Raw genomic sequence first — 57671 nt, forward strand, 5'->3', positions numbered from 1 at the left:
CATCGTGCGCGCGCCCGACGACCGCGAGATGCGCAGCCGCGCGTTGTACGGCGCATGGCTTGCCGGCACGTGTCTCGGCGCGGTCGGCATGGCGCTGCACCACAAGCTCTGTCATACGCTCGGCGGCGCGGAGCTGTCGCTGCTGGAGATCATGAAGCACATGCGCGCGAACGCCGACGTGCTGCTGTTCGACGACGGCCCGTTCCGCGCGGCGCTCGACGAGATCGGCGCGCGCGTCGACGTGCTCGACCAGGGCGCGCTCGCCGGGGTGCGCAAGCAGGGCGGCGTGTCGGTCGGCGCCTTGAAGCGGCTCGCCGGCCTGGTGCGCGACGTCGCACGGCGCGCACGCCGCGCCGAGGTGATCTATGCGAACACGCAGCGCGCGATGGTGGTCGCGGCGCTGGCCGGGCGGCTCGCGCGCAAGCCGGTGGTGTGGCACCTGCGCGACATCGTCAGCGGCGACCATTTCGGCAGCAAGCAGCTGATGGCGATCAAGTACTGCGCGCGGTTCGGCGTCACGCGGGTGATCGCGAACTCGGACGCGTCCGCGCAGGCGTTCCGCGCGCTGACGGGCTTCACGCCGCAGCACGTCGACGTCGTGTTCAACGGCATTTCGGCCGAACCGTTCGACGCGCTGGACAATGCCAGCCAGGCCGCGCTGCGCGCGCGCTTCGGGCTGCCCGAGCATGCATGGCTGGTCGGCTCGTTCAGCCGCCTCGCGCACTGGAAGGGGCAGCATCTGCTGTTGGAGGCCGCGGCACGCCATCCCGACATGCATGTGGTGCTGGTCGGCGCGCCGCTGTTCGGCGAGGACGAATACGCGGCGCAGCTGCACGACATCGTCGCGCGTCACGGGATGGGCGACCGCGTCCATTTCCTCGGGTTCCAGCGCGACGTGGCCGCGTGCATGAAGGCGGTCGACGTGGTCGCGCATACGTCGATCACGCCCGAGCCGTTCGGGCGCGTGATCGTCGAGGGGATGCTCGCGCGGCGGCCGGTGGTCGCGGCCCGCGCGGGCGGGGTCGTCGAGATCATCGAGGACGGTGAAAACGGGCTGCTCTGCGAGCCGGGCGACGCGGCCGCGCTGGCCGATGCGCTGGGCCGGCTGAAGCACGACGCCGCGCTGCGCGAGCGGCTCGTCGCGAGCGGGCGGGCGACCGCGGTGCGTCGGTTCGGCACCGAAACCTATGTGGAGCGGGTCGAGAAGATTCTCGCGGATACGGCGAAGGCCGCGAAGGCGAAGAAGCGGTAGGCGCGTTGCGCCCCGACGCGCGATGCGTCGGGAAACGAGCCCTCATGCGGTGTTGTGCTGCATGGGGGCTTTGCTTTTGGGCGGGCGGGGCGCCTGTCGCGCGTTCGGGCGACGGGTGTCGGGTGTCGGGATGGGCCGATGCGGCGTTGGCGCATGGATTACCGAGCGCGACTGTCGCCCGCCCCGTGATCGCTTGACGGAACGCCCTGAGCGGCGCCGTGCGGTCATGGTGCGGAGCTGGCGAGGGAATGGGCGACGCGACGGTAGTGCAGCCGCCCTGACGGCCCTCAGGCTCGATGGGGATGCTTGCGTACCGGGTACCTGCCGCGACCCGACGCGCGAATGGATCCCGGCGGTCCGTCCCGCCCATGAAAAAGCCCCCGCGCAGCCTGAGGCCGGGCGGGGGCGGTGAGCGCCGGAACGGCGCCGCTCAGACGGCCCGTTCGGGGGCCGGCGCGACGACGCGAGCGGTGCGCGTCGGCTTCAGGCTCGCCGACCACATCATCGCGGGGCGTTCGAACAGCCGGTAGAACACGTAGGCGACCGGAATCGCGGCGGCCATGAACGCGAACGACGGCCAGATCGACAGTTGCAGTTCGGAATGGAACAGCACCGAGCCGAGGCAGACGAACAGCGGCAGGTGGACGAGATACAGCGAATAGCTGAAGTCGCCGAACCAACTGAACACGCGCAGCAGCGGCGTCGGGCGCGGCGGGCAGGCGAGCGCGCGGTAGAGGAAGCACGCGAAGCCGGCCGCCCACAGCTGGAACGCGCCGTACTGGCCGATATGGAACGCGCCGCAGCCCGCGGCCAGCAGCACGGCGGCCGCGAGGTACCACGCACGCGACGGCACCGTAGCCGTGCCGTGTGCCGGTTGCGCGCGCACGTCGGCGATCCACGCGCCGATCGTCCAAGACAGCCAGTACGACGTGAAGAACTGCAGGTCGTGCCGTTCGAGCAGCCATGCCGACGCGACGTTGACGAGCGCGACGGTCGCCACGATGGCCGGCATCCCGATGCGCCGGCGCAGCGCGAACAGCAGCGGGTAGATCGCATAGAACTGGACTTCGAGCGACAGCGTCCACAGTGCGCCGTTCGACCCGTACGTGTAGCCGGCGACGCCCTGCAGCGAGAACAGGTTCACGAGGAACGCGGTGAGGCCGACGTCGCGGATCTTGTGGCTGACGGGCGCGATCTGCAGGCTGACCGCGTCCATCGCGAGCGTGAACAGCAGCGCGGCGAGCAGCACCGGGTAGATCCGGGCGAAGCGCCGCGCCCAGAAGTTCGTGGCGTCGAGCCGGTACGCGGGATTGGCCGCGAGCTTGAGCGCCGCGTTGCGGTGGATGCAATAGCCGCTGATCACGAAGAAGATCGGCACGCCGGCGGATCCCCACCCGAACGGGAAGGTCAGGTAGCCGACGATCACGCTCGGGTCGAGCGCATGACCGTAAGCACGATGGAAGCTCTGCATGCCGACCCAGACGACCTGGCGGCAATGGAAATAGGCGACGAGCAGCGCCGCGAACCCGCGCATCGCGTCGATCACGTGTTCCTTGTGGTCGGCGACGGGCGGCGCGGTCAAAGGCGATCCGCTGAAAGCTTGCATGCGATTCGATTCCTTGCGACGGATGAAGGGGATGGTCCAATCGTAATGCGCAAGAATTCGATCGAATCGATAAAAAAATCCCGCCGTGAAATAATGATATTTCAGATAGTGGTTTTATCCGGCTCTGAAAGCGGTTTGGCAGCCGCTCCAATTATTTGCGGATTTTTTTCTGATAGTTTGAAGCTCCAGTTGATTGAAGCAAGGAGCGGCAAGATGGACATGCATTGGATCGCTAGCGCAGCTGTACTGCTGGTCATGGCCGTGCTGTCGGCGTACCGCGAGGCGCTGCAGAACGAGCCGATTCGCCCCGGTCTCGAGCGGGGCGGCGTCCCGTTTATCGAGGAATTCGATTCGTAAGAATTTGTATCCGGAAAATCGGTAATTTGTTTCTGCTTCGGCAATCGGGTCGGCAATATCGACCGGATTCGCGGATTATCTATTTTCCGGAAACATGGGGCAATCGTTCCATATCGAAATGAGCGGAGTGGAATTGGCCGTACCGTCGATTCTCGATATGCCGTTCGGAAAACAATCGCGCCAGGTCGCAGGGCGACGCGGCGCAGTCAACGCAATCAGGATGCGAACATGTTGAAAGTCACCAGGGCCGTGTTCCCCGTTGCCGGTCTCGGCACGCGGTTCCTCCCGGCAACGAAGGCGAGCCCGAAGGAAATGCTGCCCGTCGTCGACAAGCCGCTGATCCAGTACGCGGTCGAGGAAGCGATCAACGCCGGAATCACCGAGATGATCTTCGTGACGGGGCGCAGCAAGCGCGCGATCGAGGATCACTTCGACAAGTCCTACGAGATCGAGGCCGAACTCGAGGCGCGCGGCAAGGAAAAGCTGCTCGAGCTCGTGCGCGGCATCAAGCCGAGCCACGTGAACTGCTTCTACGTGCGCCAGCCGGAAGCGCTCGGCCTCGGCCATGCGGTGTTGTGCGCGGAAAAGCTCGTGCACGGCGAGCCGTTCGCGGTGATCCTCGCCGACGACCTGCTGCACGGCGAACAGCCGGTGCTCAAGCAGCTCGTCGACGTGTTCGATCACTATCACAGCTCGGTGATCGGGGTCGAGACGATCCCGCGCGAGGACAGCCGCTCGTACGGCGTCGTCGAAGGCCGCGAGTGGGAAGAGGACATCATCAAGCTGTCGGGCATCATCGAGAAGCCGGCGCCGGAAGACGCGCCGTCGAACCTCGGCGTGGTCGGCCGCTACGTATTCATGCCGACGATCTTCGATCATCTGCGCAAGCTCAAGCCGGGCGCCGGCGGCGAACTGCAGCTGACCGACGCCGTCCAGTCGCTGCTCGCCAACGAACAGGTGCTCGCGTATCGCTACTTCGGCACGCGTTTCGATTGCGGCAGCAAGATCGGTTATCTCAAGGCGACCGTCGAGCTCGCGCTCCAGCATCCGGAAGTGAGCCGCGAATTCGAGGCGTACCTGCGTACCTGCCTGCCCGCGCTGGCTGCTGTCGCATAAGCAGCCGCGCTGCTCCGCTGTTTCAGGTGGTGGTTGTTCCGTTGGCCCCGGCTGCCTTGTGCGCCGGGGCTTTTTTGCGTGTGGGCGAGGTGGGGGAATGCGCGGCGCAGGGTAATCGGCGCGGTCGAAGCCGGCGGGATCGAACCGGGGCGTGCGCGGCGATTCCGGTGTGCCGCGAAGCGCGAACCGGTTGCCGGGTGCGCGGTGCGCAGTGCGTGGCTGCCGGGCACCGTGGCGATGAAACCGGCGCCGACGCGCCGGTTGCTTGTGGCCTCAGGGACGAAGGTTGCGCGGGGCGATAGCCCTCGTTGACGCTGAGTCGGTGTGTCGCTTCGCGGTGGATGTCGACGAAGCGCCACGGTGCCGCAGCGGCACTTTCATCCGCCGACGTGATGCGTGTTCGTGAGGGATGAACGGTGCCGGAGGCCGCACCGTTTCGGTGCTCGGTGTCGCCGGCCCCGACGCATGTTTTCCGCTTGCGTTGCGCCCGGACGGCTGTTCCGTTCAGCGCGGCGACGTGCTCGGCCGCGCGACGAAGTACCTGGCCAGCATCGCGGCGATCGGCTTCTTGAAGTCGAGCACGCGCCTTTCGAGATAGCGCCACGACAGATGGGCAAGCAGCACGGCGAGCGCGAACTGCAGCAGTTCGGGCAGCGCTTCCCGGACGATTCCGGGCATCGGCACGTGGGCGAACAGCGCGGGCATCTCGCCGAAACGTGCCGGAATCAGGTTGTGGAACAGGTAGAAGCCATAGCTGATCGTGCCGAGATAGACGAGCGGCGCCCAGTCGAGCAGCGCCACGGCCGGATGGTCGGGCTCGGTGACGATCCACAGCATCAGCGCGCCGAGCGACACGGACAGCCCGAGATCCACGAGCCCCGAGACGATGTCCGGCAGTGTCGTGAACGCGGGCAGCGTGAGGAAGAACACGACGCCGACGGCCCCGAGCCAGCCGGGCGGAATGCGGCGGACGACGCTCGGGCCGCGATCCGCGAGCGCCATCCCACCGACGCCGCCCAGCGCGATCAGCGCGAAATTCCACGGGGAAAACGCGTAGATCAGCACCGGCGACGCGTCGAGCGCGTACAGCGCGAGATGCGCGAGCGCGCACAGCGCGACGGCCGCGACGCCGAGCGCGACGTGGCGCGCGGCCGGCACCGCGAGCAGCGTGAGCGGCGCGATCAGATAGAACTGCTGCTCGACCGCGAGGCTCCAGAAGTGCGACGTGGAGCCCGGCCAGCCGTCCTTGACGACGCCGATCCAGTAGTTCGACAGGAACGCGGCGTGCCACGCGAGCCCGAGATTGACGCCGCGCTGGTAGAACAGCGCGTGCGTGATCGCGAGCGCGGCGAGCAGCAGGTAGTAGACGGGAAAGATCCGCAGCGCGCGCTTCGCGAGGAACAGCGCGAGCGCGTGGCGGCGGGTCATCGTGCCGCATTCGATCGCCTGACGGTTGCGATGCAGTTCGCCGACGATCAGGAATCCGCTGATGAAGAAAAACGTCCACACACCGAGCTTGCCCACGTCGACAGCGAGGACGTGGCCCTTGTGGGACAGGAAAACGAGGATGACGGCGATGGCTCGCAGGCCGTCGAGTCCTTTGACGTATCTGACTTCGCGCATGAAGACATCCGGGGCACTGAGCGAGGTCAGTATAGGTGCGCAAATATCGAACGTAATTCGCGTTCGGACGTATACGTGAAGGTGTTTTTTGACGTTCGAGCGTCGACGAAGTCGGTCGCGCGCAACAAAACCTGCGGGAAACCCCGCGAAAACGCATAAAAGTACTGCACGAAGCGTCGAGGCGCTTGTAGAATCCGGCGTTGAAGCGCGCGCGTTGCACGCTTCGTGTATCCAACGACCACACCTGGTAGGAGAAACATGGCGACTTCCGCAAAAAAGGTGGCCAAGAAGGCTGCCGCACCGGCCACCAAGAAAGTGGCTGCAAAAAAGGCTGCGCCCGCGAAGAAAGTAGTGGCCAAGAAGGCTGTCGCGAAGGCAGCACCGGCCGCTCCGACGCCGCTGAAGGACAAGTTCACGAAGGCATCGCTCGCAACGCACATCGCTGAGCGTGCAGCTGTCGAAGTGAAGGCGGTCAAGGCAGTGCTCACCGCACTCGAGAACGTCGTGCTGGGCTCGGTTCACAAGAAGGGCGCAGGCGAGTTCACGCTGCCGGGTCTGCTGAAGATCACGGCGCAAGTCGTGCCGGCGAAGAAGAAGCGCTTCGGCAAGGATCCGTTCACGGGCGAAGAGCGCTGGTTCCCGGCAAAGCCGGCCAGCGTGCGCGTGAAGGCACGTGCGCTGAAGAAGCTGAAGGACGCGGCTGCGTAATGCCGCGTAACGGCCGCCGAGCAAGTCGGCGACCGTTGCGATGTCCGACGGTCCCCGTACGCGAAAGCGTGCGGGGATTTTTATTGCGCTGCGCAATTCGCGCGGCGGTGATGTCGTGTCGCGCGGATGCGGCATGACGTGGTGCGCATCCGGGGCCGCGGGTCGTTCGTGCGGACGGCAGGATCGCTGCGTGCGTGCTGGCGCGCAGCTTTGCAACGCCGCGCGGCGCGGGGGTCTCGCGTCATGAACGCGGCGATCGTTCCCGTCGAGTCGCCGGCCAGATGGCTGCCGCGTGCGCCGCGATCGAATGGCATCTGGGTGCGACGCTGCAGGTGATGCATCTGTTCGGCTAGGCGCTCGACGGCGGGTGAAACCGCGCAGCGACATCGACCTGCTAATGACGATTGCCGCATCGCCGGGCGAAGCGGCACGGTGCGCGCTGATGCTCGACTTGCTCGATGTGTCGGCGTTGCCGGGGAGCACGGAGCACCTGCGCACGCGGGAAGTGACGATCGTCGTGCGTGGCGACGTGGTGCCGTGGCGTCATCCGGTCCGACCCGCGCTCCAGTTCGGCGAGTGGCTGCGCCGCGATCTATGTGCGGGGCATCGTCGAGCCACCAAGCGTCGATCACGATCTGGCGATCCTATTGACGAAGGGGCGGCAGCGCGACGTAGCGCTGCTCGAATCGCGAGCGGCCGCGTGGTTCGAGCCGGTGCCCGCTCACGACTTCGTCGCCGCGCTCCTGGCCACTGTCGCGCAGTGGCACGCCGAGCCGGAGTGGCGCGGCGACGAATACGACGTCGTGCTTGCGCTCGCACGCATCCAGTAAAACGCCGCGACCGGCAGGATCGCGCCGAAGGAGGTCACCGTGGCGTACATACTGGCGCGTTTGCCCGACGTGTACCGACCCGTCCTGTCGGCCGCGCGCACCGTCAATCTGCACGGTGACGGTGACGGAGCCGATGCGCTGCCGTCATGCGAACCGGTCGCCGCGTTCGTGCGCTACGCGCGACCGATCGTCAAAACGATGCTGTCGAGGTAGCGGTGTGTGAACGGCCGCTGCCTGCGATTGCGTCGCGGCGCGATGCAATCCGTCGAAGGATGCGGTCATTGCGCGGGCCGCACGCACGCACGCACGCCACGCACGCACGCACGCACGCACGCACGAACGCACGAACGCCACGAACGCCACGAACGCCACGAACGCCACGAACGCCACGAACGCCACGAACGCCACGAACGCCACGCACGCCACGCACGCCACGCACGCCACGCACGCCACGCACGCCACGCACGCCACGCACGCCACGCACGCCACGCCACGCCACGCCACGCCACGAACGCCACGAACGCCACGAACGCCACGAACGCCACGAACGAACGCCACGAACGAACGCCACGAACGAACGCCACGAACGAACGCCACGAACGAACGCCACGAACGCGCCAGCGCGCCCCCGAACGACGGCGCGGCGCCCGTTGGCTTCGTCAGCCCGCCGTGCCGGCGTACGCAGCCTTCAGCGCGGCGACGTCGAACTTCGTCATCTGCATCATGGCCGCGGCCACACGCGTCGCCTTGACCTCGTCGCGGTCGGTCATCATCGGGATCAGTGCGTCGGGCACGATCTGCCACGACACGCCGAAGCGGTCCCGCAGCCAGCCGCAGCCGTCGGCCGTGCCGCCGTTCTCGAGCAGCGCGCTCCAGTAACGGTCGAGTTCGGCCTGGTCGGCGCAACTGACCATCAGCGAGATCGCGTGGTTGAACGTCTCGGTGCGCGGGTGGCTCATCGCGGTGAACGGCTGCCCGAACAGTTCGAACTCGACTATCCGGGTGCCGCTGGTGCCGGGCACCGCCGTGACCCGCACGACGCGCGAGTTCGGGAAAATGTCCGTGTAGAAGGCCGCGGCTTCTTCGGCTTCCGTCGCGTACCAGAGGAACGGCGTGATCTTCTGAATCGTCATGGAGCGTCTCCTGTCTGCTGTCGGTGAGGGGCGGCCAATCTGCATGCCGCCATCGATACGACGAATCAAGCTCGTCGAAATCGACATGTCGAAGCATACGTGCTTCGTATCGGGGAATCGGGGGATTGGAGGATCGGAGAACCGGCGCACCCGAGTCGACAGCGCGAGGGGTCCCGCATGTGCTCAAAGAGGCTTCCCGCGCGCGACAGGGGCCCTAGGCGCCGCTCGCGGCGGGTTGCCGTACCCAAGGCCCGGCCGCGGCCGTAGCCCGCCACGGCGCCGCCGGCAACGGACGAAAAAAAACCAGCCAGGGCCGAAGCCGATGACTGGTTTTGCAGTTCGGCGACATGGCGTCGAAGACGCCATGCACACCGGAAACGTACTTCTTAGAACTTGTGACGAATGCCGAGTGCGACGAGTTCGGCCGAGCTCTTGCCGGCGAAGCCGTACGAAGCGATCGACGCTTGCGCGCTTTGCTCCACGCCGTCGACGAGCTGCGTGCCGCTCGCGTGCTGGTATGCGCCAACCAGGTAGATGTCCGTGCGCTTCGACAGCGAGTAGTCCGCGCCGACACCGACTTGATGGTACTTCGCCTTCGTGTCGCCGCTCGCTCGCGTGTACGAGTAGCCGAGGCCCAGCAGCAGCGGCGGCGTGACCTGGTACGTCACGAACGCGCGGCCCGTGTTGTACTTTTCGGTCGAACCGAAGCCCGAGAACGCGTCCGGCTTGTACTGTGCGTTGCTGTAGCCGAGGCCGAACGTCACCGGGCCCAGTGCGTACTGACCTGCGACTTGCGCGATGGCGATCGACTTCGCCGTTGCGTAACCCGAGTTGATCGGGCCGTCGAAGATCGCGTCGGACGTCGTCGAACCCCAGCCTGCGCGGCCGACAGCCGTCGTCGGCGACGGGTTGGCTGCGTAGAAGTAGCCAGCTGCAACGCCGACCGGGCCGTTGTTGTAGGCAGCCGCGACCGACCACGTCTGGCCCGAACCCGTCTTGCCTGCAACGCCGCCGAGGGCGTACATGCCTTCGACCTGGAAGCCGCCCCAGACCGGCGACGTGTACTTGATTGCGTTGCTGACGCGCAGCGAGTTGTCGTTGTTGTCGACGTCGCCCGGCGTTGCCATCACGCTACCGAAGTAGTTGTCAGCCGTCACTGCCTGGACCAGGTCGACCAGCGGGTCGTACTGGCGGCCGAGCGTCAGCGTACCGTACTGGTCGCTCTGGAGGCCGACGTATGCCTGGCGACCGAACATGCGACCGCCCTGGTTCAGGTGGCCCGTGCCCGGATCAAAGCCGTTTTCCAACTGGAAGATCGCCTTCAGGCCGCCGCCGAGGTCTTCAGCACCTTTCAGGCCCCAACGGCTGCCTTGCAGGTTGCCCGACAGCATTTGCCACGAGTTGTTGGCTTGACCGTTGTTGCCGTGAACCCATGCGATCGACGTGTCGATCACACCGTACAGCGTCACGCTCGACTGAGCATGAGCAGCGCCAGCGGCGCCCAGCAGGGCGAGCGAGAGGGTCGAGAGAGCGAGTTTCTTCATCGTTGAGTATCTCCACGCAAATGATTCGTCATTCGTTTATTTGTTGCGGATTGGAGAATAGCTCAGTGCCATCCAGGCAAGAAAGCTTAAAAAATAAAGTGTCTCGAAAAGGTAACAGCGGAAAAAAGTCTATATATATCAAGCACATCAAGGACTGTTCCTCTTTTTGAAATAGTTGACATTTGGTGCGGCGCGATTGTTGCAGTGGCCGATGCACTCGGCGACGGAAGGGCGGATTTCGCGGGGTGGCACGCAGAAATCGAGGCGAGCAAACGTTTGCCGGTGCAGCGGGCAAACCGGGCCGATGCAAAAAGCGCATCAACACGCGTGAACGCACGGCTGGGCGACGTGATTGCGAAAAGGAACGCGGTCGCGTAGGGAGCGCGGAGGCGGCGCGCGCGAGGCGCTTGGCCGCATGCGAGGCAATCCGCGGAGAATCAGTCGTCGCGTGTGCGATCGGTGGTGGGATCCATCGGCGCGGGCACGGCGGCCGCATTGCGTGCGCCGCGGTGCGCATCGCCGCGCGCGGCCGCGAATTCCGCGCCGAGCAGCAGCACGGCCGCCGAGAAGTACAGCCACATCAGCAGGACCGCGAACGATCCGGCCGCGCCGAACGCACTGGCCGTACCGGCACGCGCGAGATACAGCGCGAACAGCTTCTTGCCGCCGGAGAACAGGATCGCGGAGACGATCCCGCCGATCACCGCGTCGTGCCATGCGACGCGCGCGTCGGGCAGGAACTTCATCAGCACGGCGAACGCGGCCGCGAGCACCGCGATGCCGACGACGAACTGCAGCACGTTGGTGATCGCGACGTACGGAGAATCGCCAAGCAGCCACGTGCCGATGAACGTGATCGCGGTATCGAGCACGAGCGACACGATCAGCAGGAAGGCGACGCCGAGCACGAGCCCGAACGAGATGAGCCGCACCCGCACGAGCCCGAGCATGCTCGACCAGCGGTTTTCCGTGCTCGGCCAGATCACGCTCAGCGCGGTGTTCAGCGACGCGAAGGTCGCCGATGCGCCGATCGCGAGCGCGGCGAACGAGATCAGCGTCGCGATGCCGCCGCGCTCGCCCGCGCGATGCGCGTTCTGCACGATCGTCTGGATGCTGGCCGCCGCATCGTCGCCGATCAACTGGTGGGCCTGCTCGAACACCTGGCCGCGCGCGGCCTCGTCGCCGTAGAACCAGCCGGCCACGGCGATCACCATCACGAGCGTCGGCGCGAGCGAGAACGCCGAAAAGAACGCGATGCTCGCGGCCATCGCCGAGCAGCGGTGGGAGGAGAAACGCTGGAATGCGTTGAGCGCCCAGTTGGCCTGCTGTTGCGCGAGGCGGGTGGCTTCGGATGTGATCTGTCGTTTCATGACGGTTCGGTTGCGCGCTGACCACGGGACATCGGTGGATCAGACAAATCGGTATTGATCCGATGATTGCATCATAGTTGCGCTCAATGTCTATAATCCTTTCAGTTTCTCCCTACCCCACAAAGACGCCGAGACCATCATGCTACAAATGTCACGGCGCCAGTTCCTGAAGGTGACGGCCACGTCGCTTGCCGGATCGAGTCTTGCCCTGATGGGCTTTTCTCCGACGGAAGCGCTTGCCGAAGTCCGACAGTACAAGCTGGCGCGCACCGTCGAAACGCGCAACACCTGTCCTTACTGTTCAGTGGGTTGCGGCATCCTGATGTACAGCCTCGGTGACGGCGCGAAGAACGCGCAGCCGAGCATCATGCATATCGAAGGCGATCCCGACCATCCCGTCAACCGCGGCACGCTGTGCCCGAAGGGCGCGAGCCTGATCGATTTTATCCACAGCCCGAGCCGTCTGACGCACCCCGAGTATCGTGCGCCCGGCTCGGACAAGTGGGAACCCATCTCGTGGAACGATGCGCTCGACCGGATCGCGAAGCTGATGAAGGCCGACCGCGACGCGAACTTCGTCGAGACGGCGGAAGACGGCTCGAAGGTCAACCGCTGGCTGACCACCGGCATGCTGGCCGCGTCGGCGAGCAGCAACGAGGTCGGCTACCTGACGCACAAGACTGCCCGCAGTCTGGGGATGCTCGCATTCGACAATCAGGCGCGTGTCTGACATGGCCCGACGGTGGCAGGTCTTGCCCCGACGTTTGGCCGTGGAGCGATGACGAACCATTGGGTCGACATCAAGAACGCGGACGTGATTCTCGTGATGGGCGGCAATGCAGCCGAGGCCCATCCGTGCGGTTTCAAGTGGGTGACGGAGGCGAAGGCGCACCGCAAGGCGCGGCTGATCGTCGTCGACCCGCGCTTTACGCGTACGGCCTCGGTGGCCGACTACTACGCGCCGATCCGCACCGGCACCGACATCGTCTTCCTGGGCGGCGTCATCAACTATCTGCTGACGAACGACAAGATCCAGCATGAGTACGTGAAGAACTACACGGACTTCTCGTTCATCGTGCGCGAGGATTTCGCGTTCAACGACGGCATCTATTCCGGCTATGACGCCGAGAAGCACGCGTACCCCGACAAATCGAGCTGGGACTACGAGCGCGGCGACGACGGTTTCGTGAAGGTCGACCCGACGCTGCAGCATCCGCGCTGCGTGTACAACCTGATGAAGCAGCACTACGCGCGCTATACGCCGGACATGGTCCAGCAGACGTGCGGCACGCCGAAGGAGAAGTTCCTGAAGGTGTGCGAGATGCTCGCGACGACGGCCGTTCCCGGCCGCGCCGGCACGGTGCTGTACGCGCTCGGCTGGACCCACCACTCGATCGGTGCGCAGATGATCCGTACCGGCGCGATGGTGCAGCTGCTGCTCGGCAACATCGGCATCGCGGGTGGCGGGATGAACGCGCTGCGCGGCCACTCGAACATCCAGGGGCTGACCGACCTCGGGCTGATGTCGAACCTGCTGCCGGGCTACATGACGCTGCCGATGCAGTCCGAGCAGGATTTCGACGGCTACATCAAGAAGCGCGTGCAGTTGCCGCTGCGGCCGAACCAGTTGAGCTACTGGAAGAACTACAAGGCATTCCACGTCAGCTTCATGAAGTCGTGGTGGGGCGACGCGGCGACCGCCGAGAACAACTGGGGCTACGACTACCTGCCGAAGCTGGACAAGCAGTACGACCTGCTGCAGGTGCTCGAGTTGATGAGTGCCGGCAAGATGAACGGCTACATCTGCCAGGGCTTCAACCCGCTCGCGGCGGCGCCGTCGAAGGTGAAGACGGCCGCCGGGCTCGCGAAGCTGAAGTGGCTCGTGATCATGGATCCGCTGGCGACCGAGACGTCCGAGTTCTGGAAGCATCACGGCGACTACAACGACGTCGATGCGTCGAAGATCCAGACCGAGGTGTTCCGTCTGCCCACCACGTGCTTCGCGGAGGAAAACGGCTCGCTCGTGAGTTCGAGCCGCGTGCTGCAATGGCACTGGAAGGGCGCGGAGCCGCCGGGCGAGGCGAAGAGCGATCTCGAGATCATGTCGGGGCTGTTCCTGCGCATGCGCAAGATGTACCAGACGGACGGCGGCAAGTATCCGGACCCGATCGTCAACCTGACCTGGCCGTACGCGAACCCGGAAAGCCCGACGCCCGAAGAGCTCGCGATGGAGTTCAACGGGCGTGCGCTCGCCGATCTGCCGGATCCGAAGGATCCGACGAAGACACTCGTGAAGAAGGGCGAGCAGCTCGGCGCGTTCGCGCAGCTGAAGGACGACGGCACGACCGCGAGCGGCTGCTGGATCTTCTGCGGGGCATGGACGCAGGCCGGCAACCAGATGGGGCGGCGCGACAACTCGGATCCGACCGGCATCGGCCAGACGCTGAACTGGGCGTGGGCGTGGCCGGCGAACCGGCGGATCCTGTACAACCGCGCATCGTGCGACGTGAGCGGCAAGCCGTTCGACCCGACCCGCAAGCTGATCGGCTGGAACGGCAGCGCGTGGAAGGGCACCGACGTGCCGGACTTCAAGGCGGATGAACCACCTGAAGACGGGATGGGGCCGTTCATCATGAACCCGGAAGGCGTCGCGCGCTTCTTCGCCCGCGCGGGGATGAACGAAGGTCCGTTCCCCGAGCACTACGAGCCGTTCGAGACGCCGCTCGCCGCGAACCCGCTGCACCCGAACAACCCGCAGGCGCTGAACAATCCGGCCGCCCGCGTGTTCCCGGGCGACCGCGCGTCGTTCGGCAAGGTGTCCGAGTTCCCGCACGTCGCGACGACGTACCGGCTCACCGAGCATTTCCACTACTGGACCAAGCACGCGCGGCTGAACTCGATCATCCAGCCCGAGCAATTCGTCGAGATCGGCGAAGATCTCGCGAAGGAAGTCGGCGTCGCGCATGGCGACCGCGTGAAGGTGTCGTCCAAGCGCGGCTACATCATCGCGGTCGCGCTCGTCACGAAGCGGATCAAGCCGCTGACGATCGAGGGCAAGAAGGTCCAGACGGTCGGCGTCCCGTTGCACTGGGGCTTCAAGGGTCTGACGAAGCCCGGCTATCTCGCCAATACCCTGACTCCGTCCGTAGGCGACGGCAACTCGTACACACCGGAATTCAAGTCGTTCCTGGTGAAGGTCGAAAAGGCGTAAGGGGAAAGAGATGGCACTGCAATCGCTGGATATCAAGCGCGTCTCGGCCACCACGACGCCGCCGGCCACGGCGCGCGAACCGGTGACCGGGAGCGTCGCGAAGCTGATCGACGTATCGAAGTGCATCGGCTGCAAGGCGTGCCAGACGGCATGCATGGAGTGGAACGACCTGCGCGACGAAGTCGGCACCAACGTCGGCGTGTACGACAACCCGGCCGACCTGACCGAGCACTCGTGGACGGTGATGCGGTTCTCCGAATACGAGAACCCGGCCGGCGACCTCGAATGGCTGATCCGCAAGGACGGCTGCATGCACTGCGAGGATCCGGGCTGCCTGAAGGCATGCCCGTCGCCGGGCGCGATTGTGCAGTACAACAACGGGATCGTCGATTTCCACGAGGAGAACTGCATCGGTTGCGGCTATTGCGTGACCGGCTGCCCGTTCAATGTTCCGAGGATTTCGAAGAAGGATCATCGCGCGTACAAATGCACGCTCTGTTCCGACCGCGTCGCGGTCGGCCAGGAACCGGCCTGCGTGAAGACCTGCCCGACCGGCGCGATCGTGTTCGGCACCAAGGAGGACATGAAGCAGCATGCGGCCGAGCGGATCGAGGACCTGAAGGAGCGCGGCTTCGAGCATGCGGGGCTGTACGACCCGCAGGGCGTCGGCGGCACGCACGTGATGTACGTGCTGCACCACGCGGATAAACCATCGCTGTACCACGGGCTGCCCGACAATCCGTCGATCAGCCCGATGGTGAAGCTGTGGAAGGGGATCGCGAAGCCGCTCGCGGTCGCCGGCATCGCGCTGACCGCGCTCGCCGGATTCTTCCACTACATCCGGGTCGGTCCGAACGAGGTCAGCGACGAGGACGAGGCCGCCGCCCGCGACGAGGCGCGACGCATCAAGGAGGACGCAAAATGAAGCACGACGACCCCAACCTGATCGTCCGCTACACGGCGAACGAGCGCACGAACCACTGGATCACCGCGATCACCTTCGTGCTGCTCGCGCTGTCCGGGCTCGCGCTGTTCCATCCGTCGATGTTCTGGCTCACCGCGCTGTTCGGCGGCGGCCAGTGGACGCGGATCCTGCATCCGTTCGTCGGCCTCGTGATGTTCGTGTCGTTCGCGATTCTCGTGGTGCGCTTCTGGCACCACAACGTGCTCGACGCGGACGATCGGCAGTGGCTGAGGCAGATCGACGATGTGGTGACCAACCGGGAAGACAGGCTGCCGCCCGTCGGGCGCTATAACGCCGGACAGAAGCTGCTATTCTTCACGTTGGTGGCGTGCTTGCTGCTGCTCCTGCTGTCGGGGGTCGTGATCTGGCGGCGCTACTTCTCGTTCTACTTCCCGATCGGGGTGATCCGCGCGGCCGCTGTCGTGCATGCCGTGGCGGCCTTCGTGCTGATCGTCAGCATCATCGTGCACATTTACGCGGCGTTGTGGGTGAAGGGTTCGATCGGCGCGATGGTGCGCGGCACCGTCACGCTGGGCTGGGCCCGCAAGCATCACCCGAAGTGGTTCCGTGAAAGCGTGAAATAACGCACCGGAGCGGAACGGTTCGCCGATTGCGGCGTACCGTTTCGCCAACCGCCGGAATCGCCAGAAGCGCCGATTCGTCGGCGCTTGTTTGGGGGCTGTTCGGGCATTCCCCTAAAATAGATTATTAGTCACGGGTTGCCACGAGAAGGGCCACTCGCCACGTTGCACTCCTTGCGAATACGTCAGTATTCGCGGCGTCGCGCGCCTCGCGAGCGGCCCTTCTCGCGGCAACGCATGCGCGTTCCATGCGCAAACAGCCCCCTTGGAAGACATATTTGTGACACAACGCATTCTCGAACCGACCGAGATCTCGGCGCTCGATCATTCGGCCATTCCGCGCTTTCGCCTGCCGGAGCGCGCCACCGTGTTTTCGGCGCGCGCCGCGCGGCTGCGCAAGCTCGCCGACCTGAATCCGATCAGCGGTTACCTGCGGCTGATGGCCACGGTCGCCGATGCGCAGCATGCGACGCTCCAGACGCTGGAACTGCCGCTGCCGTCGAAGGAAGCGATCGCGCGTGCGCAGCAGCATTCGATGCCGCTCGTGCCGGCGCTCGGCGGCGAGCGCGATCCGCGCTGGCGCGCGGTGCTGTATGAGCTGCTCGACCGCGTCGAAGGCGCCGGGCTCGTCAACCCGCAGCTCGCGAAGCTGCTCGACCGGCTGCGCCTGATGGCGCCCGCCGAACCCGACGCACAGGCCGAGGCGATCCTCGCGCTGCGCTTCGCCGAGGTCGACCCGGCCACCGCGCCGTTCCTGATGGCCGCGCTGCAGGTCGTCTGGACCGATCTCGCGAGCCGCATCACGCCGGCCGACATCCCGTATCTCGACCAGCCGGGGCTGTGCCCCGTGTGCGGCACGCATCCGGTCGCGAGCGTCGTGCGCGTCGGCGGCCAGTTCCAGGGCTACCGTTTCCTGCAATGCGGGCTGTGCACGACCGAGTGGCACATGGTGCGCACGAAATGTTCGCACTGCGACTCGACCAAGGGCATCGCTTACCACGGAATCGAGGGCGGCAGCGAAGCCGTCAAGGCCGAGTCGTGCGACGAATGCAAGACTTATCGCAAGATCGGCTACCAGGAGAAGGACTACGAGTTCGAGCCGCTCGCGGACGATCTCGCGAGCCTCACGCTCGACCTGCTGATGAACGAAGCCGGCTACCAGCGCAGTTCGCCGAACCCGCTGCTGTGGCCGGACATGTCGCGCGAAGCGGATTGACGGCCGGCAGCCGGGGGCGGGCGCGAGAGCACCGGCGCCGGCTGCCTGCCGTGCTTGGAAATGGAGCCACCATTACGTGACCGAACCGGGTTTGAATGAACTGAATGCCGTCCTCGCGCGCGTGCCGTCGGTCGAGCGCGTGCTGTCGTCGGCGCCGCTGCAGCCGCTGCTCGCCGACTATGGCCGCACGCGCGTGCTGAACGCGGTGCGCGCCGAACTCGAACGCTGGCGTACCGCCGCGCAGCAGGATCCGCTGGCTGCCGAGCCGCTCGACGAGGCGCGCATCGCGGCAGCCGTCGCCCGCGCGCTGGCCGCGCAGAGCGCGGGCACCGTGCGCGCGGTGTTCAACCTGACGGGCACCGTGCTGCACACCAATCTCGGGCGCGCGCTGTTGCCCGACGACGCGGTGCGCGCGGTGGTCGACGCGCTCACCCAGCCCGTGAACCTCGAATTCGATCTCGCCACTGGCCGCCGCGGCGACCGCGACGATCTGATCGACGATCTGTTATGCGAACTGACCGGCGCGCAAGCCGCGACCGTCGTCAACAACAATGCCGCGGCCGTGCTACTGACGCTGTCGGCGCTGGCAACGAAGAAGGAAGTCGTCGTGTCGCGCGGCGAACTGGTCGAGATCGGCGGCGCGTTCCGCATTCCGGACATCATGAGCCGTGCCGGTGCGAAGCTGCACGAGGTCGGCACGACCAACCGAACCCATCTGCGCGACTATGCGGATGCAATCGGCCCGCGCACGGCGATGCTGATGAAGGTGCACTGCAGCAATTACGCGATCAGCGGCTTCACGAAGGAAGTGACGCTGGCCGAACTCGTGCCGCTTGCGCGCGAGCGCGGGCTGCCGGTGGCGGTCGATCTCGGCAGCGGCACGCTGGCCGATCTGTCGCAATGGGGCCTGCCGCACGAGACGACCGTGCAGGAAACCGTCGCGGCCGGCGCGGACCTCGTCACGTTCAGCGGCGACAAGCTGCTCGGCGGGCCGCAGGCCGGCCTGATCGTCGGCGATCGCGCGCTCGTCGCGAAGATCAAGAAACATCCGCTCAAGCGCGCGCTGCGCGTCGGCAAGCTGACGCTCGCCGCGCTCGAACCCGTGCTGCGGCTCTACCAGGCGCCGGAATTCCTGTGCGAGCGGCTCACGACGCTGCGGCTGCTGACGCGGCCGCAACGTGACATCGCCGAGGCCGCCGAGCGCGTGCGTCCGGCGTTGCAGGCCGCGCTCGGCAGCGGCTTCGACGTGCGCGTCGAGCCGATGTTCAGCCAGATCGGCAGCGGTGCGCTGCCGCTCGACCAGTTGCCGAGCGCCGGGCTCGTCGTGCGCACGCCGGACGGCAAGCGCGGCGGCCGCGCGCTCGCGCAGCTCGAGAAGCGGCTGCGCGAATGGCCGCGTCCGGTGATCGGCCGCGTGGCCGACAATGCGCTGCGGCTCGACCTGCGCTGCCTCGAAGCGGCCGACGAAGCGACATTCGTCGCGCAATGCGTGCGGATCGCAGGGCCCGCTGCATGATCGTCGGTACTGCAGGACATATCGATCACGGCAAGACGACGCTCGTACGGGCGCTGACGGGCGTCGACACCGACCGCTTGAAGGAAGAGAAGGCGCGCGGCATCTCGATCGAACTCGGATATGCGTATACGCCGCTCGAGAACGGCGACGTGCTCGGCCTGATCGACGTACCGGGCCACGAGAAGCTGGTTCATACGATGGCGGCCGGCGCGTGCGGAATCGACTTCGCGCTGCTCGTGATCGCCGCCGACGACGGCGTGATGCCGCAAACCCGCGAGCATCTCGCGATCCTGCAACTGCTCGGCGTGACGCATGGCGCGGTCGCGCTGACGAAGTGCGATCGCGTCGACGCCGCACGCCTGTCGGCGGTGCGCGACGAGATCGCCGCGTGGCTGCACGGCTCGACGCTCGATGGCGCGCCGGTCTTCGAAACCTGCGCGACGCGCGACGACGATCCGGGCGTCGCCGCATTGAAGCGTTTCCTCGCCGATGCGGCGCTCTCGTGGCGCGCGCGCCGCGACGACGGCCTGTTCCGGCTCGCGGTCGATCGCGTGTTTACGCTCGCCGGGCAGGGCACCGTGGTGACGGGCACCGCGTTCGCGGGGCGCGTGGCGACCGGCGACACGCTCGCGGTCGTGCGCACCGGCGCGGCGGCGCGCGTGCGCAGCATTCATGCGCAGAACCGACCGGTCGACGCGGGCCGCGCGGGCGAGCGCTGCGCGCTGAACCTGGCCGGCGTCGACAAGGCGGACGTCGAACGCGGCGATACCGTCGCGGATGCGCGGCTCGTCGCGACGTCGCCGCGGCTTGACGTTGAACTGACGCTGCTGGCCGACGCGGGGCTGACGCTGACGCACTGGGCGCCGCTGCACGTGCATCTCGGCACGCTGCATCGCGTCGCGCACGTCGCGCTGCTCGACGGCGATACGCTGGCGGCCGGCCAGAAGATGCGCGTGCAACTGGTGTTCGACGAACCCGTGTTCGCGCTGCCGGGCGATCGCTTCATCGTTCGCAATCCGCAAGCGACGCGCACCGTCGGCGGCGGCCGTGTGCTCGACCCGTTCGGTCCCGCGCGCAAGCGCCGCACGCCCGAGCGTCGCGCATGGCTCGACGCACTGGCGTCGTGGCTCGACGAAGGACGGCTCGATGCGCTGCTCGCGCAGGCGCCGCTCGGCATCGCCCGAACGATGCTCACGCACCTGAGCGGGTTTGCGCCCGACGTGCTCGCGTTGCCGGACGATGCGCTGGCGATTGGCCAGCGCGACGCCGCGTCGAACGAAGGTACGGTGATGGCGCGGGCGCACTGGCTGGCGCTGCAGGCGCGCACGATCGACACGCTGCGCGCGTATCACGAGCGCATGCCGGACGAGCAGGGGCTCGACGCGGCACGCCTGCGGCGGATGGTGGCGCCGCTCGTCGGCGATGCGCTGTGGCGCGCGCTCGTCGATGCGCTGGTGGACGGCGGGGAGGTGGCGCGTAGCGGGCCCTGGCTGCATCTGCCGTCGCATTCGGTGAGTTTCGATGCGCGCGAGGAAGCGCTGGCGCGGCAACTGCTGCCGCTGATCCACGCCGGGCGCTTCGATCCGCCGTGGGTCCGCGATCTGGCGCGCGAGACGGGTGCGGCGGAGGAGGCCGTGCGGACGCTGCTGCGCAAGCTCGCGCGGCGCGGCGACGTGCATCAGGTCGTGCGTGACCTGTTCTATCACGCGGATGTCGTGCGCGAGCTGGCCGGGCTGGTTGCGCATCTCGCGCCGACGCGCGGCGGCGGGCTCGATGCGGCGACGTTTCGCGACGCGACCGGGCTCGGCCGCAAGCGTGCGATCCAGATTCTCGAGTTCTTCGATCGGGTTGGGTATACTCGCTTCCACCGCGATCTCCACTTCCTGCGGCCTGACAGCGGTTGGGTGGATATTCAGGCGTAGGCGCTCGTCATTCTTCTCGCGCTTTTGGTTCTTTTCTCGTCGGAAGGCATTCGTATCCGGTGGTACGGCTGGACCTCAAATCCAGTTGGGGGTGTCAGACACTCCCGGGTCGGTTCGACTCCGGCTGCCTTCCGCCATTTCGCACTTCCACCGCTTTTCGATCGTCTGGTATTGCGACCTCCATGATTGATGTCGGCAGATGCCCTGTCTCCGACGCACGGGCGGCGGCGAATGCCGGACAAGCGGGCTACCCCTCCTCTTCGTGAGCCCGTTTGACGAGCCCGATCACCGTCGAGACGAGTGCGATCAGCAGCAGGAAAGCGAGGACCAAATAGCTCGGCGCATCCCGGATCACGGCCGCAATTGCGTGGTCGGCGACCGCGGACGCGGTTACAACGTTCAGGCCATAGACGATGAACCAACCGTTCAGAATCGTCAGGGCGATGGTGACCGTCAGCAATACGAAGCGAGCGCGATCGGCAGGCGGCCCGGCGGCGTGGTGCCTGTGCCGCCGGACTCGATCGTGTTTTTGATCGTCGCGAATGAACGAGCGATGACGCAAGGCTCAGCTGTTCGGAACGCTGTTGCCAGAACGCACGTCGACGTCCGTCAGGCCGCCCCCGAGCGCCTTGTAGAGCGCGACCGCGTTGCCCAGTTCGGCGTTGCGCAGATCCAGCAAGGCCTGACGCGCGGCATACAGCTGCCGCTGCGAGTCGAGCAGTTCCAGCCGATCCTCGATGCCGGCGCGATAGCGCAGGTTCACGAGATCGGTGCGGCGCTCGGCGCTCTTGACGACCCGGCTTTGCGCGTCGATCTGGCGGCTGAAGGTCTCGCGCCCGGCGAGGCCGTCGGCCACTTCGCGGAACGCGGTCTGGATCGCGCGTTCGTACTCGACGACCGCGCTGAACTTGCGCACTTCCGCGAGATTCAGTTCGGAACGCAGCCGGCCGCCCTGGAAGATCGGCAACGTGACCTGCGGCGCGAAGCTCCACACGCGCTGGCCGCCGTCGAACAGGCTGCCCAGCCCCGGGCTGAGGAAGCCGATCGACGAGGTCAGCGACAGGCGCGGGAAGAACGCCGCGCGCGCCGCGCCGATGTCGGCGTTGGCGGCGACGAGATTCTGCTCGGCCTGCTGGATGTCCGGCCGGCGGTACAGCAATTCCGACGGCAATCCGGCCGGCAATTGCGTCATCACCGGCTGGCGTTCCAGCGACAGCGGGTCGGGCAGGGTCTTCGGCAGGTCGGTGCCGACCAGCAACCGCAGCGCGTTGCCCGCCTGCTCGACGGCGCGCGAGCGCGCTTCGAGATCGGCGCTGGCGCTGGCGACCTGGCCTTCGGCCTGCGCGATGTCCACGCCGCTCGCCTGGTCCGCGAGCTTGAGCCGGCGCGCGAGATCGAGCGACTGACGCCAGTCGTTCAGCGTGCGCTCGGACAATGCGCGCTGTTCCTGCGCGAGGCGCTCGGCGAAATATGCGTTGGCCACGGAGCCGACGAGCGCGATCTGCACCGCGCGGCGGCCGTGATCGGTCGCGAGGTAGCGCGCGAACGCCGCATCGGACAGCGACTTCACGCGGCCGAACAGGTCGATCTCGAACGCGCTGACGCCGACGTTCACGCCGTACTGGTTCTGCGTGTTTTCGAGCAGCGGCGGGTTCGATTGCGAGTCGGCCGCCGTGCGCTGGCGCGTGAAGCTCGCGCCGGCGCCGATCGACGGCAGGCGTGCGGAACGCTGGATACCGTACTGCGCTTCGGCGGCCTGGACGTTCAGCGCGGCCAGGCGCAGGTCGCGATTGTTGTCGAGCGCGAGCTCGATCAGGCGCTGCAGGCGACGGTCGCCGAACATCGTGCGCCAGCCGAGATCGGCCGCGTTCGCGTGCTGGTCGGCCGCGGCAGCGGTCGTATAGGCGGTCGGCACCGGCATCTCGGGCTTGACCAGCTTCGGCGCCATCGAGCATGCCGACAGCGCGAGGGCGGCGGAAACCGCAGCGGAAAGAATAAGCAATCGCATGGCATCAACCTTCTTGTTCGTGGGTCACGGTGGCGGGCTTCTTGCCGGATGCCAGCCATGCCGAGATGCGTTCCTGGATGCTCATCACGAACACAAAGAAAACCGGAACGAAGAAAATGGCCAGCACGGTGGCGGTGATCATGCCGCCCAGCACGCCGGTGCCGATCGCGTGTTGCGTCTCGGAGCTGGCGCCGGAGGCGACGACGAGCGGCACCACGCCGAGCCCGAACGCGAGCGACGTCATCAGGATCGGGCGCAGGCGCAGCTTCGACGACTGCACGGCAGCCTCGATCAGCCCCTTGCCTTCCTCGCGCAACTGCTTCGCGAATTCCACGATCAGGATCGCGTTCTTCGCCGACAGGCCGATCACGGTGATCATCCCGACCTTGAAGAACACGTCGTTCGGCAGCCCGCGGAGCATCACGGCGCCGAGTGCGCCGATCAGGCCGAGCGGCACCACCAGCATCACCGACAGCGGAATCGCCCAGCTCTCGTAGAGCGCCGCGAGCACGAGGAACACGACGACCATCGACAGCGCCATCAGCATCGGCGCCTGCGATGCCGACTCGCGCTCCTGCAGCGACTGGCCGGTCCAGGCGACCGAGAAGCCCGGCGGCAACTGCGCGGCCAGACGCTCCATCTCGGCCATCGCCGCGCCGCTGGAGTAGCCGGGTGCCGAACCGCCGGAGATGCGCGCTGACGGATAACCCTGGAAGCGCACCATCTGGAGCGGGGCTTCCGACCAGACCGGACGCACCACTTCGGACAGCGGCACCATGCCGCCGGTCGCGTTGCGCACGTAGAGCTTCATCACGTTTTCGATCTGCATGCGTGCCGGCGCATCGGCCTGGATGATCACCTGCTGCATGCGGCCCGCATTGGGAAAGTCGTTCACGTAGGTCGAGCCCATCGCGGCCGACAGCGTGTCGCTGATGGTCGTGAACGACACGCCGAGCGCTTCGGCCTTCTCGCGGTCGATGTCCAGCTTCACGCTCGTACCGGTCGGCAGGCTGTCCGGATAGACGCCGGTCACCACCTTGCTTTGCGCGGCCAGTTCGAGCAGCCTGGTTTCAGCCGCCTTGAGCGCCGCGTAGCCCTGGTTGGCGCGATCCTGCAGGCGCATCGTGAAGCCCGAGCTGGTGCCCAGCCCGTCGATCGCCGGCGGCAACAGGCTCATGACCGTGCCTTCGGTCACGCCGCCCATCGCTGCCTGCGCGCGCATCGCTTCGTCCAGCGTGGAGGCGCCGCCGCGCTTGTTCCAGTCCTTCAGCACCGCGTAGTTCAGTGCCGCATTCGAGCCGAGGCCGGAGAAGCCGTAGCCGATGATCGAGATGCTCGACTCGATGGCCGGACGCGATGCGAGATGCTTCTCGAGCGCCTTGACCACGTCGCCGGTGCGCTCGACGGTCGAATCCGCCGGGAGCAGGAAGCCGGTCATGAAGTAGCCTTGGTCTTCCTCGGGCAGGAACGACGACGGCAGCATCCGGAAGCCGAACACCAGCGCGGCGGAAATCGCGACGAACAGCAGCATCACGCGCCCGGTGCGGCCGACCAGCCGGCCGACGCGCGTCTCGTACCATTGCGTGAGGCGGTCGAAACGGCGGTTGAACCAGCCGAAGAAGCCGCGCTTCTCGTGGTGCCCGTGTTCGACCGGCTTGAGCATCGTCGCGCACAGGGCCGGCGTCAGCGTCAGCGCGAGCAGGGCCGAGAACATGATCGATACGGCCATCGACAGCGTGAACTGCTGATAGATCACGCCGACCGAACCGCTCGACATCGCCATCGGCAGGAACACGGCCGTCAGCACCAACGTGATGCCGATGATCGCGCCGGTGATTTCCTTCATCGCCTTGATCGTCGCGTCTTTCGGCGACAGGCCTTCTTCCACCATCAGGCGTTCGACGTTCTCGACGACGACGATCGCATCGTCGACGATGATGCCGATCGCGAGCACCATGCCGAACATCGTCAGCACGTTGATCGAGAAACCGGTCATCAGCATGACCGTGAAGGTGCCGAGCATCGCCACCGGCGCGACGATCGCCGGGATCAGCGTGTAGCGCACGTTTTGCAGGAACAGGTACATCACCAGGAACACGAGCACCATCGCCTCGAGCAGCGTGTGAACGACCTTCTCGATCGAGATCTTCACGAACGGCGCGGTATCGAACGGGATCGAGTAGGCCATGCCGGCCGGCATCGTCCTGGCGATCATGTCCAGTTGCTCGCGCACGGCCTCCGCGGTCTTCACCGCGTTGGCGCCCGGCGCCAGCTGCACGCCCGCGAAGGTGGCGGGTTTGCCGTTCTCGCTGTTGACGAAGGTGAACGCCTGCGGGCCGAGTTCGACCCGTGCGACATCGCCGAGCACGACCTTCGAGCCGTTCGCATTCGCGCGCAGCACGATCTTCGCGAACTGCTCCGGCGTCGTGAGCTGGCCTTGCGCGGTGAGCGGCACCGTGACGCGCTGCCCGGACAGCGCGGGCGCCGCGCCGAGGCTGCCCGGCGCGATCTGCACGTTCTGCTGGCTGACGGCCGTCGTCAGGTCGTTCATCGACAGGCCGTAGGTGATCAGCTTCTGCGGATCGACCCAGATGCGCATCGCCTGTTCGGAGCCGAACAGTTGCACCTTGCCGACGCCTTCGACACGTCGCAGATCCTCGACGACGTTGCGCGCCATATAGTCGGCAAGCGCGTTTTCGTCGTAGCGGCCGCTGTCCGACTTGAGGCCGACGAACAACAGGAAGCCCGTGGCGGCCGACTGCACGATCACGCCGTTTTGCCGCACGACGGGAGGCAGGCGCGGTTCGACCGACTTGAGCTTGTTCTGTACTTCAACCTGTGCCATCGCCGAATCGGTGCCGGGCTTGAAGGTCGCGGTGATCTGCGCCTGACCGGAGGTATCCGCCGACGATTCGAAATACAGCAGGTTGCGCACGCCGGACAGCTCGCGCTCGATGAGGCTCAGCACGCTGTCGCTCATCGTCTGCGGCGTGGCGCCCGGGTAGGTGGCGGTAATGGTGACGGTCGGCGGCGCGACCGACGGATAGCGCGCAACCGGCAGTTCGGGAATGGCGATCAGGCCCAGCAGGATGATGAAGAGGGCGATCACCCATGCGAAGACCGGGCGCCGGATGAAGAATTGGGACATGACTGGAGGCTCCCCGTGACTCAGTGCGCGGAAGCGGTCTTGACCGCCTCGGGCGCCTTCCATGCGGTCGCCGTCACGGTCGCGCCGTCGCTCAGGCGTTCCATGCCTTCGACGACGACCTTCTGGCCTGCCTGCAGGCCCGACTTGATGCGGTAGCTCCGGTTCGTCAGCTCGCCCACCTCGACGGCCTTCAGATGCGCCTGGCTCTTCGCGTCGAGCACCCAGACCTGCGGTTTGCCGCCTGCGCGGACGATCGCCTGCTGCGGCACGGTCAGCGCGTTGTCATAGTGCCCACGCGGGATGCGGGCGCGCACATACATGCCGGGCAGCAGCTCGCGCTTCGGGTTGTCGACCAGCACGCGCAACAGCACGTCGCCGGTGCCCGGGTCGACGTTGACGCCCGAGAACAGCATGCGGCCCCTCACGTCGTAGCGCGAATCGTCGCCGCGCAGCACGTCGACCGGCAGGCCATTGCCGGTCGCGTCCGGCTGGGCCGCGAGGGCGCCGCGCAGCGATTCGAGCGATGCGGCCGGCTGGCGCACGTCCACGTAGACCTGGTCGATCTGCTGGATGCGTGCCATCGGCTGGCTGTCGCTGCTCGCGACCAGCGCACCCTCGGTCACGAGCGCCTGGTCGATGCGGCCCGTGATCGGCGCCTCGACGGTCGCGAACTTCAGGTCGAGCTGGCGTCGTGCGAGCGTCGCGCGGGCCTGTGCGACGTCGGCGGCGGCCTGGTCGCGTTGGGACACCGAGTCGTCATAGACCTGCCGGCTGATCGCGTCGGCCTCGACCAGCGGTTTGAGCCGCGTCGTCTGCACCTTGGCCCGTTCGAGCGCGGCTTGCGCGCGTTGCAGGGCGGCCGCGGCCGTATCCATGTCGGCCTTGAACGGCGCCGGGTTGATCTGGAACAGCGGCTGGCCCGCCCGCACTTCCGTGCCCTGTTCGAACAGCCGTCGCTGCACGATGCCGCTGACCTGGGGCCGGATCTCGGCAATCCGGACCGCCGCGACGCGGCCGGGCAGGTCTTCGGTCAGATCGAGGCGCGAGGCGGCCAGCGTCATCGCCGCAACCGGGGTGGCCGGCGCGGCGGCCTGCTGTTCGGCGGGCCCGCAGCCCGCCAGTATCGCCGCCGCCAGCGCGCATACGGCGCCGTGGCAGCGTCGTTTCTGATTTTTCATGTGGACTCCTTGGGACGCAGGCGACTATGGCCCGCATTGTCGGTTCGAGTGTCGCGGCGACGGTTTCGGCACCGCAGCCCCGTGCAACTACCAAGTTGCCGCGGGTTTCTGGTTGTGGTCAAATGACCATGTCAGTTGACCAAAGGCGCGTAGTCTATCTCAAACTCGGACGTCTCGCGTTCAGAGGCGGGCGCTTTCGTGCCGCGAAATGTTCAGCGGAAACCGCGGCGCGGCGGCGAAACGGCGCGGCGCCTGCCGGTGCGTCGCACGCGGTGTCTTCAATGACGGAAGTCGTTTTGCATTTGGCGCCGGAACAGTATTTCGTTGGCGCCGTTCGGCGGGTTGAAGCAATCCGGCCTTGGCCGAGCGGGTTCCCGTTGCGGAATCGACGAATATCAGGAAATGAAAAACGTGTGGTTGCAGGTCTGACGGCAACGTCGGTATCAAGGAAACGTCAATGGAAATGTCCCCGCAGTCGATGTTGTTCGAAACCGTCCCGTCGATTCTCCAGGAATGGGGCTGTGTGCGCCGCCTGGGTCAAGTCATGGCGGCCTGGACGGACCGCCGCAATGTGCTGATCGTCACGGACGCGGGGTTGCACGAGGCCGGCGTGCTGGAGCCGGCGAAAGCGTCGTTGGCAGCGGCCGGATTCCATGCGGCGGTTTTTGACGAGGTCGTGGCCGACCCGCCGGAGGCCGTGGTATCGCGGTGCGTCGAGGTCGCTCGCAGTGCAGAGGTGGAAGTGGTCATCGGCCTGGGCGGCGGCTCATCGATGGACATTGCGAAGCTGGCCGCGGTACTTGCCGTCTCGCAGCAATCTCTCGCAGAAATGTATGGAATTGCCAACGTTCACGGCGACCGCCTGCCATTGGTACAGATCCCGACGACGGCCGGCACCGGGTCGGAAGTCACCAATATTTCCATCGTTTCGGTAGGCGAAACGAACAAGATGGGCATCGTCGCCCGACAGCTGTATGCCGACAGAGTGATCCTGGACGCCGAACTGACTGTTGGCCTGCCGCGCAGTCATACGGCTGCGACCGGCATCGATGCGATGGTCCATGCCATCGAGGCGTATACCAGCAAGCACAAGAAGAATGCGATTTCCGATGCGCTGGCGCGGGAAGCACTGCGTTTGCTGGCAAACAACCTGATCCCGGCTTGCGAGAACGGCGAAGATCAGCGTGCGAGGGAGGCCATGCTGCTCGGCGCCACCCTGGCGGGGCAAGCGTTCGCCAACGCGCCGGTGGCCGCGGTTCATGCACTGGCGTATCCGTTGGGCGGCCATTTCCACATCCCGCATGGTTTGTCGAACGCATTGATGCTGGCCCCCGTCCTGCGTTTCAACGCGGAAGCGGCCGCTCCGCAATATTCGGAACTGGCAGACGTCGTAGGGGCGGATGGAAACGGCGATGTCCACGCGCGCACGGCCGCATTCATCGGATTCCTGAATGACCTGATCGAACGATCCGGCGCACCGCGACGCCTGCGCGACGTGGGCGTCACGCGTTCGAGCCTGCCGACACTCGCGGCGGATGCGATGAAGCAGCAGCGCCTGCTGCAGAACAATCCGGTCGTTGTCACGGATGCCGATGCGTTGCGCCTGTATGAGCAGGCCTATTGAACCGACGCAGGCCGATCCGTCGTCGCCGTAACGTTAATGGAGAGAGTGCACCGTGAACACTGTAGAAAAGGTTGAGCATCACGAGGTCGTCATTCTGGGTGCCGGCTTCGGCGGCCTTGGAATGGCGGCCCGCATGAAAATCGCAGGTATCGACGACTTCGTCGTGCTCGAGAAACGTCCGGAGCTCGGCGGCGTCTGGCTCGACAATTCGTATCCCGGCGCGGCATGCGATACCGAGTCGCACCTGTATTGCTACAGCTTCCATCCGCACTTGCGCGTCAGCGCGATGTATGCAGGCAGAAACGAACTGCTCAATTACCTGAAATCGCTTGCAGCGCGGTTCGACCTGGCAGACCACCTGCGGTTCAATCGCGAGATTTGCCGCGCACAATGGGATGCGGCTGCGCACCTCTGGCGGTTCGAGCTGGACGACGGATCGCGGTTGACCGCTCGCTTCTTCGTGCCGGCGTGGGGGCAACTGAACCGGCCGATGACGCCGGCGGTGCGCGGCCTGGCGAGTTTCAAGGGCGACACCTTCCACTCCGCGCAATGGCGGCACGATGTGGACCTGAGCGGCAAGCGCGTGGCGAGCATCGGCAACGCCGCGAGCGCGGTGCAATACGTGCCGGCGATTGCGCCGAAGGTCGCGCAGCTTACGGTGTTCCAGCGCAGCGCAAACTGGATCATGCCGCGCAACCAGATCATCTTCTCGAAGGAGCAGCTCGATTCGTACGAGCAGGAGCCTCGTCTCTTCGAGGAGAGCCGGAAATCGCTGCATGCGTTCCGCGAGTCGGGATTCGAGCGCACGCGGATGGGTTCCAATGCGCAGACGGAAGGCAAGAGCCTCGCGTTGGCGCATCTTCATCGGCAGGTGTCCGACCCGGTACTGCGCGAGAAACTGACGCCGGACTACGAATACGCGTGCAAGCGGATCCTGCGGTCGGACGACTACTACCCGGCGCTCATGCGTGAGAACGTCGCGCTCGAAACGGCAGGTGTGGAGGCGTTCGTCGAAGACGGTATCGTGACGCGGGACGGCCGCGTTCTGCCGTTCGACGTGGTCATATTCGGCACGGGCTTCGAGAGCCAGGCATTCCAGGGCAGCCTGCAGGTGCGCGGCACGAGCGGCACGCTGGCGCAGGCGTGGGAACACGGGCCGGAGGCCTATCTGGGCATCACGGTGCCGGGCTTTCCCAACATGTTCATGCTGTACGGGCCGAACACGAACCTGAACCACAACTCCATCGTGTCGATGCTCGAGATCCAGCAGAACTACATCATCGATGCGATCGGCGGCATGGCCGCGGCGGGTATCGACGCGGTCGACGTCGACAGGGCCGTGTTCGACGAATACAACAACAAGCTGCAAGCGGCGATGGCCGGGTCGGCGTTTTCCGCGGGCTGCTCGAGCTGGTACAAGAACGCGCAGGGCAAGGTGATCAACAACTGGCCCGGCACGGTGGATGAATACCGTGCCGCGACGCAATGGGATCAAAGCGTGTTCGGTACGCTCTGAGCGGGGGATGCGCATGACATCGGTGCTCTGGTTGCCGCTGACGGAGGTGGCTGAGGATGCCCGGGACGCCGTGCAGACGTTCCGCGAACTGGGCGGACGGCACTACGGCAGCTTGTCCGTGGATCAATCGCGCGCGAACTTCGAGCGTGCGTGCGAACTGAACGGCCTCGTGGGTGACGACGCGGTGACCCATGACGACATCGCGGTTCCCGTCACGGGCGGCAGCATTCGGATACGGCTCTATCGCCCGCGCGACGCGGCTGGTATCGGCCGCGATCCGCTCGTCGTGTTCATTCACGGCGGCGGGTGGGTGATCGGCAGCGTGGACACGCATGACGGCATTTGCCGTCATCTCGCACGGCATGGCGGGTGCCCGGTCGCGTCGGTGGAGTACCGGCGATCGCCGGAGCACCGGTGGCCGGTTCCGCTCGAGGACTGCGAACGGGCGTTGGACTATCTGATTGCCCATGCCCCGGCGCTCGCCATCGACGCGTCCCGTGTGGTGCTGGCCGGCGACAGCGCCGGCGGGAACATGGCGACCATCATCGCGAATGCGGAATCGTCGGCGCGATCGTTGATCGTCGGACAGCTCCTTTTTTATCCGGTGACGGACCTGACCGCGTCGCTGCCGTCATATCGGCGCATTCAAGGCGGATTTCCGCTGGTGGCCGAATCGATGCGCTGGTTCCGCGACCACTACGTGCCGGCCGGCACGCCGCTCGATCTTGCGCGCCTGTCTCCGCTGCTGCATGCGGAGGGCCGGCGGCAGCCGCCGATGTTCATTGCAACCGTGGGGCTCGACCCGCTGTGCGACGAGGGCGTGGCCTATGCATCGTGCGCGGCGCGTGCCGGCAGCGAAGTCGAGCATCACCATCTGCCCGCGCATCATCACGGCATCGTGACCGCGGCCCGCCATATCGCGACGGCGCGCTATCTGCTGGAACGCGCCGCCGCGTTCGTTCGGCGGCTGGCCGAAAGGGGCAGTGTCGGCGTCTGACGCTTGGGTCCGCGCATTGCCGTGAGAACAATGCGGCTTGCGACGGATCGGCAGGACAGCGCTCTCGCATCGTTCGACGCTCGCCGGCGTGCCCGACGTGCGTCCAAGCGCGAAGCATCGCGCGATCATTCAAACAGGACAGAGGAGACTCGGTATGGAAAAGATCTGGCTTGCTTCCTATCCGCCAGAAGTGCCGGCAGAGATCGACTGCAGCGCGTATCGATCCGTCAGCGAATTGATCGACGCAAGCTTCGACAAGTTTCGCGAAAGGCCCGCGTTCGCGTGTGACGGTACGCTGGTCACGTATGGTGAAGTCGACGCGATGTCGCGCTCGCTGGCCGCTTGGCTGCAATCGAGGGGGCTCGAGCGCGGTGCGCGCGTCGCGATCATGATGCCGAACGTGCTGCCTTACCCGGTGTCGATCTGTGCAGTCCTGCGCGCCGGCTACGTCGTCGTCAACGTCAATCCGCTTTATACGCCCCGCGAGCTGGAACACCAGCTGAACGATAGCGGCGCCGAGGCGATTATCCTGCTCGACAGTTGTGCTGCGACGCTGGACGCCATCATCGCGCACACGCAGGTGAAGCATGTGCTGGTCGCCACGCAGGGCGGTCCCACCGCGACGACGCAGGCGCCGGGCGCGCATACGACATTCGACGACGCGATCGCGGAGGGCCGCGGGCGCCCGTTCGCGCCGGCTCGCCTGTCACCGGACGACATCGCGTTTCTCCAATATACGGGCGGGACGACCGGCGTGTCGAAAGGGGCGACGCTGTTGCATCGGAACATCGTCGCGAATGTATTGCAGGCGGACGTCTGGTTCGAGCCCGCGCGCAGTTGGCGCCCCGACGTGAAGCAGTTCATCACGGTGGCGGCCCTTCCGATCTATCACATCTTTGCGCTCAACATCTGCTGCCTGTCGACGATATACACGGGCGGGATGTGCGTGCTCGTTCCGAACCCGCGCGACATCGGCGGGATGATCGCGTCGCTCGCCGGATACAAGATCACCACCTTCCCGGGTGTGAACACGCTGTATAACGCGATGCTCCATCATCCCGACTTCTCGCGTCTCGATTGCTCCAATCTGCTGCTGGCCAACGGCGGCGGGATGGCCACGCAGGAAGTCGTCGCAAAGCGCTGGAGGGAAATGACCGGCGCGCCGATCATCGAAGGATACGGGCTGTCCGAGACATCGCCGTGCGTGACGGTCAACCCCGTTGCACGCGGCGAGTTCAACGGCACGATCGGCCTGCCGTTGCCGTCCACCGACATATCGATCCGGGACGACGACGGCAACGAACTGCCGCCCGGACAAGCCGGCGAGCTGTGCATCCGCGGCCCCCAGGTGATGGCGGGTTACTGGCGGCGACCGGACGAGACCGCGAAAGTGATGACCGCGGACGGCTTCTTCCGATCAGGCGACATTGCGTCGATCTCGGCGGACGGCTTCGTGCGAATCGTCGACCGCAAGAAGGACATGATCCTCGTGTCCGGCTTCAACGTCTATCCGAACGAGGTCGAAGAAGTCGTCGCCAAACACCCGGGCGTCTACGAAGTCGCGGCGATCGGCGTACCCGACGAGCACTCGGGAGAGGCCGTCAAGCTGTTCGTGGTCAGGAAAGCGCCCGAACTGACGGCCGAGGACTTGATGGCGTTCTGCAAGGGCCAGTTGACCGGCTACAAGCGTCCGAAAAGCATCGAGTTTCGCGACAGCCTGCCGAAGAGCAACGTCGGGAAAATCCTTCGGCGCGAGTTGCGGGTGACGAACACCTGACGAGATGAGCCGCGCCGATTCCCGTGGCTCGAGCTGCGGCTTGCTCGAACGAGCGTGTAATGGAAAGCCCTGATTCAAATTGCTGTTCGACTGCATAGACTGGGAACCATTGAATTTGGTCAATTGACCATATTCGAGATGACGAACCAAACCGGAATACGTATCGCTGTGGCCCGCTTGCTGATGGGTCGGATGATTCGGCAATCTTCTCGGGTTTGGCGCGTGATCGCTGGTATGCACGGGTGAGCGTCTTCGTGCTGTATGGTCAAATGACCAAGTCGTGTGATCTTGCCGTGCGGCGTGGCGGATATCTTCAATAACTGGTCATCGGAGGGATCTCATGACTGAGAAACAAACAGCTGCGTGTTCGCCTGAGCACGTAGATGTACTAATCATCGGAGCGGGAATCTCGGGGATCGATGCAGCATGCCATCTCCGCATGAACCTGCCGGGGCGCTCGTTCGCCATTCTGGAAGCCATGGACGGATTCGGCGGGACGTGGTGGACGCATCGTTACCCCGGCGCACGGTCCGACAGCGACCTGTACACGTACGCATTCGGATTCCGCCCGTGGCAGGGCCGCTCGATCGCGACGGCGGAGGAGATCCACAGCTATCTCGGCGAAGTCATCGACGAGTATGACCTCGGTTCGAAGATCCACTACGGGCATCGTGTTCAAACGGTGAACTGGTCGAGTGAACACAAGCGCTGGACGGTCGAGGTGTCGCGCAACGATACCGGCGAACGTTTCACGATGACCACCGGCTTCCTGTGGCTGGGCGCAGGGTACTACGACCATCGTCAGGGCTTTACCCCCAAGTGGAACGGGTTAGATCGTTTCAAGGGAACGGTCGTTCATCCGCAACACTGGCCCGAAGAACTCGACTATGCCGGAAAGCGCGTGATCGTCATCGGCTCGGGCGCAACCGCTGCGACGCTGGTTCCGGCACTGGCCGGCACCGCGGCGCACGTGACGATGCTGCAACGGTCGCCGACGTTCTTCACGGCGGTGCCGTGGACCCACCAGCTGGACGCAACGCTCCGAGAACTCAGCCTTCCCGAAGAATGGCGCTCGGAGATTCTGCGACGCGCGCACCTGAAGCAGACCTTCGACCTGATCAACCTGTCCACGGCGAACCCGGACGCGGTGCGCGACTGGCTGATCAACGAGACGCGGCAACAGCTGCCGGAAGGGTTCGACGTCGACAAGCATTTCAATCCGAGCTATCGCCCGTGGCAACAGCGCGTGGCTGCCGTCCCCGACGGCGACCTCTTCGCGGCCATCCGGGACGGGAAAGCATCGGTCGTGACCGACACCATCGAAGCGTTCGACGAAAGCGGCATCACGCTGGCATCGGGCGAACACCTGGACGCGGACATCGTCGTGACGGCCACCGGCTTCGACATGAGCGCTTTCGGCCAGATCGCATTCCGGCTCGATGGCGCCCCGGTCGACATGAGCAAGCGCGTGTCGTACCGCGGCATGATGATCGAAGGTATCCCGAACATGGCGTTCGTCTACGGCTACTACCGTTCGAGCTGGACGCTGCGCGCGGATCTCGTCTGCGAATTCACGTGCCGCGTGCTCGCGCATATGGACAAGGTCGGCGCGAAGACAGTGGAGCCGCGCCTGCGTGACGAAGACGCCGACATGCAGCGGCTGCCCTGGACGGACCCGAACAACTTCAATGCCGGGTACGTGATGCGCTCGCAACACCAGATGCACATGCGCGGCGATCGCATGCCGTGGCAGCACCACTTCGAGTACGAGGAGGAACGCAAGACCATCCCGGAGCTGAGCCCGGACGCCGAAGTCCTCGTGTATCGCTGATCCCCGGCCAACGTTCGATTACAAGGTGATGTCATGGCACTCGATTTGCATCTCGCGGGTTTTCTCGAATCCTTTGCCGGGTCCGGCGCGAAACCCTTGCCGCAGTCAACGCCGGAAGAAGCGCGCGGACTGATGCTGCATCTGGCTCGCGCCGTTCGCGCACCGGAAACCGTTGTCGACCTTCATGGCGTGGAAGACCTGACCATTCCCGGCGCGGTCGGTTCGCTGCGGGCACGGCTCTATCGGCCGAGCCAGGAGCGTCATCTGGCGACGGTCGTCTATCTCCACGGCGGTGGGTTCGTCATTGGCGATCTGGATACCCACGACAACATTTGCCGGGAGGTGGCGCGCGCCGCGAACGCGGTCGTGGTCTCGGTGGACTACCGCCTGGCGCCCGAGCACCGGTATCCGGCCGCGGCGGACGACGCGATTGCCGCGACCAGATGGGTGATCGCGAACGCGGGCGAGCTGGGCGGAAACGACGTCGTGGCGGTGGCCGGCGATAGCGCCGGCGGCAATCTGGCGGCCGTCGTGACCCAGCAACTGCATGCCGACGGCGTTTCGTTGGCCGCCCAGCTCCTGATCTATCCGGCGGTGGCGGGGGACCGTTCAGGCTTTCCGTCCTTCAAGGAAAACGGTGAAGGCTATCTGCTCGACCTCGAGACGATCGCGTGGTTCGAACGGCATTACGTTGCCGACGGGACGAGCCCGCAGGATGCGCGGCTGGCGCCGATCCACGCGAAGGACTTCGCGGGGCTGCCGCCGGCAGTCATCCTGACCGCGGAATACGACCCGCTGCGCGACGAGGGCGAAGCATACGGCCGCCTGCTTCACGCAAGCGGGGTCAAGGTCGAGACAATCCGGTGCGACGGCATGCTGCACGGCTTCTTCGACATGGGTGCGATCTCCCCCGGCGCGCAGACGTGGATCGAGAAGGGCATCGCAAGTTTCCGGAAGTTGCTCGACGGCGCGCAGCACCATTGATACGCCGGCGGTCGCGATCTGAATCGCGCTTATCGCCATTCCGTGGCCGCATGCGGTTCGATGGACGACTCCATCGCTGCCGATGCGGCCACACAGTTCTGATGCGTGACGGAATGAAGCCGACCGCACAACGGCTCGAGGGAGCTGCGACGCGAGCGGTGGAATCGATGCATCAGGTAGTTGCTTGTGAAGCGCTCAGGCATCTATCCAGGACACAGACCCGTGAAGAACTCATTCGATTATCTTGTTGTAGGCGGCGGCTCGGCAGGCAGCGTGCTGGCCTCGCGCCTGACCGAAGACCCCGATGCGACGCTGTGCCTCTTCGAAGCCGGCGGCAACGGCAACGGATGGCCGATCAACGTGCCGGCCGCACTGGTGCTGATGATCCCGTCCCGGCTGAACAACTGGGCGTTCGAAACCGTGCCGCAGAAAGGGCTCCAGGGGCGGCGCGGCTATCAGCCGCGCGGCAAGGCATTGGGCGGATCGTCCGCGATCAATGCGATGGTGTACACGCGCGGCCATCATGCCGACTACGACGACTGGGCCGCGCTCGGCAACGAAGGCTGGGGCTGGAACGACGTCTTTCCGTATTTCAAGCGAAGCGAGCATAACGAGCGCCTTGGCAATGACTGGCATGGGCGCGGCGGCCCGCTCTGGGTGAGCGACCTGCGAACCGACAATCCGTTTCAGGCGCGTTGGCTGGAGGCCGGACGGCAGTGCGGCCTGCCCATCACGGACGATTTCAACGGTGCGGAGCAGGAAGGCGTCGGCATCTATCAGGTGACCCAGAAGAACGGCGAACGCTGGAGTGCCGCGCGTGCCTATCTGTTTCCGCACATGAATGCGCGCGGCAATCTGACGGTGGAAACGAATGCGCAGGTCCGGCGCATCGTGTTCGACGGCAACAGGGCCGTGGGCGTCGAAGTCACCCGTGCGGGGAATGTCGAGACGGTCTGGGCGAAAAAGGAGGTGATCCTTTCTGCCGGTGCACTTCAGTCGCCGCAGTTGCTGATGCTGTCCGGTATCGGTCCGAAGGATGAACTTCAGCGTCACGGAATCGACGTCGTGGCCGATCTCCCGGGTGTGGGGCAGAACCTGCAGGACCACCCGGACTTCGTCGTCAGCTACAAGACGAACAGCCTGGATGCGCTCGGCGTATCGGTACGCGGCGGGATCAAGACACTGGCCGACATCAGGCAATACCGGAAATCGCGCAGCGGTACGCTCACCACCAATTTTGCCGAAGGCGGCGCGTTCCTGAAGACGCGTCCCGATCTCGAGCGGCCGGACGTACAGATGCACTTTGTCGTCGGGCCCGTCAGCGATCACGGACGGAAAATACACCTGGGGCACGGCATTTCCTGTCACGTATGCGTGCTGAGGCCGAAGAGCCGCGGATCGGTGAAGCTGCGCAGCGCGGATCCGCTGGATGCGCCGCTGATCGACCCGGCATTCCTCGAGCACCGGGACGATCTCGACGTTCTCGTCGAGGGATACAAGCTGACGCGGCGGTTGATGGCGGCGCCGGCCATGTCGGCGTTCGTGACGGAAGATCTGTATGCGTCGCGGTCGCGCTCGGACGAAGACATCCGCGCGCTGCTGCGCGAGCGGACCGACACCGTCTACCACCCGGTGGGAACGTGTCGCATGGGGAACGACGCGCTCGCCGTCGTCGACGCTCAATTGCGCGTACGGGGCACGGAGGGCCTGCGTGTCGTGGATGCGTCGATCATGCCGACGCTGGTGGGGGCAAACACGAACGCGCCGACGATCATGATCGGAGAGAAAGCGTCGGATCTGATTCGGGGGATCTCGCGATTTCCCGGCGGCCATGCCGCAGTGAAAGCCGGAATCGGGGTTTGACAATCCTTTCTCGCGCCGGCATGCGTCGGCGCGAAAGCCTCGATCGTGCACGGACGTTGCGGCAGCGTCGCATGCGCTGCAACGTCCGCTGTCGGAAGGCCCATCAACTCATCGCTCAGCCGATCAACCCCGATCGGCGCCTGCCCCGGCCCGGCTGACGGCATGGGTTCGTCATCGGCTTCCATGCCCAAAGGGCTTCAGCGCATCGTGCCGAGCGCCATCTTCGATTCGTCGTGTCATGTACTGGAGCCTGGAACGCGATCCGGCGCTTGAGCGCGGTCCGGAACACGGTCACGCGCCCGTAACGATGTGATATGCCGGTCGCGGTCGTCTCAGCGTGTGATGTCGGTAGGGAGCGGGTGCGGGCACGGGCACTTCATGCCGGTGCTGATGACCGCCTTGCGTGGCCCTTCTACGCGGAAGTGGCCGCCACGCGATTGCGCGCGGCTCGCCGTCGTTCGAGTGCGTTCGCCAAGGAACGCCGGCTGCGGAGAAAGCTGACAGTCGCGGGGTATCGGATGCGTGTGCACGGCACCGGCGATCGACTTCGAAAACACGGCTGACAGGAGGATGGGGCGTCGTTCGATCCATCAGCGGTAAGCTTTGCGCGGCACTTCGTCCACATGCCGCCTCCGCATCGGGTTCTTCTCGTATCCGCGACACGCGCACCCTGTCGCGCGATGATCACACCATCCGTCCCGGGGCGGGACGAAGTCGACGCAGCGGGCCGCGCTTTTCCATCGCGGCCCGCTGCGCCGATCGGACATCGAACGGTTACCGCGAGATCGCCCCATCGCGAGAGAAAACCAGCCATTTGTCGCCAGGCGACGAGAGTGCGGCCGTATAGGTCGTCCCGGTGTCGGTATGCACGCGCTTGAATGTCTTCCCGTCATCGACGCTTTGCGCCTGCAACCCGTCGACACCCACGGCCAGGACGGTGGAGCCGCTGGACGTGAGTGCGGTGATCGAGTTCCTGGTATCGAGCGTTGCGCGTGACCAGGTGTGGCCGTTGTCGTCGCTTCGCATCAACGTGCCGCGCAGTCCGCCGACCAGCAGCACACCGTCGGGCAGCGCGACGCCGCACCAGAACGAGCCCTTGTAACCGGTCTCGATCGTCTCCCACGTATTGCCCTTGTCCTTCGACACGAGGAGATGCCCTTTCTCGGCGGTCGCGAAAATATCGCCGTTGCCGTTCGAGAAAATACCGAACAGGTTCAGGTCCGACTTCTTGCCGTTCGGAAGAACGGGTTCCTTTTTCGTCCAGGTCTTGCCGCCGTCGTCGGTGACGAGGATCAGCGACCAGAGCCCGACGGCCACGCCGTGGTTCGCATCGACGAAGTGAACGCCGAAGAGGGGGCGATCCTCGGTCGTCGCGAGCCGCTGTACCTGCCAGGTCTCGCCGCCGTCGGTGGTTTTCAGGATCGCGCCCCAGTGGCCGACTGCCCAGCCCGTGTTGGCGTCGACGAAGCTGACCGACGTCAGCGTCGAGCTCACGGGTACGGCCTTGGCCTGACGATACGTCGCACCGCGGTTGTCGGACAGCAGGATGATGCCGTTCGCACCGACGCTCACGACCCGCGGCCCTGCCCACGTTGCATCCAGCACGGCCGACTGCGTCGCAATGCTCGACTGGACGGCCGGCACGGGTTTGAGTTCCGGTGCGGATACCGCGCATTGCATGCCGCCCAGCAGTGTTGCGCCGACGACGATAGCAGTCGAAATGGCGCGCATCTTGTGATTCATGAGCATGGAATCCTCTTCTTCAATGAGCGAGCAGGCCGGGTGCGCGCGCGGGCCGGCGTCTCGGGAACAGGCGCTCGAGCCACACGGCGAAGGCGGGCAGCACGGTCATGGCCATGACCATATTGACGATGAACATGAATGCCAGCAGCTTGCCCATGTCCGCCTGAAACTTGAGCTCGGAGAACGACCAGGTGGCGACGCCAATCGCGAGCGTAATGGCCGTGAAGATGGTCGCCGTGCCGATCTCGAGGATCGATTGCTCGAGCGCCTTGACGATTCCCACACCGTTGGCCAGATGCAGTTGCAGCCGGTTGTAGATATAGAACGCGTAATCGACACCGATGCCGACCGCAAGCACCATCACCGGCAACGTCGCGACGGTCAGGCCGATCTGCAGCTCCTTCATGAACCAGTACCCGATGAACGTGCCGATCGTCAGCGGCAGGCAGCAGGCGAGCACGGCGCGCAGGTCGCGGTACGTGACGAGCACGAGCAACACGATGGTCGCGTACACGTAAAGCATCATCGGCAGCTCGCTGCGCTCGATTTCGTCGTTGACCGCGGCGAGAACGCCGGCGTTGCCGGACGCGAGCCGGACCTTCACGCCAGGCAGCTTGTTCGTGTCGCGAAAATGCTTCGCGGCGGTGATCACCTGATTGATCGTCGTTGCCTTGTGGTCGGCCAGATAGACATTCACCGCGGTCATGCTGCAGTCCTTGCGCATGACGCCCGGCGTGCGGGCCACCTCGCCGGCCAGCGACGAATAGTTATCCGGATCGATCGGGATCGCTGACATCTTCGGGTTGCCTTCGTTGTACCCCTCGTTGTATTGACGCAGCAGCGAAGAAAACGAAACGACCGACAATACGCCGGGAACGGCGCGCATCGACCAGACGAAGCGATCCTGATATGCACCGATCTGCACGTTGTTGCACGACTGCGGCGGTGCTTCGAAGACGATGGACATCCAGTCGAGGCCGACGTCGTAGCTCGATGCGATCGACACCGAGTCCTGGTTGAAGCGGGCATCCGCGCGCAGCTCCGGCGCGCCTGCCTGCAGCGTGCCGACTACGCGGTCGCGGCTTTCCCACGCGGCCACGCAGAAGACCACGACGGCGGCCAGCAGGATGATCGCCGCGTTGCGGGGAACCGCGACTTTCGCGAGCACGCGTAGCACGCGGCCGCGGCGGGCGGCATGCAGCTCGGCGTTCTTCGCATAGCCGGGGTCGACCTTGAGCAGGGACGCGGCCAATGGAAGCATCACCAGATTCGTGACGATCTTGTACGCGACGCCGAGCGAAGCGGTGATCGCGAGCTCGCGGACCATCGGAATCGGGATCAGGATCAGCGTGACGAAGGACACGAACGCGGTCACCAGCGCGAGCGTTCCGGGAATCAGCAGCCCGCTGAAGCTGGATCGGGCGGCCTGCTCGACGGACTTCCCGTGCGAGATCTCCCGAACGATGAAGTTGATCTGCTGGACGCCGTGTGACACGCCGATCGCGAACACGAGGAACGGCACCAGCACGCCCAGCGGGTCGAGCCCATAGCCGAGCAGATGCAGCGTGCCGAACTGCCAGACGAGCGAGACGAGCGAGCAGGTGAGCGGCAGAATCGTCAGGCGCACGGAGCGGCAGTACCAGTAGACGGCCAAAGCGGTGAGGAGCAGCGCGATCGCGCAGAACTTCAGAACGGACGATGCGCCGTTCGCGATATCGCCGATCTGTTTCGCGAAGCCGATGATCTGGACCTCGTAGTTCGCATCTTCGAACTTCGATCGCAATTGCGATTCGAGCGCGCGGTCGAATGCGACGTAGTCGATCCGCTCGCCTTTCGCGTCCAGCTCGTTGAGGTCCGCGGTGACCATCGCGCTGGTCTGATCGCGAGACACGAGATTGCCGACGAAACCGCCCTGCGCAGTCGAGCGCGAAATGGCGCTGACCGTGTTGCCGTCGAGTTGATCCGGCGTCACGGTGCCGGGAATGAGCGGGTCGGCCCGGAAGCCGTCTTCGGTGATCTCGTTGACGAATGAATTGGGCGTCCAGAGCGATTGAACGCTGCTGCGCGAGACGCTCGGCAAAAACGTGACCGCCTGCGTGACATCGTAGAGCCGCTTCAACGCGGCAGGCGTCCAGATGCTGCCGTGGCGCGCCTTGACAACGACGATCAGGCGATTGGCGCCGAGTAGGTCGCCGCGATACTGGTTGAAGGTCTCCGTGTATTCGTGGCCGAGAGGAAGCTGCTTCTCGAAGCCCGCATCCATGCGAAGCTTCACGGCGAAGCAGGCCATGACGGCCGTGAACAGCACCAGAAGCCCCAGAACGAGCCGCCTGTGACCGAACAGCGCATTTTCCAGCGAATGAAGCATTCTCAGCAGCTTGCCGGGTCGGGCTGCGTCGGAAACAGGCGTTTGATTCATATTGACCTCAGAAATTGCGAGATGCGACGATGGCCACGAAGTCCCTGTCTCGTAGCGGGTTGGCCAGCGGGTTGGTCGGGCCCATGAAGCGCGTGTAGTTCAACGCGACCTGCCAGTTCGCCGGGTTCTGTATGAAATTCACATACAGGTTCATCGCCGTCACGCCGCGCATGAACTGGGCGTTCACGTTCGGCGTATTGCCGAACAGGCCGTACCGGACGTATATCCCCGGATTGACCTGCCACCCGGGAATGACGGTGCCGTCGTAGACCCAGTTGAAATCGACGTCGATCCCGCCCGAGTATTTCGTGCCCTGTGCACTACCCGGCGAGTTGAGTGCGCCGGTCGCGAACAGATCGTTGAATTCGTTCCCCCACAGCAGCGCACCGGGAGAAATGGGCGAGCCGCCATAGCTCTTGTGAAGCCCGGGATAGGCAATGATCACCGTCTCGGTCGTCAGCGTGGCGGTCTGCGCGCCGAGCAGCTTGAGGAATGCGCCGGAATTGCCCGGCTGGAGCGAGTAGAGGGTAGTCAGGTGCCACTGGAAACGCTTCTCGTCGACCCAGCAGTTGCCGCCTTGCGCGACGCATCCACTGGCCGGATTCAGCGGAACGGCGTCGCGCGGACGGTACGACAGTTCCGTGCCGATCGCCCAGTCGCCAACCGGGAAGTTCGCGCTGACACCGATCATGTGGCGGTCTTCAGGGAACCTGAAGACAGTGCCGCCCGTCGAGCTCAGCGACACCTGCGGGAACTTGTCGTGATACGCGATCGTATAGAAACCGAGATTCAGGTCCGTTCCCGCGGGCTGATAGCGGACGGAGAAACCGTACTGCCCGCCGTTCTTCGGATGCACGGTCGCCACGCCATATGCGTTGTTGCCGGGCCCGACGATCTGATTGGACCAATAGCTGCCGACCGGGGGCAGATAGTTCTGGTTCCAGTTGCTCTGGACGTACCCTTCGACGTTCACGCCGTGACCGAGGCCGGACGCGACGCTCAGTATCGGCGCCGGCAGGATGATTTCCTTGACCTGCGCCCCGGGTTGGGACGCGCGATTCACGTCGATCGCATTCGTCGCATTGACGCCGCCGATTTCCCAGATGCTTTCGCCCCAGCTGACGACCTGATTACCCACGCGGACGCGTGCAATCTGGTCGCCTACGTTGAACTGCTTGCTGACCCACAGGTCGAGCAAGCGCGGCTTGAAGCGGATGTTTTTCTCAGCATCGGACGGGAGCCCGCCGCTAAGGTTGGGCGACGGGTTGTAGAACAGGTCCTGTCCGCTGGTTGCGCCTGTCGTGCGGGTACCGGAGTAGTCGTATTGCCAGGTACCCCGTGCCATGAACGTGAGCCCTTGCGACGGCATCTTCAGGACCAGCTCGTGGTTGCCCTTGAGATAGCTCGTGAAAGGATCTCCCTTGCCGTAGTTGATGTCGCCCTGATCGGAGAGGCCGCTCAACTGACCGAGTCGGCCGCCACCGGTCTGCGCACCGGTGGCCACGTTGTAGGTCGGCGATACGAGATTGCTGCTCGGCGAGGCAGTTCGAATGCCGACGCCCGCCGATATCGTCGAATCGAAACTGCCTTCAACGTTCCCGATCGTGAACGTGAAGGCGTGCGCGCTGCCGCACCCGACGGCGACAAGCGCCGCGATCGCCGCGCGCACGAACACCACGCTGGAGCGGGGCTGTAATGAGGAGGTGGTAGCCATTTTGTGTCGGCACCTGTCAACGCTCGCTCAACGCGCGAAGATTGTCGGCGTTGTAGAAGCTCGGCTTGTAGTGTTGGTCTGCCGACGAATCGACCGACCACTTTGCGTCCCGCCCGGCCGCGAGCATCGAACCGTCCACGAGGTACCGGCCGTCGACGAGGTTGTATTGAGCGAACGCGAGCGTGTCGCAGCTTCCCGTCTCGTACACCGGAATGATGTAACCCTCGCGGACTTTCGAGATGTTGCCCTGCGCGTCGTAGTCCACCGCGCCGAGGTAGCTCCAGCTGTCTTCGTCGACGTAGAACAGGCGCTTCGGCGCGGTATGGCGCATGCCCTGCTTGACCGTGGCTTCCACGACCCACACGCGGTGGAGTTCGTAGCGGCGCTTCGACGGATTCACGAAGTCCGGGCCATACGCGTCTTCGAATTTGTCGGAGAAGTCGTACATGCCCAGGTCGTTGTAAGTCACGATCATTTCCTTCTTGCCGAGCAGCTTCCACGAGAACCGGTCGGTCTGCCCGGAGAAGACCAGCGCTTCGTCCATGTTGTACTGGTTGTCGAAGCCGATCTGCGGTGCGTCGTAGGCGTACGACGGCATGCGGCGGGTACGGCGCTGGCCGGGGAAGTAGTAGAAGACTTCGGTCGGCTTGCCGGCGTACGTCGTGAAGATCGCGGCCTGGCCGGCAATGGCGGCCGGCGACTTGTACGCGTAGTACGCGTTGCCTTCGACCTGGTTGACCTTCGCGAACGTCATGCCGGATTTGTCGCCCCACGGCTGGTAGATCCACGCGTCCGACACGTTCTTGATCCAGTCGGATGCCCCCTTGCGCGGCGAGACGACGGTGATGATGTCGCGCATCTCGACGCCGCCGCCGCGGTAATGCAGCTTCGCGTTCCACATCACTTCCGCGCCGGTCTTGGGCGCGGGGAACGGGTAGCCGGGCAGGTGGGCATCGGCGAGTTCCGAACCGTCCGCGGACATCTTGGCGAAGCCCACGTTGTTCTTCGTGTTCTCCGCGACGAAATCCGGGACGCCGCAGGTGCGCCGCGACGCATAGACCGGCATCGTGAAGCCCTTCAGGTTCTTCAACAATGCGATCTGGCCGGGATTGAGCTTGTCCGCGTATTTGTCGACATTGCTGGCGTCGATCGTGTACAGCGGCTTGTCGGACTTGTATTTGAAGAAATCCGCGCGGCGCTTGCCGAACGTCCAGCCGGGCCCGACGTTGCCGACCTGTGCCCATGCGGGAATGCCGCTGGCGGTGCCGGCGATCTCGGCGCCGGACGGCGTATGAGACGAGTCCAACCCTTCCGCAAACGCGCTGGTCAAAGTCATCGCGACCGCGGAAGCGAGAAGCGACGATTTCGCTGCCGATCGAACGAGCGAAGCGGATTGTTTGAAAGAATGCGTCTTGACCACATCAATCTCCTTGACCTTGACCGGGTAACGTGCGCCCGTCAAAAGGGTTGGGCATAGGCGAATGCATGCGAACGTAGCGATTTCCGTTGCAATTGATTCGTAATGCGAATTATAGAAACGTGCGTTTTACCGTCTTTTGCATGAGTCACCCGGCCCGTTCATCCGTGTTGCATCGGTGCCCGGGGTTGTCCGGCACACCTGATGGCGTGCCGGACGGTGTGTGCTGCATGCAGCTGACTTTCGTTTACCGGAGCCGGGTACGGTCTGCTCGACCGGCGCGGCTCCGTACGCGTGCCACCTTCGGATGGCGTCGGCTTATGCCGCGACCGACGACAAGTATTCGGCCGGCTGCGCGTGCCAGCCTGCCCAACGCTTCTCCCAATACAGGTTGTGAATCTTCTCGGAGATCGGGCCCGGGCCGTTGCGATTGCCGAGCGGCTGATCGTCGACCGCGCTGACGGGCATGATCCCGCCCGCGGACGACGACGTGAACGCTTCATCGGCCTCGCGCAACTGGGTCGCGGTGTATGTGCCGATGTTCACCTTCAGGCCGAGCTCGGCGGCGATGTCGAACACGCTCTGGCGCGTAATACCCAGCAGGCAGCCTTCGGCAGGCGTATGGAGCTCCCCATTCTTGATGAAGAAGATGTTCGCACCGGCCGCTTCGGTGAGGTTGTCGTGTTCGTCGACGAGCACGGCCCAGTCCTTTTCCTGCGTCATCGCTTCGAACAGCGCGAGCTTCATGTCCATCCAGTGGAAGTTCTTGGCCGTCGGGTCGACCGCTTTCGCGGAGATGCGGTTGTACCGCTTGCTGACCAGCAGGTTCGAGCCGCGCGTGCGGACCTCGTCGTCCGCCTGGAAGAAGAACGGCACCGCGAACGCAAACATCGCGTTCTTCATCGCGCTGCGGTCGCGGCGGTCGACACTCAGCGGGCCGCGGGTGACGCACCACCACACGTATGCGTCTTTCAGGCCGGCGTTGCGCACGAGGTTGTGCAGGATTTCACGGACCTGGTCGCGATTGAACGGATTCTCGAGGAAGAACTTCGCGGCCGACTCTTCCATGCGGGTGAGGTGATCGTCGAGCCGGAAGAAGTTGCCTCGCGACACGGTGACCACATCGTAGGCGGCGTCGGCATGCAGGAAGCCGGCATCGACGAGCGGGACGGTCGCTTCGGTGATGGGGACATAGTTGCCGTCGCAGAAGGCGCTGCCGTCCGCGTAGCGGGGTTCATGCGGTGCACGAGCATGCAACGGGTGCTCATGCATGATCTGCTGGACTTGGATGATTGCCATGGTAATTACCCTTCGCTCCCGTGGGAGAGTTGCCGTTCGGCGTTGATGTCAGAAAGCGACCGGATCGCGGTGCGCTACTTTGCGGATGGCTTGCTGCTTGGCTATCCGGCTGAAAGTCTGCCACATGACTTGATCAAATGACCGTGTAGTAGAAAAGTATTGCTCGAAAAATGCGTTGTCGATGAAGGTTAACCCTCTGTGATGTGCGACCGACCCGCGAGCGGGGCCAGCCTTCAGCCCGACGTTCGGCAAACGTGCAACGAGCGTCTTACTCCGCGTCGCTTTTGGCAATGCTGATTATTACGTAATCGTGTGACTTGGACAAATGATCAAAAAAGGCGATAGTATCGGTCGTCCCGGGCGATTCCGAAGACTGACGACGTGCCCCGAGACCAACTGACATGGAGCGAGCTGATGGCGATTTTTGAAGCAGATCATCTCCGCCGGGCGTTCATCGGCGGGCGATGGGTGGAGCCGGTGAACGGGGGGATCGAACATGAAATCATCGATCCGGCGACGGGCGAAGTCTCGGGCGTTTTGCTGTTCTCCGACGAAGCGGACGTGGACCGGGCCGCGAAGGCGGCGAGCGATGCCTTCGCCACATTCTCGAACACGCCGTTGGTCGAGCGGCTCGAGTTGCTCGAGGCCGTGATCGGTGTATACACCGAGCGGATGCAGGATATGGCGGATGCCATCACGCTCGAGATGGGCGCGCCGATGGATGCGATTTCCCGTCCGCTTCAGGCGGCGCTGGGGCTCTGGCATCTTCATACGACGCTGGAAGTCGCCAGGCAATACCCGTTCGATCGCATCCAGCGCACATCTCGGATCGTGAAGGAGCCGGTAGGGGTGTGCGGGTTGATCACGCCGTGGAACTGGCCGATGAACCAGGTCATGTGCAAGGTCGCACCGGCGCTGGTGTCGGGTTGCACGATCGTGCTGAAGCCGAGCCAGAATGCACCGTATTCGGCCATCGTGCTCGCCGAGATCCTCGAGCAGGCAGGGGTGCCGCCCGGCGTCTTCAATCTCGTGCAGGGCTCGGGGCAGCGACTCGGGCGGGCGATCGCTTCCAGTCAGCTCTTCGACATGGTGTCGCTGACGGGGTCGACGAGCGCGGGCGTGGAGGTGGCCCAGGCCGCGGCGACGACGATCAAGCGGGTGACGCTGGAGCTCGGCGGAAAATCGGCGAACATCATTCTGGACAGCCAAAACTTCGAGCAAGGCGTCACGCATGGCGTGCTGCAGATGATGGCCAATTCCGGCCAGACCTGTACCGCGCCGTCGCGCATGCTGGTGCCGGCGCATCGCCTCGACGAGGCGGAAAGGATCGCAGCGGCCGCGTGTGCGCAGGTCGTGGTCGGCGATCCGCGCGACCCGCGCACGACGATGGGCCCCGTGGCGAACCGGCGCCAGCATCGCAAGGTGCAGGAGATGATCCAGGCGGGCATCGACGAGGGCGCACTGCTATTGTCGGGCGGGCTCGGCAGTCCTTCGGGACTCGAAAGAGGCTACTACGTGAAGCCGACCATCTTCAGCCGCGTGAACAATCGCATGAGGATTGCGACGGAGGAGATTTTCGGTCCCGTCCTCGTCATCATTCCCTATCGGGACGAATCGGACGCCGTCGCCATCGCCAACGACTCGCCGTACGGTTTGTCCGGCTACGTCTATGGTGACTCGATCGAGCAGGCGGAGCGGGTCGCCAGACAATTGCGGACGGGGATGGTGCATTTGAACGGTGCGGCCGTCGACATCGCGGCGCCGTTCGGCGGTTACAAGCAGTCCGGCAACGGGCGCGAATGGGGCTACGCCGGCATCGAGGAGTTTCTCGAGACGAAGTCGATGTTCGGCGCGGCGCCGGATGCGGTCAACTGACGGGAATCGAAGACGGGCGCCCATGTCGGGTGGGCGCCCCGCGTCAAGCCGCCGCCCATCTACGAAGCCGCGACGATGTCGCCGGCTGCCTTCCGGCGCGGTGTTGCGCGGGCGGGCATCGTAGCGGCCTTGCCACGGTGTTGGCCTTCGGTGCACCGGCGCACCGCGCCGATTTTCAGGCGCGTGCCGTCGAGTTCGAGAGGGAGGCTGCCAACGCTTCCAGGGCCGAACTTGCGCTATCCAGGTTCGCCCGCAGCCTGCCGATATTCGGTTCGGCCTGCCAGCTATTCAGCAATCCGTCGACCAGGATGATGCTCATTCGGGCGACGGGTTCGATCACGTCAGGGCTGACGTGCGGGGCTTGCTTGCCGATATAGGCGACCATGCGTTCGACAGTCTGGATATAGGTCTTCAACGCGAAATCCGGACGATGGCGTTCGGCCCACTGGATCAGTTCAGATTGCGCTCGCGCGTACGATGGATGCTGAACGAGCCATTCGACCGTCTTGCGCAACTGCCATCCGGCGAGTTCGCCGAACGACTGAAATTCACCATGAGCGGGCGTGTTCGTCGCGAGAAGATCGAACAGCGATTCGTACACCGCGTTGAACAGATCGTCCTTGGTATGAAAGACATAATGGAGGGATGCGAGCGGGCAGCCTGCGGCTTGGGCAATGCGCCGCGTGGTGGCTCCAGCGACACCGTGCGCGGCGATGACCTCTACAGCAGCGTCAACAAAATCTTGTCGCCGCAACGCAGCGCGAATTCTTGCCATTGGTAAGCTCCGGTACCCGAAAATCCTCGTCAGTGACGTCTTGTGGGCGTGTAGCGCTCATTCGTGATACGTGGTCAAGTGACCATGAATCGGGTGAATTATGTCGGCTTCTTGAAAGTTTGTCCATGGGGCGGCCCGCTTCCGGTGCTCGCTCGCGAATACCCGCTCGCGTTGAAGCGCTGGAGGAAAGCGTATTCCGGTGACTTGGTCATTTGATCACAAAACGTTACGCAGGCGGCCATTTGCTGTCGATGGAGGTAAACCCGTGCGCGAGGCTCGACGCTCGCCTGTCATGTCACGTTTCCGTGAGGATCGAAGCGAGAGGGGGAGCGATTTGTCTGGAATGCCTGCGGTGCCGATAACGCGCGTCGCGCTCACCACGCCGGGGGCGCGAGCGATGGTTCTTCAAGGCGCCCTTGAGCAGGGCTCGCGTGCGGGCGCCGCGGCGCATGGGATGAAACTGTCGGCATCATGCGCCGCGCGTCGCGTGGAGGCGCCGAACAGATGATGCGAACGTCGCGGCAGCGAGGTTGTCGGGAAGCGAATGCGTGGGCGACGCGGCAGAAGCTTACTGCTTGCGCGCCGTCTTGCGAGCGGCTTTCGCAGCGGGGCGGGCATCCGAAAGGGTTGCCGCATAGGCGGCCAGCATCTTGCTCGCGTGATCGACATCGGTCGCCAGGCGTTTCGAGTCTTCCTGAGCGAACCAGGAAAAAAGCAGCCCGTCGGCCAGGGCAATGGTCAGTCGCGCGACGGCATCCAGCGCCTTGGCATCGGGGCGCGGCTCGGCGGAGGAAAGGTAGGCGCGCGCGCCTTCCAGCGAGATACGCAGGGCGCCGACGGCCACGTCGGGCTGATGCCGCAGCGCCCAGGTATACAGTTCCGACTGGGTCTTCGCGTAGGCCGGGTTGGCTTCGAACCAGGCCATCACTGAGCGCAGATTGAATTCCGCGAGATCGGCCAGGCTGCCATGCTCGGGCGCGTCCGGGCTGTCCGAGCGGATCAGGTCGATCAAGGATTCGTAGACGGCCAGTAACAGCTCGTCCTTCGAGTGGAAAACGTAGTGCAACGAAGCAAGCGGGCACCCCGCCGCTTCGGCGATGCGACGGGTCGTGGCACCCTTCACACCGTGCTCTGCAATCACCGCGACAGTCGCCGCCACGAGGTCCTGGCGGCGGACTTCAGCCCGTACTCGCTGCATAGGCCAGCGCTCCGTTTTATGTTTTCGTTCAAAGGTGCTACCCGCGCCGGGTAGTCGAATCGCCCGATATTAGCATGACGATGGGCGGGCTTTGGAAAGCCACGCGACGCATCGTCCAGCACGGATGTTGCATCGGACGCGGCGTGGAAAACATGGTGTGCCGGTTCGTGACGGGCATGACTGCTGCGCTCCACGCAGGGAAGCAGCGCACGGCGTGACGATGCTGGCGCGGCGGTGCGCAGCGCCGCTGCGGTGGCCCGCTCGACGCGTTCATCGGGCGGCTAATGGAAACCCCGTATTCCCAATGTCATTTCGAAGCATAAGACTCGTATCTGCTGATATGGTCATTTGATCAAGTCTAATGACCTTGTGGGCCGGGCTGAGTGAGGGCTGCCTCCCGGCAACGTGATAAACGACATCGAAAGGGTATGCGAATGAGCAATTTGATTGCCGTCCTCGGCCTGGGCGCGATGGGATCCGCGATCGCTGTCTCGCTGATTGGACAGGGCGAGGACGTCGTCGTCTGGAACAGGAAATCCGGAAAGGCTCAACGCATGGCCGAGCTGGGCGCACGGGTGGCCGACAGTGCGACGGCTGCCTGTGCGCAGGCGGACGTGATCGTCATCGTGACTGCAACGCCGGTCGACCTCGCGGCGGATTTCGACGAACTCGGCGAGCGCCTGCAGGGAAAAACGATCGTCAATCTGGCAACGGGGCGTCCGTCCGAGGTCCTGACGCTGGATCGAATCGTGAGCCGCGCCGGCGCGAAATTCATCAGCGGAACCATCCAGTGCTTCCCGCCCGATATCGGCGACGAGCGCGCATCCATCCTCCTGGGTGGCGACGAGGCGGTCTGGAACGAAGCCGAGTCCGTCGTTCGAAAGATCGCGCCGCAATCCGTCTACGTCGGCACACGCCCCGATGTACCGAATGTGCTCGACGCCGGGTTGACGGGCACGTTCGTTTTTGGCGCCGGCGCAGCCTTCCTGGAAGGTCTCCGGTTCGTCGTGGATTCAGGCATGTCGATCGACGAGATTCGCGGCCTGATTCCCATCTACATCGCCGGTCAGGCGCACTTCATCGAAGGCCTGTTCGAATCCGTGGCTGCTTCCGATTATCAGCCAAGGGGCGCGAGCCTGGACGTCTACGCGCGGGCGGTCGACCTGTTCCGGCAGGCACAGGAAGATGCAGGGTCGCCGCCACGCATCCTGAACGCATTACGCGAGCGCATCCGGTCATCCATCGCGCAAGGCGATGGTGAACGCGGATACGCGGCACTTTTCAATCATTGATACTTGTTGGAGGAAATCATCATGTCGTTGCAACGCCTTTCGAGCGATAGCACTCCTGACGATCTGGCGAACGTGGTTCGTCAGGACGGCGGTGCGATCGTCAAGAATTTCATCGGTTCCGACTTGCTCGCGCGTATCCAGCGCACGCTCTTCGATACGCTCGAGTCGGCTCCGAACGGCGTAGACGAATACTTTGCCGGTACGCAGACGCGGCGCGTGTCGCGTCTGTTCGCGCGTACCGACTGGATGGCCGAGGTCGCGTTGCATCCGCTCTACCTGGGCGCCGCGCGCAGCATTCTGCAAACGCCGATCAAGATCTGGAGCGGCGAAAACCAGGTCGATGTCGCACCCGATATCCAGGTGGGCGTGACGCAGGCCATTCAGATCCTGCCGGGCCAAGGCCTGCAGCCGTTGCACCGCGACGATTCCGTATGGCTGTGGCGACACCCGAACTATGGGCGTGAAGCACGCTTCCAGGTGATGGTCGCGGTATCCGACTTTACGGAGGAAAACGGCGCGACCCTGGTCATTCCGGGCAGCCACAAGTGGGATGACGAGCGCATGCCCAGGCAGGAGGAAGCGACTCCCGCAGTGATGTCCGCCGGCGATGCGCTTTTCTTCATCGGCTCGACTTATCACGGTGGCGGGAAGAACACCAGCAATGCGCCGAGAACCGGCCTGACGATGTCGTATGACCTGGCGATCCTCCGGCAGGAAGAAAACCAGTATCTCACGCTGCCGATTGAACGCGTGAAGCGCTACCCGGAAGAACTGCAGCGGCTGCTAGGCTGGACGTACGGCACGACATTTGCCGGCTTTGTCGAGCGCAACGGACAGATGTCGGACCCGAATGACCTGCTGAAAATGAAGGATTTCCTCGAGGTCGGGCATTTCGACTAACGAGGACGTGGCGGGGTGGGGTTTCGGCCCGGTAACCGGATGGCAACCGGGCGATTCCATCACGCGAGCGTCATGCGATTGTTTGGTGATGCGAACCAGTCCTCTGAACAATGCATTCATGAATGCGAGCTGGAGAGCGATTCGACGCGTCGACGCGATTCCGCACTCGTGCAAACGATAGGGAGTAGATCGTGAATTACGAAATCAACGGAATCCGGAAAATCGCGCTGCTCTATACCGGGGCCGTGGTCTGGACACCATCCTACCTGCTTCCGTTCAACATCGAAGAGTCGATGGCCCGGTTCGGGCTATCCGAAAGCAGCGCCGGGTGGCTCGCGTCCGCGGTACTGCTCTGCCTTTCACTGTCCATCGTGATCTTCGGAAGACGGATGGCGACGTTGAACAAGCGAACGGGCGCGCTCGTTGCGGCGGCGCTCGCCGTGCTGTCGACCTGCGCAATGTTTTCGAATGATTTCCACATATTCGTCGCGGCAAAGCTGGTGCTCGGCGTCGCGCTGGGCGTCAGTTGCGTTTGTGCATACGGCGTCATTTCACACGTCAGGCACCCGGAGAAGGTCGCCGCGCAAGTGGCCGTGGCGATGGCAGTCATATTTTCCGCAGCGATGTACGTGGTACCGATCGCGACCGCGAAGATCGGCAATATCGGTGTCGATGCCGTCCAGCTCGCCATCGTCGTCGCGGCGCTGTTTTTTGGCGCGTTCATGCATCCTGCGGTGAACGCAGCCGAGGAAAACGTCGCGAAGGATGCGATCAAATCCAACGACGTCCGCGCGATGCTGATCAGCGCATTCTTTATTTACGTGTCGCAGACGGCGCTGATGGGATTCGCCGCGGAAGTGGCCGCAACCCGGGGCGTTGCAGCGGAGCAGCTCGGCATCCTGTTCATGGTCAATGCCGCTGCGCAATTGCCGGTGGGGGTAGCGGTCAACTGGTTGGGCGACCGCTTCGGCTTGTTCAAGCCGATCGCCTTCGGACTCGCGCTGTTGATCGCATGCAGCCTGGGCATGTATTGCGTGGGCGGCCGATGGGCGTTTCTCGTGTCGACTGCGCTCGTCAGCGCCGGTGCGACGCTGGTCGCCCCTTATATGGTGGCCGCGCTCTCGAAAATGGATGCCAGCGGAAGAAGCACCGCGACCTGCGCGTCGGCAATCAATCTTGGCTTGGCGGTCGGCCCCGCGATTGCCGGCACGGTGTTCGGCGTGGCAGGTTTGCGCGCGGTCGGCTGGCTTTCCGTCGGGCTGCTGGTCGTGCCGATTTTCCTGACCAGTGTTGCGATCCGGCAGCTCAAGTCGCGACATGCCCGGCCCGCGATCGCTTGACGCGACAGGCCAGGCAACCGCGTTGCCGGCCGAGCTCGCGCCGGCCGCTGCGCGCGTTGGTGCGGTACCGGCCGCCCGGCATGTCGGGCGGAACCCGACGGATCCCTGTCGCGCGATGTCGCATCGCGACGCGATGTATCGACTCGTATTGGTGCGGGCAAGCGCAAACGAGATCCAAGTCTTGACGATCGTCGGAATATCTCATGGAACCCAAATTTCTTCTTTATTGTCTTGCCGACCTCGCGTTGATCGCGACTTCGCTCATCTATGGCGTGAAACTGCTCAGGAAACGCAACGCTCTCCTCGGATTCGAGTGGCTGATTACGACGTTTTCGGCAACGAATCTGATGCTCAATGCGCTGACCGGCGAACCCGCGTTCTTCAGTGTTTCGCTGTTCTGCGATGCGTTTTCCAGAGGGTTCGGCATACCGATCATCACCATCGCAGGCATGATGGCGGTTACGCATCGATATAAGCCGTCGATCTTCATCGATGTCGTGTACGTAGTGGGTGCGCTGGCGGGAACCGTTGTCGTGTGGACAGCGGATTTCATGGTTCAACCCAAGCCGTATTTCTACCTGGTGATGTGGTCGTTGTTCTCCATGTACCTCGTATACGTCGTCAAGCGGTTGCTGGGCGCCGGGGAGAAACGCACCGCCGTGAGCATGATCGTCGCGCTGGTGTCCACGCAGATCATTGCGAGCATCTACGACTTCTACCGGATACCAGGCGACAGCGATCACATGATTTTCTACATCTTTGCGCTGCTCTCGTGGTCTTACCTGTCCGTTGCCTTGTACTACGCGTATGGTGCGCTGGAGCGTGCGCAGGAACAGCAAATGAACCTCGATCGACGCCATAGCCTTGGCAGCCTGCGACGAAATCCGCTGTAGTCGGGGAGATCCCGCCGAAGTGCCGGTCGTCCTGCGTACGAGACGAAGGGGCGACTACCGACGGTAGGGGCGGGCGGTCGATCGAGAGAGGCCGTGCGCGCCGGGCGAATCCGCCCGGCAGTGCGGCCTTCAACCGTCGGTCGAAGGCCCGCGGAACATCAAGGTCAACGCTGCACGGTGTCCAGAATATCGAGACGATTCAATGCGACCGACTTCTGTTTGAGTGCGCCGAACGCCGCTTCGGTCGCCTCGAGCGTACGCGCGATGTCTTCGTCAGTGTGGCTTGCCGTGAAGAACATGTTGTGCCACGGGTGAAGATAAGCGCCGTTCTTGACGACTTCCGAAGCCCATGCCCGGCCGCGGGACACGAGCTCGTCGTCACCTGCGAAAAGCATCTGGGGCATCACGCTCGGGCCGGTCTGCTTGAGCTCGAAGCCATGCCGCTCCGCTTGTTCGGCGATGCCGGCGCGCAACGTGTCCGCCAGGCGCTTCGTGTGTTCGAGGTAGTCGGTCTCTCTGACCAGGCGCAGCGTTTCGATGGCAGCGGCCATCGGGACGGCGGACAGCCAGTAGGAGCCCGTGACGAAAATGTTCGTCGCGGCCTCCCGTGCCTTGTCGGAACCCAGGACCGCGGCGATCGCATAGCCGCCGCCAATGGCTTTGCCCCAGCAGCTGAGGTCCGGGTGCACGCCCCAGTCCGACCATGAACAATCGCGCGAGAGGCGCAGCCCAGTACGGACCTCGTCCACGACCAGAAGCGCTTCCTGTTCATCAGCGAGGCGGCGGCATGCGTGGGCGTACTCGACCGACGGAAAGAACTGGTCGAAAAGCACTTCGTGGCGGAACGGCGTTGCGTAGATGGCCGCCACGTCACCGTCGACGCTCTTGACGGCGGCGTCGAGACTCTCGATATCGTTGTACTCGAAGTAGACGACGTGTGCGCGATCTTCCTTGGTAATGCCCGTCGTATACGGCACGTTCCACGGCGACGCGCCATGGTACGTGCCGCGCGCGACGAGAATCTTCCGCTTGCCGCGATAGGCTCGCGAGATCACCATGGCCATCGAAGTGGCATCCGAGCCGTTCTTGCAGAACATCGCCCAGTCGGCGTGGCTGACCTGTCGAGTGAGCGCCTCGGCAAGCTCGACCATCACCGCGCTCGGTCCCGTGGCTGTGTCGATGTTCTGCAACTGAAGGGCCGCCGCGCGCTCGATCTGCTCGTTGCCGTAGCCGAACAGATTCGTGCCGTAACCACACACGTAATCGATGTACTGGTTGCCGTCGACGTCCCAGAGATAGGTTCCCTTCGCTTTTGCAAAGTACAACGGGAAGTCTTCCGTCAAATACTTGACGCTCTGGTGACCATACATCCCGCCCGGGATGACTTTTTCGGCTCTTGCAAACCACTCGTTCTTCTTCGCCAGCCTTTCCATGTGCGACTCCTTGTGACAGATTCGTTTCGGGCAATACCAGCTTGATACTCGATCAATTGAATTGGTCAATTGACTTTTATAACGCGAGCTACCGGGTCGAGTCGTAGTGCTCGATATGGTAAAGAACCATGAGTCCCGGGCTGAATACGAACAGTATCCCGGCGACAAGCGAGAGTAAGATGAGTAAGCGCTTCGCCATGATCAGCCTCCGCGGTTGATGAGCTGAGTTAGAAAGTCGATTGTTCGCGAACACGCCGGGAGCGTGAGGCGATGCCCGTATTCGCGGGAAACGAGCATTGCGTCAGACCACTTCGAACAGGCCGGCGGCACCCATTCCGCCTCCCACGCACATCGATACGACGACGTAGCGTGCGCCGCGCCGTTTGCCTTCGATCAGTGCGTGACCGACCATGCGCGCGCCGGTCATCCCGTACGGATGGCCGATGGAAATGCTGCCGCCGTTGACGTTGTATCGCTCGGGATCGATGCCGAGCTTCTCGCGGCAGTACAGCGCCTGGCATGCAAACGCCTCGTTGAGCTCCCACAAGCCGATGTCGTCGGTCTTCAGGCCATGAAGCTTCAGCAGCTTGGGAATCGCGTAGATCGGGCCGATGCCCATCTCCTCCGGCGCATTGCCGACGACGGTCATCCCGCGATAGATGCCGAGCGGCATGGCGCCGATCTGCTGGGCGGTTTTTCCGTTCATCAGGACGCACGCGCTTGCACCGTCCGAAAGCTGGCTCGCGTTACCTGCCGTCACGACGCCGCCGTCGACTACCGGTGCGAGAGACGCAAGCGATTCGAGCGTCGTGCCGGGACGATTGCCTTCGTCCTGCGTGAGCGTGACCTCATGCTGCGATGTCTTGCCGGTCGCTTTGTCGACGACCAGCTTTCGTGTCGTGATCGGGACGATTTCGCTCGAGAAGCGACCCGCGGCTTGTGCGGCGGCAGTGCGCAGCTGGGAGTCGAGGGCGTACTGATCCTGGACGTCCCGGCAGATCCCGTACTTGCGGGAAACGAACTCGGCGGTCTCGAGCATCGGCATGTAGGCCGCCGGTTGCACGGCCAGCACGTTGGGATCCTGGTCGGCGCGCGTCCACTCGAAGTAGCGCGTTTGAACTGCCGAGATGTTCTCCTGGCCGCCCGCGACGACGACCTCCATCCCGTCGTACATGATCTGCTTGGCAGCCGTCGCGACCGCCATCAGGCCCGATGCACATTGCCGGTCGAGCGTTTGCGCCGCGACGCTGGCAGGCAATCCGGCTGCCAGCACGCCATGTCGGGCGATATTGCCACCGGCGGTCCCGGCGTTGAGCACCGAACCGATCACGGCGTCCTCGATGCGGTCCGGTTCGATGCCGGCACGCAGTACCGCATGCCTGATCGCGTGCCCGAGCAGCGTGGGCGAGTGCGTAAGGTTGAACGCACCGCGATAGGCCTTGCCGATCGGCGTGCGTGCGGTGGAAACGATGACTGCGTCAATCATGGGGCATCCTTA

Annotated in this window: 40 protein-coding genes, 1 tRNA gene and 2 pseudogenes; 25 read left to right on the top strand and 18 right to left on the bottom strand. The window is 64.5% G+C overall.

The window, feature by feature from the left end:
• On the top strand, positions 1-1252 hold a 1252-nt coding region (locus F3J14_RS05930; protein WP_166722211.1), incomplete at its 5' end, for a glycosyltransferase family 4 protein.
• Positions 1253-1682: 430 nt separating this feature from the next.
• Here the strand turns inward: F3J14_RS05930 and F3J14_RS05935 are convergent.
• Positions 1683-2858: an acyltransferase gene (locus F3J14_RS05935; RefSeq protein WP_166722212.1), complete on the bottom strand. Its 1176-nt coding sequence runs from the start codon at positions 2856-2858 to the stop codon at positions 1683-1685.
• Positions 2859-2903: 45 nt separating this feature from the next.
• On the opposite strand from F3J14_RS05935, the gene F3J14_RS05940 reads away from it, so the two are divergent.
• Both F3J14_RS05940 and galU read left to right on the top strand, forming a co-directional pair.
• Positions 2904-3215, top strand: a complete 312-nt coding sequence (locus F3J14_RS05940) for a hypothetical protein (RefSeq protein ID WP_166722210.1) — start codon at positions 2904-2906, stop codon at positions 3213-3215.
• Between the two features lie 228 nt (positions 3216-3443).
• Positions 3444-4331 (top strand): UTP--glucose-1-phosphate uridylyltransferase GalU, encoded by an 888-nt coding sequence (galU, locus tag F3J14_RS05945; RefSeq protein WP_006754479.1) that lies wholly within the window; start codon positions 3444-3446, stop codon positions 4329-4331.
• Positions 4332-4835: 504 nt separating this feature from the next.
• Here galU and F3J14_RS05950 read toward each other — a convergent pair.
• A complete protein-coding gene (locus F3J14_RS05950; protein ID WP_166722213.1) occupies positions 4836-5954 on the bottom strand; it encodes an acyltransferase in 1119 nt (372 codons plus the stop codon).
• 258 nt (positions 5955-6212) lie between these two features.
• On the opposite strand from F3J14_RS05950, the gene F3J14_RS05955 reads away from it, so the two are divergent.
• Together F3J14_RS05955 and F3J14_RS05960 are read left to right on the top strand one after the other, a co-directional pair.
• Positions 6213-6662 carry an HU family DNA-binding protein gene (locus tag F3J14_RS05955; protein WP_006754477.1) on the top strand — a complete coding sequence of 150 codons (450 nt, stop codon included), beginning with the start codon at positions 6213-6215 and terminating at the stop codon, positions 6660-6662.
• A 281-nt stretch (positions 6663-6943) separates the two neighbouring features.
• A pseudogene (locus tag F3J14_RS05960) lies at positions 6944-7705 on the top strand (aminoglycoside adenylyltransferase family protein).
• 446 nt (positions 7706-8151) lie between these two features.
• Here the strand turns inward: F3J14_RS05960 and F3J14_RS05970 are convergent.
• The 3 genes from F3J14_RS05970 to F3J14_RS05980 all read right to left on the bottom strand — a co-directional run bounded on the left by F3J14_RS05970 (position 8152) and on the right by F3J14_RS05980 (position 11539).
• Positions 8152-8625: a VOC family protein gene (locus tag F3J14_RS05970; protein WP_166722215.1), complete on the bottom strand. Its 474-nt coding sequence runs from the start codon at positions 8623-8625 to the stop codon at positions 8152-8154.
• A gap of 386 nt (positions 8626-9011) precedes the next feature.
• Complete coding sequence (locus tag F3J14_RS05975) at positions 9012-10169, bottom strand: porin (protein ID WP_166722216.1); 1158 nt, start codon at positions 10167-10169, stop codon at positions 9012-9014.
• Between the two features lie 437 nt (positions 10170-10606).
• Positions 10607-11539: a YihY/virulence factor BrkB family protein gene (locus tag F3J14_RS05980; protein ID WP_166722217.1), complete on the bottom strand. Its 933-nt coding sequence runs from the start codon at positions 11537-11539 to the stop codon at positions 10607-10609.
• Positions 11540-11678: 139 nt separating this feature from the next.
• Here F3J14_RS05980 and fdnG point away from each other — a divergent pair, with 139 nt between their 5' ends.
• The 7 genes from fdnG (at position 11679) to F3J14_RS06015 (ending at position 21086) form a co-directional block, all read left to right on the top strand.
• Positions 11679-14750 (top strand): formate dehydrogenase-N subunit alpha, encoded by a 3072-nt coding sequence (gene fdnG, locus F3J14_RS05985; protein WP_166722218.1) that lies wholly within the window; start codon positions 11679-11681, stop codon positions 14748-14750.
• A 10-nt stretch (positions 14751-14760) separates the two neighbouring features.
• On the top strand, positions 14761-15675 hold the full coding sequence (fdxH, locus tag F3J14_RS05990; protein ID WP_166722219.1) for a formate dehydrogenase subunit beta: 915 nt from the start codon (positions 14761-14763) through the stop codon (positions 15673-15675).
• Positions 15672-16298, top strand: a complete 627-nt coding sequence (locus F3J14_RS05995; RefSeq protein WP_166722220.1) for a formate dehydrogenase subunit gamma — start codon at positions 15672-15674, stop codon at positions 16296-16298. Before fdxH ends, F3J14_RS05995 begins: the two co-directional genes overlap by 4 nt.
• A gap of 277 nt (positions 16299-16575) precedes the next feature.
• Complete coding sequence (gene fdhE, locus F3J14_RS06000) at positions 16576-17511, top strand: formate dehydrogenase accessory protein FdhE (RefSeq protein WP_348771943.1); 936 nt, start codon at positions 16576-16578, stop codon at positions 17509-17511.
• Positions 17512-17587: 76 nt separating this feature from the next.
• Positions 17588-19027 (top strand): L-seryl-tRNA(Sec) selenium transferase, encoded by a 1440-nt coding sequence (selA, locus tag F3J14_RS06005; RefSeq protein ID WP_166722222.1) that lies wholly within the window; start codon positions 17588-17590, stop codon positions 19025-19027.
• The gene (gene selB, locus F3J14_RS06010; protein ID WP_166722223.1) at positions 19024-20949 is read left to right on the top strand and encodes a selenocysteine-specific translation elongation factor; all 1926 of its coding nucleotides are present in this window, start codon (positions 19024-19026) and stop codon (positions 20947-20949) included. Before selA ends, selB begins: the two co-directional genes overlap by 4 nt.
• A gap of 41 nt (positions 20950-20990) precedes the next feature.
• Positions 20991-21086 (top strand) — tRNA-Sec (locus tag F3J14_RS06015).
• Between the two features lie 110 nt (positions 21087-21196).
• On the opposite strand, the gene F3J14_RS06020 is transcribed toward F3J14_RS06015, so the two are convergent.
• Genes F3J14_RS06020 through F3J14_RS06035 form a run of 4 tightly spaced genes read right to left on the bottom strand, consistent with a single transcriptional unit; the run spans position 21197 to position 27283 of the window.
• Entirely contained in the window at positions 21197-21511 is a 315-nt protein-coding gene (locus tag F3J14_RS06020) for a hypothetical protein (protein ID WP_166722224.1), read from the bottom strand.
• 3 nt (positions 21512-21514) lie between these two features.
• Positions 21515-22957: an efflux transporter outer membrane subunit gene (locus F3J14_RS06025; RefSeq protein WP_166722225.1), complete on the bottom strand. Its 1443-nt coding sequence runs from the start codon at positions 22955-22957 to the stop codon at positions 21515-21517.
• Between the two features lie 4 nt (positions 22958-22961).
• Positions 22962-26105 carry an efflux RND transporter permease subunit gene (locus F3J14_RS06030; RefSeq protein WP_166722226.1) on the bottom strand — a complete coding sequence of 1048 codons (3144 nt, stop codon included), beginning with the start codon at positions 26103-26105 and terminating at the stop codon, positions 22962-22964.
• Positions 26106-26125: 20 nt separating this feature from the next.
• Positions 26126-27283 (bottom strand): efflux RND transporter periplasmic adaptor subunit, encoded by a 1158-nt coding sequence (locus tag F3J14_RS06035; RefSeq protein ID WP_166722227.1) that lies wholly within the window; start codon positions 27281-27283, stop codon positions 26126-26128.
• A gap of 324 nt (positions 27284-27607) precedes the next feature.
• Here F3J14_RS06035 and F3J14_RS06040 point away from each other — a divergent pair.
• The 8 genes and pseudogenes from F3J14_RS06040 to F3J14_RS06075 form a co-directional block, all read left to right on the top strand.
• Positions 27608-27712, top strand: a pseudogene (locus F3J14_RS06040) (aldehyde dehydrogenase family protein); the annotation flags it as partial.
• 34 nt (positions 27713-27746) lie between these two features.
• The gene (locus F3J14_RS06045) at positions 27747-28907 is read left to right on the top strand and encodes an iron-containing alcohol dehydrogenase (RefSeq protein WP_211080329.1); all 1161 of its coding nucleotides are present in this window, start codon (positions 27747-27749) and stop codon (positions 28905-28907) included.
• A 52-nt stretch (positions 28908-28959) separates the two neighbouring features.
• A complete protein-coding gene (locus tag F3J14_RS06050; RefSeq protein WP_166722229.1) occupies positions 28960-30423 on the top strand; it encodes an NAD(P)/FAD-dependent oxidoreductase in 1464 nt (487 codons plus the stop codon).
• A complete protein-coding gene (locus F3J14_RS06055) occupies positions 30371-31420 on the top strand; it encodes an alpha/beta hydrolase (protein WP_247682142.1) in 1050 nt (349 codons plus the stop codon). The genes F3J14_RS06050 and F3J14_RS06055 overlap by 53 nt, the downstream gene beginning before the upstream one ends.
• A 154-nt stretch (positions 31421-31574) precedes the next feature.
• On the top strand, positions 31575-33197 hold the full coding sequence (locus F3J14_RS06060; RefSeq protein ID WP_166722230.1) for an AMP-binding protein: 1623 nt from the start codon (positions 31575-31577) through the stop codon (positions 33195-33197).
• 340 nt (positions 33198-33537) lie between these two features.
• Positions 33538-35028, top strand: coding sequence for an NAD(P)/FAD-dependent oxidoreductase (locus F3J14_RS06065; RefSeq protein ID WP_166722231.1), 1491 nt, complete (start codon positions 33538-33540; stop codon positions 35026-35028).
• A 33-nt stretch (positions 35029-35061) separates the two neighbouring features.
• Positions 35062-36012 carry an alpha/beta hydrolase gene (locus F3J14_RS06070; protein WP_166722232.1) on the top strand — a complete coding sequence of 317 codons (951 nt, stop codon included), beginning with the start codon at positions 35062-35064 and terminating at the stop codon, positions 36010-36012.
• Between the two features lie 222 nt (positions 36013-36234).
• Positions 36235-37875, top strand: coding sequence for a choline dehydrogenase (locus F3J14_RS06075; RefSeq protein ID WP_166722233.1), 1641 nt, complete (start codon positions 36235-36237; stop codon positions 37873-37875).
• 774 nt (positions 37876-38649) lie between these two features.
• On the opposite strand, the gene F3J14_RS06080 is transcribed toward F3J14_RS06075, so the two are convergent.
• The 5 genes from F3J14_RS06080 to F3J14_RS06100 all read right to left on the bottom strand — a co-directional run bounded on the left by F3J14_RS06080 (position 38650) and on the right by F3J14_RS06100 (position 46467).
• Positions 38650-39618, bottom strand: a complete 969-nt coding sequence (locus F3J14_RS06080) for a YCF48-related protein (protein WP_247682143.1) — start codon at positions 39616-39618, stop codon at positions 38650-38652.
• Between the two features lie 19 nt (positions 39619-39637).
• On the bottom strand, positions 39638-41986 hold the full coding sequence (locus F3J14_RS06085; RefSeq protein ID WP_166722235.1) for an MMPL family transporter: 2349 nt from the start codon (positions 41984-41986) through the stop codon (positions 39638-39640).
• Between the two features lie 58 nt (positions 41987-42044).
• Positions 42045-43751 carry a DUF1302 family protein gene (locus F3J14_RS06090; RefSeq protein WP_166722236.1) on the bottom strand — a complete coding sequence of 569 codons (1707 nt, stop codon included), beginning with the start codon at positions 43749-43751 and terminating at the stop codon, positions 42045-42047.
• Between the two features lie 16 nt (positions 43752-43767).
• Complete coding sequence (locus F3J14_RS06095) at positions 43768-45087, bottom strand: DUF1329 domain-containing protein (RefSeq protein ID WP_166722237.1); 1320 nt, start codon at positions 45085-45087, stop codon at positions 43768-43770.
• 399 nt (positions 45088-45486) lie between these two features.
• Entirely contained in the window at positions 45487-46467 is a 981-nt protein-coding gene (locus F3J14_RS06100) for an aminotransferase class IV (protein ID WP_166722238.1), read from the bottom strand.
• A gap of 414 nt (positions 46468-46881) precedes the next feature.
• Between F3J14_RS06100 and F3J14_RS06105 the strand changes: the two genes are divergently transcribed.
• Positions 46882-48342, top strand: a complete 1461-nt coding sequence (locus F3J14_RS06105) for an aldehyde dehydrogenase family protein (protein ID WP_166722239.1) — start codon at positions 46882-46884, stop codon at positions 48340-48342.
• A 175-nt stretch (positions 48343-48517) separates the two neighbouring features.
• On the opposite strand, the gene F3J14_RS06110 is transcribed toward F3J14_RS06105, so the two are convergent.
• Together F3J14_RS06110 and F3J14_RS06115 are read right to left on the bottom strand one after the other, a co-directional pair.
• Positions 48518-49117, bottom strand: a complete 600-nt coding sequence (locus F3J14_RS06110; protein WP_166722240.1) for a TetR/AcrR family transcriptional regulator — start codon at positions 49115-49117, stop codon at positions 48518-48520.
• A gap of 568 nt (positions 49118-49685) precedes the next feature.
• Complete coding sequence (locus F3J14_RS06115; protein WP_166722241.1) at positions 49686-50315, bottom strand: TetR/AcrR family transcriptional regulator; 630 nt, start codon at positions 50313-50315, stop codon at positions 49686-49688.
• Positions 50316-50749: 434 nt separating this feature from the next.
• On the opposite strand from F3J14_RS06115, the gene F3J14_RS06120 reads away from it, so the two are divergent.
• The 4 genes from F3J14_RS06120 (at position 50750) to F3J14_RS06135 (ending at position 54740) form a co-directional block, all read left to right on the top strand.
• Positions 50750-51607: an NAD(P)-binding domain-containing protein gene (locus F3J14_RS06120; RefSeq protein ID WP_247682144.1), complete on the top strand. Its 858-nt coding sequence runs from the start codon at positions 50750-50752 to the stop codon at positions 51605-51607.
• 21 nt (positions 51608-51628) lie between these two features.
• Complete coding sequence (locus F3J14_RS06125; RefSeq protein WP_166722243.1) at positions 51629-52507, top strand: phytanoyl-CoA dioxygenase family protein; 879 nt, start codon at positions 51629-51631, stop codon at positions 52505-52507.
• A gap of 191 nt (positions 52508-52698) precedes the next feature.
• Positions 52699-53847 (top strand): MFS transporter, encoded by a 1149-nt coding sequence (locus F3J14_RS06130; protein ID WP_166722244.1) that lies wholly within the window; start codon positions 52699-52701, stop codon positions 53845-53847.
• 203 nt (positions 53848-54050) lie between these two features.
• Positions 54051-54740: a hypothetical protein gene (locus F3J14_RS06135; RefSeq protein ID WP_166722245.1), complete on the top strand. Its 690-nt coding sequence runs from the start codon at positions 54051-54053 to the stop codon at positions 54738-54740.
• A gap of 164 nt (positions 54741-54904) precedes the next feature.
• Here F3J14_RS06135 and F3J14_RS06140 read toward each other — a convergent pair whose 3' ends face one another.
• Positions 54905-56173, bottom strand: coding sequence for an aminotransferase class III-fold pyridoxal phosphate-dependent enzyme (locus F3J14_RS06140; RefSeq protein ID WP_166722246.1), 1269 nt, complete (start codon positions 56171-56173; stop codon positions 54905-54907).
• Between the two features lie 301 nt (positions 56174-56474).
• Entirely contained in the window at positions 56475-57659 is a 1185-nt protein-coding gene (locus F3J14_RS06145; protein WP_166722247.1) for an acetyl-CoA C-acyltransferase, read from the bottom strand.
• Positions 57660-57671: the final 12 nt, after the last annotated feature.

It is taken from the genome of Burkholderia sp. Tr-862 (genome assembly GCF_011753085.1).
Taxonomy (GTDB): Bacteria; Pseudomonadota; Gammaproteobacteria; order Burkholderiales; family Burkholderiaceae; genus Burkholderia; species Burkholderia ambifaria.

Excerpts from the sequence above, each read along its gene's own strand:
- F3J14_RS05935 (WP_166722212.1), bottom strand. The coding sequence starts at position 2,858 with ATGCAAGCTTTCAGCGGATCGCCTTTGACCGCGCCGCCCGTCGCCGAC.
- F3J14_RS05940 (WP_166722210.1), top strand. The coding sequence starts at position 2,904 with ATGCGCAAGAATTCGATCGAATCGATAAAAAAATCCCGCCGTGAAATA.
- galU (WP_006754479.1), top strand. The coding sequence starts at position 3,444 with ATGTTGAAAGTCACCAGGGCCGTGTTCCCCGTTGCCGGTCTCGGCACG.
- F3J14_RS05950 (WP_166722213.1), bottom strand. The coding sequence starts at position 5,954 with ATGCGCGAAGTCAGATACGTCAAAGGACTCGACGGCCTGCGAGCCATC.
- F3J14_RS05955 (WP_006754477.1), top strand. The coding sequence starts at position 6,213 with ATGGCGACTTCCGCAAAAAAGGTGGCCAAGAAGGCTGCCGCACCGGCC.
- F3J14_RS05970 (WP_166722215.1), bottom strand. The coding sequence starts at position 8,625 with ATGACGATTCAGAAGATCACGCCGTTCCTCTGGTACGCGACGGAAGCC.
- F3J14_RS05975 (WP_166722216.1), bottom strand. The coding sequence starts at position 10,169 with ATGAAGAAACTCGCTCTCTCGACCCTCTCGCTCGCCCTGCTGGGCGCC.
- F3J14_RS05980 (WP_166722217.1), bottom strand. The coding sequence starts at position 11,539 with ATGAAACGACAGATCACATCCGAAGCCACCCGCCTCGCGCAACAGCAG.
- fdxH (WP_166722219.1), top strand. The coding sequence starts at position 14,761 with ATGGCACTGCAATCGCTGGATATCAAGCGCGTCTCGGCCACCACGACG.
- F3J14_RS05995 (WP_166722220.1), top strand. The coding sequence starts at position 15,672 with ATGAAGCACGACGACCCCAACCTGATCGTCCGCTACACGGCGAACGAG.
- selB (WP_166722223.1), top strand. The coding sequence starts at position 19,024 with ATGATCGTCGGTACTGCAGGACATATCGATCACGGCAAGACGACGCTC.
- F3J14_RS06025 (WP_166722225.1), bottom strand. The coding sequence starts at position 22,957 with ATGCGATTGCTTATTCTTTCCGCTGCGGTTTCCGCCGCCCTCGCGCTG.
- F3J14_RS06030 (WP_166722226.1), bottom strand. The coding sequence starts at position 26,105 with ATGTCCCAATTCTTCATCCGGCGCCCGGTCTTCGCATGGGTGATCGCC.
- F3J14_RS06035 (WP_166722227.1), bottom strand. The coding sequence starts at position 27,283 with ATGAAAAATCAGAAACGACGCTGCCACGGCGCCGTATGCGCGCTGGCG.
- F3J14_RS06045 (WP_211080329.1), top strand. The coding sequence starts at position 27,747 with ATGTCCCCGCAGTCGATGTTGTTCGAAACCGTCCCGTCGATTCTCCAG.
- F3J14_RS06055 (WP_247682142.1), top strand. The coding sequence starts at position 30,371 with ATGAATACCGTGCCGCGACGCAATGGGATCAAAGCGTGTTCGGTACGC.
- F3J14_RS06060 (WP_166722230.1), top strand. The coding sequence starts at position 31,575 with ATGGAAAAGATCTGGCTTGCTTCCTATCCGCCAGAAGTGCCGGCAGAG.
- F3J14_RS06065 (WP_166722231.1), top strand. The coding sequence starts at position 33,538 with ATGACTGAGAAACAAACAGCTGCGTGTTCGCCTGAGCACGTAGATGTA.
- F3J14_RS06070 (WP_166722232.1), top strand. The coding sequence starts at position 35,062 with ATGGCACTCGATTTGCATCTCGCGGGTTTTCTCGAATCCTTTGCCGGG.
- F3J14_RS06080 (WP_247682143.1), bottom strand. The coding sequence starts at position 39,618 with ATGAATCACAAGATGCGCGCCATTTCGACTGCTATCGTCGTCGGCGCA.
- F3J14_RS06085 (WP_166722235.1), bottom strand. The coding sequence starts at position 41,986 with ATGCTTCATTCGCTGGAAAATGCGCTGTTCGGTCACAGGCGGCTCGTT.
- F3J14_RS06090 (WP_166722236.1), bottom strand. The coding sequence starts at position 43,751 with ATGGCTACCACCTCCTCATTACAGCCCCGCTCCAGCGTGGTGTTCGTG.
- F3J14_RS06095 (WP_166722237.1), bottom strand. The coding sequence starts at position 45,087 with ATGACTTTGACCAGCGCGTTTGCGGAAGGGTTGGACTCGTCTCATACG.
- F3J14_RS06100 (WP_166722238.1), bottom strand. The coding sequence starts at position 46,467 with ATGGCAATCATCCAAGTCCAGCAGATCATGCATGAGCACCCGTTGCAT.
- F3J14_RS06105 (WP_166722239.1), top strand. The coding sequence starts at position 46,882 with ATGGCGATTTTTGAAGCAGATCATCTCCGCCGGGCGTTCATCGGCGGG.
- F3J14_RS06110 (WP_166722240.1), bottom strand. The coding sequence starts at position 49,117 with ATGGCAAGAATTCGCGCTGCGTTGCGGCGACAAGATTTTGTTGACGCT.
- F3J14_RS06115 (WP_166722241.1), bottom strand. The coding sequence starts at position 50,315 with ATGCAGCGAGTACGGGCTGAAGTCCGCCGCCAGGACCTCGTGGCGGCG.
- F3J14_RS06120 (WP_247682144.1), top strand. The coding sequence starts at position 50,750 with ATGAGCAATTTGATTGCCGTCCTCGGCCTGGGCGCGATGGGATCCGCG.
- F3J14_RS06125 (WP_166722243.1), top strand. The coding sequence starts at position 51,629 with ATGTCGTTGCAACGCCTTTCGAGCGATAGCACTCCTGACGATCTGGCG.
- F3J14_RS06135 (WP_166722245.1), top strand. The coding sequence starts at position 54,051 with ATGGAACCCAAATTTCTTCTTTATTGTCTTGCCGACCTCGCGTTGATC.
- F3J14_RS06140 (WP_166722246.1), bottom strand. The coding sequence starts at position 56,173 with ATGGAAAGGCTGGCGAAGAAGAACGAGTGGTTTGCAAGAGCCGAAAAA.
- F3J14_RS06145 (WP_166722247.1), bottom strand. The coding sequence starts at position 57,659 with ATGATTGACGCAGTCATCGTTTCCACCGCACGCACGCCGATCGGCAAG.